At 35.5% G+C, this 55620-nt stretch carries 50 protein-coding genes; 30 read left to right on the top strand and 20 right to left on the bottom strand.

Going from position 1 to position 55620, the window contains the following annotated elements:
- Nucleotides 1-10 precede the first annotated feature (10 nt).
- Complete coding sequence (locus OA86_RS15605; RefSeq protein ID WP_260242001.1) at nucleotides 11-178, top strand: transposase; 168 nt, start codon at nucleotides 11-13, stop codon at nucleotides 176-178.
- A 130-nt stretch (nucleotides 179-308) separates the two neighbouring features.
- Here OA86_RS15605 and OA86_RS14360 read toward each other — a convergent pair whose 3' ends face one another.
- The 5 genes from OA86_RS14360 to pyrG all read right to left on the bottom strand — a co-directional run bounded on the left by OA86_RS14360 (nucleotide 309) and on the right by pyrG (nucleotide 9012).
- Nucleotides 309-1931 carry a SusD/RagB family nutrient-binding outer membrane lipoprotein gene (locus OA86_RS14360; protein WP_052257544.1) on the bottom strand — a complete coding sequence of 541 codons (1623 nt, stop codon included), beginning with the start codon at nucleotides 1929-1931 and terminating at the stop codon, nucleotides 309-311.
- 11 nt (nucleotides 1932-1942) lie between these two features.
- Nucleotides 1943-4243, bottom strand: coding sequence for a SusC/RagA family TonB-linked outer membrane protein (locus OA86_RS14355; protein WP_169743959.1), 2301 nt, complete (start codon nucleotides 4241-4243; stop codon nucleotides 1943-1945).
- Entirely contained in the window at nucleotides 4203-4940 is a 738-nt protein-coding gene (locus OA86_RS16125) for a TonB-dependent receptor plug domain-containing protein (RefSeq protein ID WP_156127382.1), read from the bottom strand. The genes OA86_RS14355 and OA86_RS16125 overlap by 41 nt, the downstream gene beginning before the upstream one ends.
- A 492-nt stretch (nucleotides 4941-5432) precedes the next feature.
- Complete coding sequence (gene yidC, locus OA86_RS14350; RefSeq protein WP_039354717.1) at nucleotides 5433-7241, bottom strand: membrane protein insertase YidC; 1809 nt, start codon at nucleotides 7239-7241, stop codon at nucleotides 5433-5435.
- Between the two features lie 163 nt (nucleotides 7242-7404).
- A complete protein-coding gene (gene pyrG / locus OA86_RS14345) occupies nucleotides 7405-9012 on the bottom strand; it encodes a CTP synthase (RefSeq protein WP_039354715.1) in 1608 nt (535 codons plus the stop codon).
- A 689-nt stretch (nucleotides 9013-9701) separates the two neighbouring features.
- Between pyrG and radA the strand changes: the two genes are divergently transcribed.
- From radA to OA86_RS14315, 5 genes are all read left to right on the top strand, one after another.
- Nucleotides 9702-11048, top strand: coding sequence for a DNA repair protein RadA (radA, locus tag OA86_RS14335; protein ID WP_039354709.1), 1347 nt, complete (start codon nucleotides 9702-9704; stop codon nucleotides 11046-11048).
- Nucleotides 11049-11143: 95 nt separating this feature from the next.
- Nucleotides 11144-12676 carry a zinc-dependent metalloprotease gene (locus tag OA86_RS14330; RefSeq protein WP_039354706.1) on the top strand — a complete coding sequence of 511 codons (1533 nt, stop codon included), beginning with the start codon at nucleotides 11144-11146 and terminating at the stop codon, nucleotides 12674-12676.
- Between the two features lie 115 nt (nucleotides 12677-12791).
- Nucleotides 12792-13022 (top strand): hypothetical protein, encoded by a 231-nt coding sequence (locus tag OA86_RS14325; protein WP_039354703.1) that lies wholly within the window; start codon nucleotides 12792-12794, stop codon nucleotides 13020-13022.
- Nucleotides 13012-13356, top strand: coding sequence for a type II toxin-antitoxin system PemK/MazF family toxin (locus OA86_RS14320; RefSeq protein ID WP_039354700.1), 345 nt, complete (start codon nucleotides 13012-13014; stop codon nucleotides 13354-13356). The genes OA86_RS14325 and OA86_RS14320 overlap by 11 nt, the downstream gene beginning before the upstream one ends.
- Nucleotides 13356-13928 carry an acyl carrier protein phosphodiesterase gene (locus OA86_RS14315; protein WP_039354697.1) on the top strand — a complete coding sequence of 191 codons (573 nt, stop codon included), beginning with the start codon at nucleotides 13356-13358 and terminating at the stop codon, nucleotides 13926-13928. Before OA86_RS14320 ends, OA86_RS14315 begins: the two co-directional genes overlap by 1 nt.
- Here the strand turns inward: OA86_RS14315 and OA86_RS14310 are convergent.
- Nucleotides 13925-14428 carry a DUF6702 family protein gene (locus OA86_RS14310; RefSeq protein WP_052257543.1) on the bottom strand — a complete coding sequence of 168 codons (504 nt, stop codon included), beginning with the start codon at nucleotides 14426-14428 and terminating at the stop codon, nucleotides 13925-13927. The genes OA86_RS14315 and OA86_RS14310 overlap by 4 nt on opposite strands.
- Before the next feature lie 54 nt (nucleotides 14429-14482).
- Between OA86_RS14310 and OA86_RS14305 the strand changes: the two genes are divergently transcribed.
- A complete protein-coding gene (locus OA86_RS14305) occupies nucleotides 14483-15055 on the top strand; it encodes a HupE/UreJ family protein (RefSeq protein ID WP_039354694.1) in 573 nt (190 codons plus the stop codon).
- 212 nt (nucleotides 15056-15267) lie between these two features.
- Complete coding sequence (locus tag OA86_RS14300; RefSeq protein WP_039354691.1) at nucleotides 15268-17634, top strand: M1 family metallopeptidase; 2367 nt, start codon at nucleotides 15268-15270, stop codon at nucleotides 17632-17634.
- A 65-nt stretch (nucleotides 17635-17699) separates the two neighbouring features.
- Here the strand turns inward: OA86_RS14300 and OA86_RS14295 are convergent, their stop codons facing one another.
- Together OA86_RS14295 and OA86_RS14290 are read right to left on the bottom strand one after the other, a co-directional pair.
- A complete protein-coding gene (locus tag OA86_RS14295) occupies nucleotides 17700-18197 on the bottom strand; it encodes a phage tail-like protein (RefSeq protein ID WP_039354688.1) in 498 nt (165 codons plus the stop codon).
- A 2-nt stretch (nucleotides 18198-18199) separates the two neighbouring features.
- Nucleotides 18200-20587: a DUF4347 domain-containing protein gene (locus OA86_RS14290; RefSeq protein ID WP_169743958.1), complete on the bottom strand. Its 2388-nt coding sequence runs from the start codon at nucleotides 20585-20587 to the stop codon at nucleotides 18200-18202.
- 737 nt (nucleotides 20588-21324) lie between these two features.
- Here OA86_RS14290 and OA86_RS14285 point away from each other — a divergent pair.
- The 3 genes from OA86_RS14285 (at nucleotide 21325) to OA86_RS14275 (ending at nucleotide 24054) form a co-directional block, all read left to right on the top strand.
- Entirely contained in the window at nucleotides 21325-21603 is a 279-nt protein-coding gene (locus OA86_RS14285; protein WP_039354682.1) for a co-chaperone GroES, read from the top strand.
- A 123-nt stretch (nucleotides 21604-21726) separates the two neighbouring features.
- Nucleotides 21727-23352, top strand: coding sequence for a chaperonin GroEL (gene groL / locus OA86_RS14280; RefSeq protein ID WP_039354679.1), 1626 nt, complete (start codon nucleotides 21727-21729; stop codon nucleotides 23350-23352).
- Between the two features lie 150 nt (nucleotides 23353-23502).
- Nucleotides 23503-24054 carry a hypothetical protein gene (locus OA86_RS14275; RefSeq protein ID WP_039354677.1) on the top strand — a complete coding sequence of 184 codons (552 nt, stop codon included), beginning with the start codon at nucleotides 23503-23505 and terminating at the stop codon, nucleotides 24052-24054.
- Nucleotides 24055-24163: 109 nt separating this feature from the next.
- Here the strand turns inward: OA86_RS14275 and pyk are convergent, their stop codons facing one another.
- The 9 genes from pyk to OA86_RS14230 all read right to left on the bottom strand — a co-directional run bounded on the left by pyk (nucleotide 24164) and on the right by OA86_RS14230 (nucleotide 31915).
- Nucleotides 24164-25609, bottom strand: coding sequence for a pyruvate kinase (gene pyk / locus OA86_RS14270; RefSeq protein WP_039354672.1), 1446 nt, complete (start codon nucleotides 25607-25609; stop codon nucleotides 24164-24166).
- Nucleotides 25602-26075 carry an IPExxxVDY family protein gene (locus tag OA86_RS14265; RefSeq protein WP_039354669.1) on the bottom strand — a complete coding sequence of 158 codons (474 nt, stop codon included), beginning with the start codon at nucleotides 26073-26075 and terminating at the stop codon, nucleotides 25602-25604. The genes pyk and OA86_RS14265 overlap by 8 nt, the downstream gene beginning before the upstream one ends.
- Complete coding sequence (rnc, locus tag OA86_RS14260) at nucleotides 26050-26814, bottom strand: ribonuclease III (RefSeq protein ID WP_039354666.1); 765 nt, start codon at nucleotides 26812-26814, stop codon at nucleotides 26050-26052. The genes OA86_RS14265 and rnc overlap by 26 nt, the downstream gene beginning before the upstream one ends.
- Nucleotides 26815-26826: 12 nt before the next feature.
- Nucleotides 26827-28071: a beta-ketoacyl-ACP synthase II gene (fabF, locus tag OA86_RS14255; protein WP_039354663.1), complete on the bottom strand. Its 1245-nt coding sequence runs from the start codon at nucleotides 28069-28071 to the stop codon at nucleotides 26827-26829.
- 27 nt (nucleotides 28072-28098) lie between these two features.
- On the bottom strand, nucleotides 28099-28338 hold the full coding sequence (locus tag OA86_RS14250) for an acyl carrier protein (RefSeq protein ID WP_002976354.1): 240 nt from the start codon (nucleotides 28336-28338) through the stop codon (nucleotides 28099-28101).
- Nucleotides 28339-28638: 300 nt separating this feature from the next.
- Nucleotides 28639-29553 carry a formimidoylglutamase gene (gene hutG / locus OA86_RS14245; protein WP_039354660.1) on the bottom strand — a complete coding sequence of 305 codons (915 nt, stop codon included), beginning with the start codon at nucleotides 29551-29553 and terminating at the stop codon, nucleotides 28639-28641.
- A 13-nt stretch (nucleotides 29554-29566) separates the two neighbouring features.
- Entirely contained in the window at nucleotides 29567-30511 is a 945-nt protein-coding gene (gene paaA / locus OA86_RS14240) for a 1,2-phenylacetyl-CoA epoxidase subunit PaaA (protein ID WP_039354657.1), read from the bottom strand.
- A 35-nt stretch (nucleotides 30512-30546) separates the two neighbouring features.
- Complete coding sequence (locus OA86_RS14235; RefSeq protein WP_039354656.1) at nucleotides 30547-30804, bottom strand: hypothetical protein; 258 nt, start codon at nucleotides 30802-30804, stop codon at nucleotides 30547-30549.
- 22 nt (nucleotides 30805-30826) lie between these two features.
- Nucleotides 30827-31915 (bottom strand): FAD-binding oxidoreductase, encoded by a 1089-nt coding sequence (locus tag OA86_RS14230; RefSeq protein WP_039354652.1) that lies wholly within the window; start codon nucleotides 31913-31915, stop codon nucleotides 30827-30829.
- 346 nt (nucleotides 31916-32261) lie between these two features.
- Here OA86_RS14230 and clpB point away from each other — a divergent pair, with 346 nt between their 5' ends.
- Complete coding sequence (clpB, locus tag OA86_RS14225) at nucleotides 32262-34853, top strand: ATP-dependent chaperone ClpB (protein ID WP_039354649.1); 2592 nt, start codon at nucleotides 32262-32264, stop codon at nucleotides 34851-34853.
- Nucleotides 34854-34938: 85 nt separating this feature from the next.
- Here the strand turns inward: clpB and OA86_RS14220 are convergent, their stop codons facing one another.
- Nucleotides 34939-35319: a PEGA domain-containing protein gene (locus OA86_RS14220; protein WP_039354646.1), complete on the bottom strand. Its 381-nt coding sequence runs from the start codon at nucleotides 35317-35319 to the stop codon at nucleotides 34939-34941.
- Nucleotides 35320-36122: 803 nt separating this feature from the next.
- Between OA86_RS14220 and OA86_RS14215 the strand changes: the two genes are divergently transcribed.
- Both OA86_RS14215 and OA86_RS14210 read left to right on the top strand, forming a co-directional pair.
- Complete coding sequence (locus OA86_RS14215; RefSeq protein ID WP_039354643.1) at nucleotides 36123-38048, top strand: ABC-F family ATP-binding cassette domain-containing protein; 1926 nt, start codon at nucleotides 36123-36125, stop codon at nucleotides 38046-38048.
- Nucleotides 38049-38199: 151 nt separating this feature from the next.
- Entirely contained in the window at nucleotides 38200-39030 is an 831-nt protein-coding gene (locus tag OA86_RS14210; RefSeq protein WP_039354638.1) for a hypothetical protein, read from the top strand.
- On the opposite strand, the gene OA86_RS14205 is transcribed toward OA86_RS14210, so the two are convergent.
- On the bottom strand, nucleotides 39027-39902 hold the full coding sequence (locus OA86_RS14205) for a DUF4846 domain-containing protein (protein ID WP_039354635.1): 876 nt from the start codon (nucleotides 39900-39902) through the stop codon (nucleotides 39027-39029). The genes OA86_RS14210 and OA86_RS14205 overlap by 4 nt on opposite strands.
- A gap of 102 nt (nucleotides 39903-40004) precedes the next feature.
- On the opposite strand from OA86_RS14205, the gene OA86_RS14200 reads away from it, so the two are divergent.
- From OA86_RS14200 to OA86_RS14125, 16 genes are all read left to right on the top strand, one after another.
- A complete protein-coding gene (locus OA86_RS14200; RefSeq protein ID WP_039354632.1) occupies nucleotides 40005-41339 on the top strand; it encodes a hydroxymethylglutaryl-CoA reductase, degradative in 1335 nt (444 codons plus the stop codon).
- A complete protein-coding gene (locus OA86_RS14195) occupies nucleotides 41326-41949 on the top strand; it encodes a hypothetical protein (protein ID WP_039354629.1) in 624 nt (207 codons plus the stop codon). The genes OA86_RS14200 and OA86_RS14195 overlap by 14 nt, the downstream gene beginning before the upstream one ends.
- A gap of 21 nt (nucleotides 41950-41970) precedes the next feature.
- Nucleotides 41971-42144, top strand: coding sequence for a hypothetical protein (locus OA86_RS15730; RefSeq protein WP_156127381.1), 174 nt, complete (start codon nucleotides 41971-41973; stop codon nucleotides 42142-42144).
- 14 nt (nucleotides 42145-42158) lie between these two features.
- Complete coding sequence (locus tag OA86_RS14190) at nucleotides 42159-43235, top strand: hypothetical protein (RefSeq protein ID WP_039354626.1); 1077 nt, start codon at nucleotides 42159-42161, stop codon at nucleotides 43233-43235.
- A 1-nt stretch (nucleotide 43236) separates the two neighbouring features.
- The gene (locus OA86_RS14185) at nucleotides 43237-43623 is read left to right on the top strand and encodes a DUF423 domain-containing protein (protein WP_039354623.1); all 387 of its coding nucleotides are present in this window, start codon (nucleotides 43237-43239) and stop codon (nucleotides 43621-43623) included.
- Between the two features lie 22 nt (nucleotides 43624-43645).
- A complete protein-coding gene (locus OA86_RS14180; RefSeq protein WP_039354620.1) occupies nucleotides 43646-43903 on the top strand; it encodes a hypothetical protein in 258 nt (85 codons plus the stop codon).
- Nucleotides 43903-44772, top strand: a complete 870-nt coding sequence (locus OA86_RS14175; protein WP_039354619.1) for a DMT family transporter — start codon at nucleotides 43903-43905, stop codon at nucleotides 44770-44772. Before OA86_RS14180 ends, OA86_RS14175 begins: the two co-directional genes overlap by 1 nt.
- A 318-nt stretch (nucleotides 44773-45090) precedes the next feature.
- A complete protein-coding gene (gene azu / locus OA86_RS14170; RefSeq protein ID WP_039354615.1) occupies nucleotides 45091-45615 on the top strand; it encodes an azurin in 525 nt (174 codons plus the stop codon).
- Between the two features lie 306 nt (nucleotides 45616-45921).
- Nucleotides 45922-46299: an HYC_CC_PP family protein gene (locus tag OA86_RS14165; RefSeq protein WP_039354611.1), complete on the top strand. Its 378-nt coding sequence runs from the start codon at nucleotides 45922-45924 to the stop codon at nucleotides 46297-46299.
- 98 nt (nucleotides 46300-46397) lie between these two features.
- Entirely contained in the window at nucleotides 46398-46868 is a 471-nt protein-coding gene (locus OA86_RS14160) for a DUF3347 domain-containing protein (RefSeq protein WP_039354608.1), read from the top strand.
- 281 nt (nucleotides 46869-47149) lie between these two features.
- Nucleotides 47150-47707 carry an AraC family transcriptional regulator gene (locus tag OA86_RS14155; RefSeq protein WP_039354605.1) on the top strand — a complete coding sequence of 186 codons (558 nt, stop codon included), beginning with the start codon at nucleotides 47150-47152 and terminating at the stop codon, nucleotides 47705-47707.
- A 77-nt stretch (nucleotides 47708-47784) separates the two neighbouring features.
- Nucleotides 47785-48021, top strand: a complete 237-nt coding sequence (locus OA86_RS14150) for a heavy-metal-associated domain-containing protein (RefSeq protein ID WP_039354602.1) — start codon at nucleotides 47785-47787, stop codon at nucleotides 48019-48021.
- Between the two features lie 4 nt (nucleotides 48022-48025).
- Nucleotides 48026-50524: a heavy metal translocating P-type ATPase gene (locus tag OA86_RS14145; protein ID WP_039354727.1), complete on the top strand. Its 2499-nt coding sequence runs from the start codon at nucleotides 48026-48028 to the stop codon at nucleotides 50522-50524.
- Between the two features lie 76 nt (nucleotides 50525-50600).
- Nucleotides 50601-51086, top strand: a complete 486-nt coding sequence (locus OA86_RS16060; RefSeq protein WP_052257541.1) for a DUF6799 domain-containing protein — start codon at nucleotides 50601-50603, stop codon at nucleotides 51084-51086.
- A gap of 113 nt (nucleotides 51087-51199) precedes the next feature.
- Nucleotides 51200-51682 carry a DUF305 domain-containing protein gene (locus OA86_RS14130; protein WP_039354598.1) on the top strand — a complete coding sequence of 161 codons (483 nt, stop codon included), beginning with the start codon at nucleotides 51200-51202 and terminating at the stop codon, nucleotides 51680-51682.
- Between the two features lie 82 nt (nucleotides 51683-51764).
- The gene (locus tag OA86_RS14125; protein ID WP_052257545.1) at nucleotides 51765-54038 is read left to right on the top strand and encodes a multicopper oxidase domain-containing protein; all 2274 of its coding nucleotides are present in this window, start codon (nucleotides 51765-51767) and stop codon (nucleotides 54036-54038) included.
- 56 nt (nucleotides 54039-54094) lie between these two features.
- On the opposite strand, the gene OA86_RS14120 is transcribed toward OA86_RS14125, so the two are convergent.
- Nucleotides 54095-55069 carry a phosphatidylserine decarboxylase gene (locus tag OA86_RS14120; RefSeq protein WP_082017342.1) on the bottom strand — a complete coding sequence of 325 codons (975 nt, stop codon included), beginning with the start codon at nucleotides 55067-55069 and terminating at the stop codon, nucleotides 54095-54097.
- Nucleotides 55070-55620 lie beyond the last annotated feature (551 nt).

Genomic DNA, 55620 nt, shown 5'->3' with positions numbered 1-55620 from the left:
CTTAAGTGAAATCGGTAAACTAAAACGCAGACAACGAACCGCAGATGTAGAACCTGTCTTCGCACATATCAAATCCAACCGGAACTTCAAGCGTTTTACGCACATCGGAATAGAAAAAGCAGAACTAGAGTTCGGATTACACGCTTTAGCACACAATCTAAGGAAGAAAACTGCTTAAAAGGAGCACTTTTTTAGACTATTGTGAAAAAATATATTATAATCCAAAATTTAACGTCTTGAAAAAGTAAATAAAAAACCGTCTCAAATTTATTTTGAGACGGCTTCCTAATAATTATATTACTAATTTTTTATCTAGCCCAGAAAGGAGTAAATTGATTTTTAGTAAATACGTCTTCACCTGTCATTTTCGGAACATTGATTACGTTAGACTGGTACTCCGAGTTTGGATATACTAATCTATTTGGTTTTACTGTTTTGATCGCAATAGTTGGAAGTGGAGTAACAGGGAATCCAGTTCTTGTATAATCAAAGTAAGACTGTTCTGGATTAATTCCAGTTAAAGCAATCCATTTTTGAGTCATAATTGCTTCAATCTTATTTGATGTAGTTCCCACAGTGATACCCAATTTTCCTACTGCAGCGATTTGGGTCAAGTAAGTTGCTGCACCAGTTGCACCTAAGTAAGCGTATGAAGCAGTTACAGCAGTGTCAAAGTGACCTTGCGCATTACTAAATGCTCCAGGATATCTAACAGCAGCTTCTGCTAACAAAAATTCTGCCTCTGCTTTAGTCATCAAAACACCTGGTTTAGCTGATCCTTTCTGAATTGTTTCAGCTTTGATACCAGCTGCATCAGTTGCTGTGATAGTTTGTGATCCAATGGTAAGACCTTCACCTAATCTTGAAGTATTTCTACCTGAAGCTGCTCCTGGTTGACCTGGCGTAGCTCCTTGTCTAACGCCTTCAACTGCTTTCGGTGCAGATGCCGGGGAACTTGTAAGTGGAGTTACCAAGGTAAACATTCTACCTCTTCGTCCATCAACAATACCGTTAAATTTCTGATATACATCTCTTGTGTCACTCACATTATTACCATTCAAAGCGATCGCGATGTGTTCTGAAGGAATAACCAATGTGTAATTCTGAGGTCTTGAACCAGAACTTGTATAAACGTTATAGTTGAAAAACGGATTTTGCTTTGTATCAGCACTTGAACTGTAACCTGGATTTACGTTTACATCACTTGCAATAAATGTTGCAGTTGCTAAAGTTGCCAATTTTTGGTCTCTGTATGTTGCAAGTTCACCTGTTACGTTAGACATTCTCATTAAATATCTTAATTTAAGAGTATTCGCAAATGCAATCCACTTCGCTTTATCACCATTAAAAACTACATCGTAGTTTGCCAAAGTGTTTGAAGTGGTGGTCAAGGTTTGAACCGCATTTTCTAGATCTGCGATAGAAGCTTTATAGATATCTTCTCCTTTGTCATATTTAGGCGTCAAGATCGCACTATTAAATGCTTCAGAGTAAGGAGCATCGCCCCAAAGATCTGTAATGTTTTGCATGTAATAAGCTTTCATCACCTTAGAAATTGCTTTTGTCGCCGCATATTTTCCGTTAGCATCATTGAAATTAATGATTAACTGGAAATTTGACATGTTTCTGTAGGTTTGATCCCATACGTCTGCATAAAATGCAGTAGTAATGTTCGGAGAGTATTCATCTACGAAAGGAGTTCCATAAGAATAAGAATTACCTGCGATACTGTTCATTTCTAAACCTGAGAACTGAGCAAGTCTTCTTGCCTGCACATAGTAGGTATTCGTTACAGCACCCGGGAAAATGAATTCAGGAGTTAGATCAGTAACCGCAATTCGGTCGGGATTTTGATTAACATCTAAGTAATCGTTGCACGACACAGTTCCTAATAAACTTGCCAGTGCCAGTATAAATATTTTGTTTTTCATTATTTTATATATTAAAAGTTTGCATTTATTTTGAAACCAAATGTTCTGGTTGTAGGATATTGGTTTGTATCAGCAATACCACCGCCATTTCCTGAAGAAGTAGATGATTCAGGATCTCCAAAGTTTCTATTGCTTTTCGCATAAATCGCAATAGGATTTCTAGCATAAAGACTCACTGAAATATTATTAAGGAAAGTAGAGCTTAGAACAGATTTTGGTAAATCATAAGATAAAGCAATTTCTCTAACTTTAAAGAAAGTTGCATCTACCACTAAATTCTCTCCAACATTTCTAAATGCAGAACCAGTCCAGAATGTCGTAACTCCACCATAATCTGGAGAGTAAGCTGGAGTTGTATTTGCTACATAATTTCCATTGATAAACTGTACTGAATTAGGAACGATATATCCACCAGATCTGTCTTGATCAGCAGTTTCTTCTAAACCTCCGGTAAACGCAAGTAACCTTTTGGTGAAAGAAACAAATTTACCTCCTTTTCTGTATTCTGCTACTGCAGAAAGTGTTAATCCTTTGTATTTGAAAGCGGTGTTGATACCAATGGTATAATCTGGGTTTACACTTCCTAATATAGAAGTTCCAGAGTTTTGCAAAGGTACACCACTAGCGTTTACGATAACGTTACCGTTTGGATCTCTTCTATAAGAAGTACCAACGATGGAGTAAAAATCTTCTCCTACAACACCGGCAATACCTATTGATGGAGTAGTGTAAGTAAGAAGAGCTACTCGGTCTGCGCCTGAATTTAATTCAACTAACTTTGTTTTGGACGAAGAGTAGAATCCATTTAAATTCCAGGTAAAATCTTGAGTTTTAATTGGAACCAATCCAACATTAACCTCATAACCTTTCATTTGTGATTTTCCGATATTATCTCGGTAAGCTGTTAGTCCAGATGCACTTGAAGGTACGATGTTACTGATCAAATCTTCCGTTGTAGACTGGTAAATTGATGCGTCGATCGTAAGTCTATCTTTAAAGAATCCAGCAATTACATTTAAATCTGCAGTATTTACATATTCAGGTCTGATATCTGGATTTGTAAACGCAGTATTTAAAATATAAGAAGGAATGTTTGCTGGGTATCCTGTTGGGATCGTTCCTGTTGCATTAAGAGCATAAGTAGCAATACCACTGGTATTACCAACTCTCGTGTAACTAGGTGCAATTTTTAAGTAATTTAAAACATTACCTCCTAAATTAAATGCTTTTGTAGGGACAAAAGAAAGACCTGCAGAATAGTAAGGGTATGCTTTGTTGGTTGGAGTTCCGTCTGCTTGATTATAAGTAAGGACAGAACTTTTTTCGTAACGGAACGTACCATTTACAAACAAATAATCTTTGTATGCTAAATCTAAATTTGCATAACCTGCAATTACTCTGTTATTAACAGTGTAGTTATCCATGTAGCCACCATCTTCTTTCACTGAAGTATCTGCATACAGAGCAGGATTTGAAACGTTGTTATAATTGTACCATCCTGGAACATATAATCCGCTTCCTCCAAAGGTTCTTGCAGTAGATTGGCTGTCTTGTATATTATTACCTAAATTTAATTTTAAATTAATATCAGACGTTAAGTCATAATTTAAATTTAACATTAAATCCCCATAGTATTTTCTGTCATTGTACGTTCTGTTATAAAAATAAGCAGTAACGTCTGGTGAACCGAATGCATTAAGAGTATTAGCGTCAAGGAAAGGTACTCCAGTATTAGAATATTTGATAATTCCTGTTGAACCGTCATTATGATTATTCTGCTCTACTTTGTTTAAGCTAAGATTACCTGTGTAAGAAAGGCTTATGTTTTTGTTAAATTCATACTCTAAAGATAATAAACCACTCAAATATTCTTTTGTAGAATTAAATCGAGCGTGTTCTATCGTCCAGTACGGATTTGTTGAGTAAGCAGTCAAATATCCTGAGATACCTGAATTTCTGTACTTTCTGATATCATTAGTACTTGGCATTTGCAATAAATCATCGTACAAACCAGAATCTGTTTTATCTACAACTCTACCAAGGAAGTTGAATTGACCATCAACTCTTAATTTACCAAACTTTTTACCAGCTTTGAATAAAAAGTTGTTTTGTTTTAACTGATCTCCTTCTACTACAAAGTTATTTTCTAATCTATTTATTGACATGAACGCGTAAGAGTCAGCCCCACCGACATTCACGCTCAATCCGTTTTGATAACTTACCCCATTTGTAAAAAATTTAGAAAAGTGGTCGTCAACAGGAGCATATTTTTCATAAATAAATCCTCCTCCTGGTTGTGGTAATCCAGCCATATTGTCCGCCAAGTGCACCAGTGTACGCAGGTCCCCAAGATGTATTTTCCCATGGCACATAATTAGTCCCTCCGAAATCATCATTGCTATATGAATTATCCTGAACCCCTTTTCCGTATCTTTTTTGGATATTAGGGAATTTGAATCCTTGAGTAACTTCGACAGAAGAAGTCAAATTAAACTGAATTTTTTCAGATTTCGTTCCTCTTTTAGTAGTTACTAATATTACACCGTTCACCCCTTGTGAACCATATAAAGCTGCTCCTTGAAGACCTTTGATAACGTTTACGTTTTCAATAACCTCAGGTGGAAGAGCATTTAATATCGCTGCATCGGAAATAACGTTGTCAATAACGACCAAAGCTTGATTATTACCTGTAATAGATTTTGATCCTCTCAAGATAATTTTATAAGATGGATCTACAGCACTATTAGTATTTGAAATTTGTAATCCAGATACTTTCCCTTGGAGTGCTTGTGTAACTCCTGGCGCAGAACCTTGGTTCAACTCTTTAGTTCCTACAATTTGTTGAGCGTTTGTAATCGCATCAGCTTTTTTCTTAATTCCTAAAGCACCAGTAATTATAACCTCACCGATGTTTTGTGTTTTAATAGTATCTTTAACTTTTTGCGCATTTACCAAAGCAAATGAGGAGGTCAAAACTACAGCTAAAACTGTTGTTGTTATTTTCTTCATATCAAATTAAATTTTTTCAATGCCACAAAAGTGCAAAACTTTCTTAATATGACCAAACATTTTGTTAAATAATCCTTAAAAATATTTTATTGTCGCATTTCAATTAGGAAAGAGTTGAATATTTGGACATGTTTTAAATATCCTGAAAATCAGCTTTTAAATATATTTTTGAGCAATTACAACAGAATATTTAATATTAATAGGTTCTATTTGAACCAAAAATTATTAACAGAAATTTCGTTAATCGTTCAAAAAATTTAACAATAAAAAATAATACTGATATATAGTTGGTTAGAAAAAGAAAAATCTTGAAAAAGAGCAGGCCTAAGAAAAATGATGATGTCTTAATTTTAAGAGCTATAATTTTATTATTCATAATCAATGATTTTTGCAAACACTTTTGCAATTCATGATTATTTTTTTTTCGAAATTTTTCAAAAAAAACGGAAGAAAATTTTCTTCCGTTTTTTGGTACTATATATAAGGTGTAACTTATTTCTTTTTACCAGTGTTTTGAACTTTTTGCTGTTCCTGAGCTTTCTCCATCATTTCACGCATTCTTTTTTGGAATTTACCTTCTGGTTTTGGTCCTTTAGTTTTATTCTGCTGAATCTGAGCGTGTATTTTCTTCTCATCCAGAATCCAGTATTTGATGACTAAGATGATCAGGATATTGATCGCATTCGATACGAAATAGTACCAGGAAAGTCCCGAAGCTGAAGTATTCAAGAAAAATAAGAATGTGACCGGGAAAATGTACATCAACACTTTCATATTCGGCATTCCTTCCTGTGTTGGTTGCTGCATATTTCCTGCAGTCATAATCGTATAGATTAATATAACCACGGTACATGCAATCGCAAAAATACTCAAGTGATCCTGCAAAAATGGAATATGAAAAGGCAACTTAATCACGTCATCATAAGCGGTCAAGTCTTTCGCAAACCAAAAACTTTTCCCCCGCAGATCGATCATATTTGGGAAGAAGCGGAACAAAGCGTAGAAAATCGGCACCTGAATTAATCCCGGCAAACAACCTGCCATTTGATTTACGCCGGCCTTTCGATAAACAGCCATTGTTTCCTGCTGTTTTTTCATGGCATCTGCACCTTTGTTTTTTTCGTTGACCGCATCAATTTCAGGGCGAATAACTTTCATCATCGCGCTCAGTTTATGCTGCTTGAACATTACCGGTGATAAAATAATTTTTACGATGATCGTCATTAAGAAAATTACCCAACCTGCAGCTAATCCCCAACTGGTAATCAAATTATACATCGGGATAAAAAACCATCTGTTCAAAGTTCCAATAAATGACCAACCTAAAGGAAGCAATTCATCGAAGTTTTTATCATAAGATTTTAATAACGGCAAATCCAAAGGCATAAAATACCATTTGAAATCTTCATTTAATTCATTATTTACCAGATCAACCTGCCCATTAAAATTAAATTTTTTCAAGAATTCACCCTCTTCAATCATATCTTGTGAACCTTTCGAGTTTTTAAAACCTTTTTGAGGTTCAATCACTGCGGAGAAGAACTGTTGTTTCACAGCCAACCAGTTTAGATTTTCTTTTGGTTCTTCCATCGTGGTTCTACCATCGTAATCAAAACTTTTGTAATCATCAAAAGTATAATTGAATTCGGTATGTGTTTGTTCTTGTGAACGGCCTTTTTCCATGCCGCGAACATTATAATTCCAGATGAAATCTGCTTTCTGATCTGAAACCAATTGGTTTAAACCTTGCGTTTTTACATTGAAATCAACGATATATTTATTGAGTAAAGTATAAATAAATTGAATTGTAGCACCATTTACGGTAGTCTGCATGGTGACAGCATTTCCGTTTTGTACAGGACTGAAAACTAAATCTTTCGTGTTAAAAACTTTTCCGGTTTTGTCTTTGAACTGAAAACCATAGCTTGAATTATTTTTATCAAAAATCAAAAGAGGCTTGTCATTAACATCTGTTTTTTTGTTGTAAGCTTTGTATTCATTCAGCTGAACGGTAGAAATTTGACCTCCTAAAGTAGAGATAGCTAAAGTCAATTCCTTGTTTTTCAACTCAATTTGCTGAATAGATGCTGTTTTCACGCTGTCATTTAAATTGGTAACAATCGCAGGTTTTGCATTATTCACCGGAGCTTTTTGCGTAACAGCTGTTTTGTTTTGAGCATCTTTCAACTGTTGATCCTTGCCTTGTTTGTTCTGAAAATAAAACATTGCGCCTATCAGAATCATCGAAAAAAGGGCGAAACTGATGAGTTGATTTTTATCTAAACCGTTATTTTGCTGCATTTTAATTTATTTGAAATTTAAATTGAAAGGTTTGAAATAATGCATTTCTCTGCCTTTTAATTTTAGGTGGCAAAAATACTGAAATTTTTGGCAATGAAGAATTTTTTGGAAGGTCATTTAAAACAAAAGAGATAAAAAACAATTTGTCTTTTATCTCTTTCTTTTATTTTTTGGTACAAGCCTTTATAAATGCCTTAAATAAAGGATGTGGCGATGCAACGGTGCTTTTGTATTCTGGGTGATACTGAACACCAATGTAGAAAGGATGGTTTTTTAATTCCAGGGTTTCTACCAGATCAGTTTCGGGATTAAAACCAGTCGGAACCAAACCATTCTTCTCGAATTCATCTCTGAACTCCGAATTGAATTCGTATCGGTGACGGTGTCTTTCTGAAATATTTTTGGTGCCGTAAATTTCATTCAGCTTTGAACCTGATTTCAAAGTACATTTCCAGGCTCCTAAACGCATTGTCCCCCCTTTTTCAACAACGTTTTTCTGGTCTTCCATTAAAGAAATTACAGGTTCCGGTGTCGAAGTATCGAATTCCATGGAGTTGGCTTTTTTGTAACCCAAGACATTTCTCGCAAATTCAATCGTCATCACTTGCATACCTAAACAAATTCCCAAAAGTGGAATGTTATTTTCCCGGGCATATTTTGCAGCTTCAATTTTTCCTTCGATTCCCCGATCTCCAAATCCAGGAGCAATTAGTATCCCGTCGACTCCAGCTAAAGTTTCTTCAATGTTATTTTCATCTAATTCACCACTGTAAACCCAACGAATTTTAACCTCAGTTTCTAAATCTGCACCTGCATGAATAAAGGATTCAGCGATCGATTTATAAGAATCCTGCAAGGAAACATATTTTCCCACCAAAGCGATCTCCACAGATCTTTTCGGATTTTTATATTTTTTAAGGAAGCTTTTCCAGTCTTTTAGATCGGCTTGTTTGTCAGATTTTAGATTTAATGTTTTTAAAACCACATCATCGAAATCCTGTTTTTGAAGGTAGAGTGGAACTTCATAGATCGTTTCCAGATCTTTACATTCAATTACGTTTTCCAAAGCTACATTACAAAACTGCGCCAATTTATTACGCTGCTCTTTAGGAATAATATGTTCTGTTCTACAAACCAAAACATCAGCTTGAATCCCAGATTCCATTAACTGACGAACAGAATGCTGCGAAGGTTTTGTTTTTAATTCCCCGCTCGAAGCCAGATAAGGCAACAATGTCAGGTGAATCACCATCGAATTATGTTCACCCAATTCCCATTTCAGTTGTCGCACGCTCTCTATATAAGGAAGGGATTCAATATCTCCAACCGTTCCACCAATTTCGGTGATGATGATATCGTAGTTTTGTTTTGCCAGCATTTTTATGCGGCGCTTAATTTCATTCGTAATATGTGGAATAACCTGTACGGTTTTTCCTAAGAAATCACCTTTTCTTTCTTTATCAATAACGGTTTGGTAAATTTTACCGGTTGTTACATTATTATTTTGTGAAGTTTTAGAATCCAGAAATCTTTCGTAGTGCCCAAGATCCAAATCGGTTTCTGCGCCATCATCAGTCACATAGCATTCGCCGTGTTCGTAAGGATTTAGCGTTCCCGGATCAATATTAATGTAAGGGTCAAGTTTTTGGATGGTGACATTAAATCCTCTCGATTTTAGCAGTAAGCCAAGCGAAGCTGAGACGATTCCTTTGCCTAAAGAAGAAGTTACACCACCGGTTACGAAGATGTATTTCGTGTTCTTTTTACTCATTAGTTTAGGTTTGTGCAAAGTTAATGGATTTTGAAAGACGGCGCAAATAAAGGCGAACTAATATTTTTAGGAGCTGTTTCCCGCTCTCCACTATATCTTTTATTCCGCTAAAGCTTCATAAAAGGATGCCGTTGCGATCGGGGCTAGAGATTTTTGCCAAAAACTAAAGAATTAAAAATATAAAGAGATAGAAATATCCAGCGAGAACAGCAATCTGACAAAACATTTTTTCGGTAGAAAGCTAACTCGTGTCACTCTGAGCCAGTCGAAGAGTTTTAAAATCTGTCTTAAGTTTTGGCTAAAGCCAATTGGATTTTTCAACTTTTTTAAACGGGCTAAAGCCCGTTTCTATTGATGTGAATAAAAATAGTATGCTGCAAAAACTAAAAAGTTTTGTTAAATTAACCTTGTCAGGGTTTCAAACCCTGACAAGATTTTACGAAAATCGGATTTGAAATAGAAGTCAATACTTTACGAAAGAAATAAACTCCTTCATTCTAGCCCTCGATTACAGTGGTATCCTTTTTTGTTATTGCGATTGCGAATTATTTCGATGGATTGCAGCGTTTTGTTCGCAATAACAAAAAAGATATAACGGAAAGCGGGTACAATCTTCTGAGAAGCGAAAATCTTCTTGCTCCTCTTCATAAAACTTTTCGTTATCCAAAAAAAATCAGGAAATTCGCAACATGGCAAAAGTAAAAACAGCATACGTCTGTCAAAATTGTGGAACGAATTATCCGCAGTGGTTGGGACAATGCAAAAATTGTGGGGAATGGAATACTTTGGTAGAGGAGATCGTAGAAAAATCGCCCGCAAAATCTTACACCGATAAATCGAAACAACATATCATCAATATTATCGAGGTTGAAACCTTTGAAGAACCTCGAATTATAAGTCCGTCCGAAGAACTGAACCGTGTTTTAGGTGGTGGAATTGTTTTAGGTTCCGTGACTTTAATTGGTGGTGAACCCGGAATTGGGAAATCGACTTTGTTGCTGCAGCTGGCTTTGAAAATGAAGAAGAAAATTCTTTATGTTTCTGGGGAGGAAAGTGCGTCGCAGATCAAAATGCGCGCTGATCGTTTGACGGAACTTCAAAATCCGAACTGTTTTCTTTTTACAGAAACTTCCGTCGAAAAAATTCTGCACGAAGCTAAAAAATTACAACCTGATTTTGTAATTGTAGATTCTATTCAAACACTGCAAAGTCAAACGATCGAAAGTTCGCCCGGAACGGTTTCTCAAATTCGGGAATGTTCGAATGAGATCATTAAATATGCGAAAGAAACGAATACACCGGTTTTTTTAGTTGGTCATATCACGAAAGACGGACAAATCGCCGGTCCGAAAGTTTTGGAACACATGGTAGATGTTGTTCTAAATTTTGACGGCGACCGAAATCATTTGTTCAGATTGTTGCGGGCGAGTAAAAACCGTTTTGGCTCAACCGCAGAAATCGGGATTTATGAAATGGTTTCTCAAGGTTTGAAGGAAATAAAAAATCCCTCAGAAATTTTGATTACGAAGAAGTTCGAGGAACTTTCGGGGAATTCTGTGGCGGTAACTTTAGAAGGAAATCGCCCGATGTTGATTGAAATTCAGGCTTTGGTCAGTTCGGCAGTTTATGGAACGCCGCAAAGAAGTTGTACTGGATTTGATTCCAAAAGATTAAATATGCTTCTGGCAGTTTTAGAAAAAAGGGCTGGATTTCAGTTAGGCGCAAAAGATGTTTTCCTCAATATTACAGGCGGAATTAAAACCGGTGATCCTGCGTTGGATTTGGCAGTTGTCGCGTCGATACTTTCTTCGAATGAAGATATTGCGATCTCTGAACATTTCTGTTTCGCGGGAGAAATCGGTTTGAGCGGAGAAATTCGTCCGATCCCGCAGATTGAACAAAGGATTTCTGAAGCGGAAAAATTAGGGTACGAAAAAATATTTGTGTCAAACTTAAATAAAATTCCAAAGAAAAAATATGGAATTGTCATCTTAGAAGTGAGTAAAATTGAAGATTTTCATGAGTGTCTTTTTTAAATCATTGAAGAAGAATTGAATTTCCCGTGTTTTAACCCGAGAATTATTTGAGGTGTTTTTTATCTTTGTAATTAACCTAAAAAACTAAAACCAAGATGAAAATCAAATTTACCTTCTTAATGCTGTTTTGCGCAACAGTCATCTTTGCCCAGAATAAACTGTTCCAGAATTCAATCAATGAAAAAAACCTTGCCACCAATCAAAAAATAGGCAAAGGTCTTTCTGATACTTATAATTCTACGAAGTATTACCAACAACCTTCTTTTAACTTGAGATCAGATTTTGAAATTACACTTCCGAATGGCAAAGTGATCAAAGCACATTATTTAAAGACTTTTTTATATTCCAATAAAAGTGAATCTTTTGTTTATTCTGTTCAAAATGAAAAAGATTCAGATTTTGTTTTATCTAAGGTAGACAATATCGTAACCGGAATGTATACTTCCACTTCCGGTGAAAAAGCAATATTTCACCAGACGGATGAAAATATTTTTGCAGTGTCTATCGTGAATGAATCAAATCTTATTAGCAAAGATTCTACAGAAAATTCCATCTTAGATGAAGCCGCAATTAACCAGAAAGTGAATGCTAATATTTGTTTAGCATCTACGCCGGTTTGTCCTGCAAGTACGATTGATGTAATGGTAGTTTTCACCGCGCAGGCAAAAACTGCATGGGGTGGATTGGCTCAAAGTAAATCTTTTGTTGCAACTGCGATTACCAATTTTAATGTTTCTTTAGCAGCTTCTGGAGTTTCAAATGTGACCATCAACTTGGTGTATTGTGATGAAATTGCTTATGTGGAATCAGGAAATATCAATACTGATCTTACAAGATTTCGTACAGAAGGAGATGGATTTATGGATACCGTTGCGAATCTCAGATCAACTTACGGTGCCGATCTTTGCGCGTTGGTTACAAGTACGCCAACAAACACCTGTGGACTTGGATATCTAAATAATAATAACACCAATTATACCCCAAATAGTGGATTTTGTGTAGGGCTTTATAACTGTGTCGTTTCCAATTTTACTTTAGCTCATGAATTTGGTCATAATATGGGTTTACAACATGATTGGTATGTAAATAGTAGTATAAATCCTTGCGAACATCACCACGGTTATACTAATAAAACTGCAATCACTTTAGGAGCAGCTAGTACACCAGCACAAAGATGGAGAACAATTATGGCCTACAATAATGAATGCGCAGATGCAGGATTTGGGTGTACAAGAATTAATAGATGGTCAAATCCGGGGATAAATTATAATACAGAACCAACTGGAATTGAAATTGGTCAGCCGAAGCCTTCGAATGAAGCTTTTGGTTTTGCACGTTTTGCCTGTGTGGTTTCTGAGTTTATGCCTACAAAAACTCTTGCGACTGGTGACAATGCAAATATTATAGATTTTGCAATTTATCCAAATCCGGCAAAAGATGAACTTAATGTTCAGGTAAAAGACAATCGGAATTATAATTTCATAATTACTAATCTTGTGGGTCAAATGATTTTGAAAAGTGCTAATAAGAAAATTAACATAAAAGGATTGACTTCCGGAGAATATTTGTTAAGTATTTATAACAAAGAAAATAAGTTGATTGGAACGAAAAAATTTATTGTTAAGTAGAAATTATAAAATAATCTTAAATCCTTCAAAAAATTTATTTTGAAGGATTTTCTATTCCACACAACAATATACTTAAAGTATATATTTTTCGTATATTTGTTCAAATTTAAAAGTAATGAAAGTAATTTCTTTGAAACTCGATGAAGCGATTTTTTCGGAAACAGAAAATATTCTCAAAAGTCGTAAAAAGCCTAGAAACCGTTATATCAATGAAGCAATTCATTACTATAATCAAATGCAAAAAAGAGAAATTTTGAAAGGTAAACTTTTGCAAAGTTCTTTATTGGTTAGAGAGGATAATGAGGAAGTTTTAAAAGAATTCGAAAGTTTGGGAGATGATAATTAATCAATTTGAAATTTGGATTGCAGATTTAAATCCCCAAATCGGTACGGAAACAGGAAAAACGAGACCGATTTTAGTAGTGCAAACAAATTTACTTAATGGTGTGGAACATACTTCTACCATTATTTGTCCCATTACAACCAAGATCAGAAACGCGGAATTTATTCGTGTTTTTTTAGATTCAAAAAAAAATAATCTTTTTGAAGACTGCGAAATTATGATCGACCAAGTTAGAGCATTAGACAACAGCCGTTTTATAAAAAAAATTGGGATGATTTCTCCTCAGATAATTAAGGATGTTAAAATTGGTCTCAAAATAGTTCTCGATTTAGAATAATGAATTACCTCGCCCATTCTTTTCTCGCATTCTCCGATGAACAAATTGTCGGTCAGTTTTTGGAAGATGTTATTCCAAACAGAGATAGGTTTTCTTTCTCAGAGAAAATACAGGAAGGAATAACTTTGCACCGCGAAGTCGATACTTTTACCGATGCTCATCCGGAATTGAGCGAGGCAAAGAAAATATTCAGTCCTTTGGTGCGGCTTTATGCGGGAGCTTTTGTAGATGTTTCGATGGATTATTTTCTCGCCAATTCTTTATCAGATCAGGTTTTAAAAAATCACGCTGAAAAAGTATATCTAGTTTTAAGAAAATACGAAAGTTTACTGCCAGAAAAATTAGTTCGAATGGTCAACGGAATGGAAAAAGACAATTGGCTTTACAATTATAAAGAAGATTGGGGAATCAAATATTCGATGCAGAATGTTCTTAACAAAGCGAAATATTTAGACAAAGATGTGCCGGTTTTCGAAGTTTTCATGAACAATAAACCACAATTGAAAAAGCATTTCGATGTTTTCTTTCCAGAACTTTTGGCACACGCGGAAAAAGTAAATTCGCAGTTCTAAAAGTTTTTATACAAATACCGATTCGGATAATTGAGTTTATCACTTTGTCGTTTTCCATCAACTACGATGTGAACAATATTCATCTGATCATCAAAATAATTATACAGAAAACTCACTGCAACCTCCACTTTTTTTGGTGAATTAACTGGTTCAGATTCCAGAAAAATATTCACTGCCTCGCTGTCTTCTTCAAAACCGACGTAATTAATTTTTAAAAATTGATTGTCAACTTTCAATTTCAAATATTCCTCACAATATTTCTTTAAATATTCATTGATTTGCTGCTTATAATTCGGATCATTAAAATGAACTGCCTTTCCATATTTCTCTATCAAAGCATTTTCCAGATCATCAAGGAAAAATTTACCGCTAATCTCAAAAGTTTTCGATTTTGAGTTGTAGTTAAATTCAACAGAACCAATGTGATACGGATGAACTTCTTTGGCTTGCGACCAAATAAAGAAACATAACGAGAAAAGAAATAGAAATTTTTTCAACATCAACTTTAAAATCAGAAGACGAAATTAATCATTATTTTCGTAAAAATTTTTATAATGACAGATTTCTTATTCTACCTGCAACTCGGGTGGGAACACATTATTTCTTGGGATGCGCTTGATCATCAGTTATTTATATTGGTTTTAGTCGCCGTTTATTTTTACAAAGACTGGCGAAAAATCCTTATTTTAATTACAGCTTTTACCATCGGACATTCCTTTACATTAGCTTTGAGCGTGCTCGACGTTTTCCGGCTTCCTTCCAATTTGGTCGAAGTTTTAATCCCGATAACCATTATGCTCACCGCTTTTGATAATATTTTATTCCGCAAAAATCAAGATAAACTCATGCGGATCAACTACGTTCTGGCGCTTTTTTTCGGCTTAATTCACGGGATGGGATTTGCCAATACCGCAAGAATGGCGATGGCATCAGAACAAAATATTGCAGTGCCGCTTTTAGGTTTCAATATCGGCTTAGAATTAGGTCAAATAACCGTCGTTTTATTGGTGATGATTTTATTATTTTTCCTCTCAAAATTCTTGAAATTCCAGCAAAAATACTGGATCATCGGGATTTCGGTGGTCGCCATCATTCTTTCCGGGCAAATGATTTTGGAGCGTATATAGATTTTTATTTGGGCGCCTTTTTCCGCTTGAATTTATGGTGAGCTTGTCGAAGGGATCTCGCTTTTTTGCTCCTCGTTCCTCGTCGCAAAAAAAGCTCCGTTCAAGTCGTGGCGTGAGATTGTTGAAAAATTCGCACTCATTTCTTGAAAATACCCTTCCAATCCACAGAAAATAATTAAATTTGAGACTTAAGTTCAAAATCTCTTCTTAAAATGAAATTCAAAATATTTACGCTTCTTTTTTGTTCGGTTTTTGCTTTCGGACAAGACATTCAAAACAATCCAAAGAGTAATCACGGTAATAAATTCGAGCAACTCGGTACCATTTTACCCACGCCAAATTTTTACAGAACTGCTTCCGGTGCTCCCGGACAAGGTTATTGGCAAAACCGCGCTGACTACGATATTACCGCTTACTTGGATGAAGACAAAAGAAATCTGCGTAGTTCAGAAACCATTACGTATTACAATAATTCGCCAGATGATCTTGAATATCTCTGGTTGCAATTAGACGAGAACGAACATTCATCCGTAAAAGATGCAGGTTTTGATGATGGTTCAAAATTGCCAAAAATGATGCCTTCCGATCGTTTAAAATCTACAGAATTACCGGTGAAAGACAATGGTTATGGTGTGAATTTAGAAAAAGTGAGAGATGTTTCGGGAATGCCACTGCAATTTGTAGTGAACAAAACCATGATGCGTATTGACCTTCCGAAAGTATTAAAAAAAGGAGAAAAATTCACTTTTAAGATCGATTGGAATTATAATATTTCAAACCGAATGGTTATGGGTGGAAGAGGAGGTTATGAAAATTTCCCTGAAGATGGCAACGATTTATATACGATCACGCAGTGGTATCCAAGAATGTGTGTTTACAGCGATTTCAAAGGATGGCAAAATAATCAGTTCACCGGAAGAGGAGAGTTTGCTCTTGTTTTTGGAGATTTCAAAGTTTCTATGAATGTTCCGACAGATCATATTGTTGCAGGAACTGGAGTGGTAAAAAATTATGAACAAGTCTTAACTTCTGCGCAATTAAACCGTTGGAAACAAGCCCAGACTTCAAATGAACCAATCGAGATTGTTACTTTAGACGAAGCTAAAAAAGCGGAGAAGAATAAGTCGAAAGAAAGAAAAATATGGAGATTTGAAGCTGATAATGTTCGGGATTTCGCCTGGACTTCTTCACGAAAATTTATTTGGGACGGTATGAAAGTTACGATTCCTGAAAATAATAATCAAGTGATGGCGATGAGTTTATATCCAAAAGAAGCTTACAATTTATACCGAAAATTTTCTACAAGAGCAGTTGCTCATACCATAAAAACCTATTCTGAATTTACCATTCCTTATCCATATCCTGTTGCGCAATCGATCGAAGCTGCAAATGGAATGGAATATCCGATGATTTGTTTTAATTACGGAAGAACTGAAAAAGATGGAACCTATTCAGAAGGAATTAAAAACGGAATGATTGGGGTAATTATTCACGAAGTTGGACATAACTTTTTCCCGATGATCATTAATTCAGACGAAAGACAATGGTCCTGGATGGACGAAGGTTTGAATACTTTTGTAGAATATTTAACGGAAGAAAGATGGGATAATAAATTCCCTTCTCGTCGCGGTCCAGCTCATACGATTGTTGATTATATGAAATTGCCGAAAGAGCAACTAGAACCTATTATGACGAATTCTGAAAATATTATTCAGTTCGGTCCGAATGCCTATTCGAAGCCTGCAACAGGGTTGAATATTTTACGGGAAACGATTATGGGAAGAGAATTGTTTGACAAAGCTTTTAAAACTTATGCTAAAAGATGGGCGTTCAAACATCCGGAACCTGCGGATTTTTTCAGAACGATGAATGATGCAAGTGCCGAAAACCTCGATTGGTTTTGGCGCGGTTGGTTTTACGGGATCGATCCTGTAGATATCTCTATTGATAAAGTAACCGTTTCTTCGCCGGATGTAGATGCAGTACCGAAATCTAAAGACGTTTCTTATACCGTTGAAAAACCTTTACAGAATGAATTTACAGATATTTCGAAAATCAGAAACAAAAATGATAAAAATATCACCTTCTATATGGATAAAGACAAAGAAACTCAGGATTTCTACTGGCGTTACGACCGCGGAATGGAAAAAGTAGATCAGGCTAAAACCTATACTTTGAAAAATGATAATTTTGAAAATGTTCCTGCAAAAGATAAAGCAAATCTGCAAAAAATTAATGCCTACCAAATCGATTTCAGTAATAAAGGTGGTTTGGTAATGCCGATTATTCTTGAATTTACTTTCGAAGATGGCAGCAAACTAACTGATAAATCGTCTGCACAAATCTGGAGAAAGAATGAGCAGAAAGTTTCAAAGACTTATTATTTCGACAAGAAATTAAAATCGATTCAATTGGATCCGATGAAAGAAACCGCAGATATCGACACCACTAATAATTTCTGGGGCGAAATCCCGGAAGCGACTTCGAAGTTTGAGGTTTTCAAACAAAAACAAGCAGGATCTGCAAGAGGCGCCGCAAATGGAAAAGTAAATCCGATGCAAGCCGCTGGAAAAAAATAGTTTCATTTAAAACATAAAAGAATTGCTTCATTTATGAAGCAATTCTTTTATTTCAGTTAGAAAGATTATCTCCAAAAAGACCAGTCTATTCCGTTGTAAATACACATTAATTTTTTCACCGGATCGTAACACATCATTCCTGCTACGGGCGAATTTACATTTGCAACAGGATCGTTTACTTTAGGCAATATAAGAGCTTTAGAATCGGATTCTAAAATCAAAACACCTTGTGCGCTTGAACTCTGTTTACCGATGATGACACCGATATCAGTGGCGAGATCAGTTCCGGCTAGAAGAGTAGGGGCAGTTCCTGTCGTCATAACGTTAAGCGTTCTCCACATACCGTCGAAATACTGCGCGTTTTTTGTGGTTAGATCATAAACGATGGTTCCTCGAGTTACCGACGTCATGTCAGAACTTTTAGTAACATTGGGCAAAATAATACCTTTTGTGGTGCCTAAAGGAAAATCAAGAATTCCACTTCCGTCTACTGTTGTTTTTTCAATGCCTACTTGTGCAAAGCAGAAATTGGAAATAAAAAGAGCTATTATTATATTTTTCATAATTAATTACAAGTTGGTTTAATACAATTCCAAGAAGTTCCGTTATATAATTTTAAACAATCTTTAGTGGTGTCATAAACTAGCATTCCCAAAATTGGATTGCTAATTGCTGTTTCCGGTGATGCGATTCTTGTGATTACGAATCCTTTATTATTGGCTTCCATAGCAATAAATCCATTAGGTATATCTTTTGGCCAATTTGCGGTCGATCTTTTATCTCTAATGCTTATTCCCATCTTTGTAAAGGAGGTGGGTGCAAGTGTTGATCCCGCTTTTGTACAAGGACACTCATCACTGGTTACTTCATTAGAATTTATAGAACAACCTCCAGGAAATTTAACAGTGACGTAGTATGTTGCAATAACACTGTCACCAACACCATTTAAAGTATAAGTATTTGTAGTAGCTCCTGAAATTGGGACATCATTTCTAAACCATTGATAGGTTCCTAAACCTGCTGCTACTGAGATTACACCAGTGTCTGGACATAAATATCCGTAGGGACTTGCTATCGTTAAAAGATAACTCGGGGTGTCCCCGAAACCTGAAAAATAACCCCCAAAACCAGCATCTCCACTTGCGCCAAAAAGCTCTGCTTGAACGGTGCCTGTAGAAGAAACTTTAACTTTGCTATTTGGTAATGTTAATTTATATCTGTAGGAAGTCCAATTTACATTGCCCAGCACATTTCCACCACCATTAATAGTATAAGCTGACAAAGCAGTTCCATTTTCAGTTACAGTAGGTGCTCCTGCTGCTGTTGCTGCTAACACAGAAATTTCAGTGTCAGTATAGGTTGTACTTCCAATATCTCTCGAAGCCGGTATTAAATCTACAACTTTCTCCCCAAAACAAGAAAGTGGGGGAATAAACATTAAACTATTGGTATTACCTTGGTCTTTACCATAAATTTTATGAAAGACATACGCTGGTCTACTCACTCGAACGAACATGTTTCTTTTGTCATCAAAAGGTGTAGTATTAGCGGGAATAACAACATAATCACCAGCATTTACCAGTGTTGCATAGACTGTAGGAAATCCATTTTTTAAATAAATTTTTGTATTATCGACCGTGCTTACAATAATAATATTTTCAGGAGCAGCAGTATTTCCATTTCCCTGCATTACAATATATTCTAAACCCAACCTATTTACAGGTACCAACTGATCAAAACCAATATCACGATTAGTACCTGAAATTCCCTGTTGCATTAAACCACCCACTGCTACTGCGATATTTTTATCCGAAATAATTTTTGCACCTAGCCAACCAGTATCTTGTATAGTTAAAGAACCCACAGTTACAGGAGCGTATAAAATAAAAGAATCTCCTTTTTGCAATGTTTTATTAATAGTTGGTCCCGTTAACGTAATTCCGCCCAGTCCATCGATGAATTTTGTTCCTGTTTTAATGTTATCGATAACAATTTTAGTATTATCTTCTGTTGCCATTACAGAAAGCATATTCCCAATATCCGCGATGGTCGTAGCTGCAACATTTGGTGAGCCACCCCATCTAAATTCGGTACCGAGTGCACCAAGACCTTTTGCTAACATGGAACCAGCTTGTGCGGTTGAGCGTGCTCGATAATTGACATAAAAATTATCACTTGAGGTAAATTTTAAACCTGTAGAGTTACCAGAAATAATAGTGCCACCTGTATTTGTAGGTACGGTAGTAGGAGTAGTTCCAGGAGTTATAATTGTATTCGTTGGAGCTGCGCCTACAAACTGCAATCTAACAGGGTTTGCATTTTTCAGAGTAATAACTCCTGTACTTGTATAAGTTGTAGTCCCTGCAGTAAGATCATAAATAGAAATCCGTGGAGAACCAGTTCCGGAAGCGTAATTCATTTGCACCGTAATATTTGTAGCAGAAGGAGTTGAAAGATAAATAAATTCTTCTTGAATAGAAGTGGTATTGTTATATGATCCCGCCAAAAGAGGGTTTAAATAATGTGTTTTATCTAGTTGCAAATTTCCTTTAAAATTTGGCAGCTTTAAACCATTTTTGCCTTTTCCTATCTCAAGCTTCCAGTCGCCAGATTCACCAGTAATATTGGTAGAAGCATTAACTTGGATGTTTAAATAGTCTTCTAAGTATTTTATAGCCGCACGTCCTTTCTTACCTCCACCAAAATTACATCCGTAGATATAAAGTTCTTTTTTGTTTTTCAACTCATTTTTAAATCTTTCTGCAATTTCGTTTACATTCATCCAGTGATTTTCTATAAACAATTCGCCAGATCTCCCGTGACTGAATAATTGATAAAATTGCTGATTTGCGTTTTGTGTTGGTATTGTTAATCCAGACACAGAAGAGTCAATATAGATGGACTCGGTTGTTTTATTTTTAGCGGAAAATAATAATTGACAAAGTATTGCCAAAAATAAAAATAATTTTTTGTTCATTTTTTGTTCATTTTTTGTCTTTAGTGATAAGGTGATACTTAGTTCATCTATAACGGACTTCAGAAAAGTAAACCTTATATTACGCGTTTTATAAGCTATAGTCAAGGTGTTATATCACTACTTCTAATTTCCATCTAATGTTTAATAATAGTCATTATTTACATTATATGTTTGTAGGAAGTTAAATTTTTTATTTTTCAGTAAAATTAGTAATAATTACTGAAAATTATCAGTTTCTAAATGTTTGGCAAATATATATAAATAAAAGCCAACATAATTAAAATACTTATATATAACTAATATAGAAATATTATTCTCCTTATTTGTTTATGGCCAAAAATATTTACAAATGATTGAGTTTATCATATTAACTATTTGCGATTATATTTTAATATCTATTGAAAAATTCGAAAAATATGAATTTTTCTAATAATAGATTACAGAATAGGATGGTAAACTTTAAGCTTTTAAACAAAAGGAAAATATTTCCAAGAGCGCAATATAAAATGAGGAAGTAAATCCAATATAATCGGTTGGAATGAAAAATGAGATTTTTTAAAAGTTTAAATGAGTCAATCAATTTATGATTGGCTTTTTTATCTGCCATAATTTCTCATCAGCTTATTTAGATAATGACAGATTTACATATTAATTTTCATGGCATCGTTTTAGTAAATTAGAAAGCATAACATAATAATTTAAACAATAGTAATATGTCAGTAAAATTCAGACCATTAGCAGATCGCGTTTTAGTTGAACCGATTCAAGCTGAAACTAAAACCGCTTCAGGAATTATTATTCCCGATACTGCAAAAGAAAAACCACAAGAAGGTACTGTAATCGCAGTAGGACCAGGAAAAGTAGATGAGCCAACTACTGTACAAGTAGGTGATAAAGTGCTTTACGGAAAATATTCAGGATCCGAATTGAAATTGGATGGCAAAGATTATCTGATTGTAAAAGAAGGTGATCTATTGGGAGTTATCGGATAAGATCCGTTTTTACAGTGTAAAATTTACAGTGTAGGAATTAGCTCATCTTTTATTAAGAAAAATAATTTTAACAAAAATAAATAGTGCTTTGTAATTTATACATCGTACATCAATACAAATCAAATGGCAAAAGAAATAAAATTCGATATAGAATCGAGAGATGCTTTGAAAAGAGGCGTTGATGCATTAGCAAATGCAGTAAAAGTAACATTAGGTCCAAAAGGTAGAAATGTAGTAATCGAAAAATCTTTCGGTGCACCACACGTAACTAAAGATGGAGTTTCTGTAGCAAAAGAGATCGAACTCGAAGACAGAGTTGAAAATATGGGTGCTCAAATGGTTAAAGAAGTTGCATCACGAACCAGCGATATCGCGGGAGACGGAACAACTACTGCAACTGTACTTGCTCAGGCAATCGTTCGCGAAGGTTTGAAAAACGTTGCAGCCGGAGCGAATCCAATGGATTTGAAAAGAGGAATCGATAAAGCGGTTGCTGAAGTAGTAAAAAACTTACAGTCTCAATCTCAGAAAGTTGGTGATTCTTCAGAAAAAATCAAGCAAGTTGCTTCAATTTCTGCGAACAATGATGATACTATTGGTACATTGATCGCGGAAGCTTTTGGAAAAGTTGGTAAAGAAGGCGTAATTACGGTTGAAGAAGCAAAAGGAACAGATACTACAGTTGATGTAGTTGAAGGAATGCAGTTCGACAGAGGTTACCAATCTCCTTATTTTGTCACCAATCCAGAAAAAATGGTAGCAGAATTAGAAAATCCTTACATTCTTTTGGTGGAGAAAAAAATCTCTTCTATGAAAGATCTGCTTCCAGTTTTAGAACCGGTTGCTCAAGCAGGAAAAGCTTTATTAATTATTTGTGAAGAAGTTGAAGGCGAAGCTTTGGCAACTTTAGTAGTAAATAAATTAAGAGGTTCATTGAAAATTGCTGCTGTAAAAGCTCCAGGATTTGGGGACAGAAGAAAAGCGATGTTAGAAGATATCGCAATTTTAACTGGTGGAACTGTTATCTCTGAAGAAAGAGGTTTCACGATGGAAAACGTTACAATGGATATGCTTGGAACTGCTGAAAAAGTGGTTATCGACAAAGACAACACTACTTTGGTAAACGGTGGTGGTGACGAAGCGTTAATCAAAGGGAGAGTGAGCCAGATCAAAGCTCAGATGGAAACTACAACTTCCGACTACGACAAAGAAAAATTGCAGGAAAGACTGGCGAAATTAGCTGGTGGAGTTGCAGTTCTTTATGTTGGTGCTGCTTCTGAAGTAGAAATGAAAGAGAAAAAAGACAGAGTTGATGATGCACTTCATGCAACCAGAGCCGCAGTAGAAGAAGGAATTGTTCCTGGAGGTGGTGTTGCTTTGGTAAGAAGTATTCCTGCTTTGAATGATTTGAAAGGTGAAAACCAAGATCAGGATACTGGAATTAAAATCGTGAAAAGAGCCATCGAAGAACCATTAAGACAAATTGTTGCCAATGCAGGTGGAGAAGGTTCTGTAATCGTTGCGAAGGTAGCTGAAGGAACTGGAGATTATGGTTTCAATGCAAAAAATGACCAATTCGTTAATATGTACGAAGCCGGAATTATCGATCCTACGAAAGTAGTTCGTGTTGCTTTAGAAAACGCAGCATCTGTTGCAGGGATGTTGTTGACTACAGAATGTGTAATTACTGAAGTTAAAAAAGACGAACCTGGAATGCCAATGGGCGGCGGAATGCCGGGAATGATGTAAAATCATCAATATCATAAATACTAAAAGACGTTTGGGAAATTTCCTGAACGTCTTTTTAAATTAATAATAGGACGATTTTCTTTTGTCTATCATTGAAACATTTTATTATTAAACATAAATCAGTATTTTTAGGTCCTAATTAAAAAATATATGAAAAAAACGATCTACACTTTGTCTATTTTATTGGGCGTTCTGGTTAGTGCTCAGAAAAACGTTGAGGTGAAAGTTTCTTATGGAACAGCTTCATTGTATGGGATTTCCGAATCTATTACGGCAAATGCTTTTAACGCATTCAACTTTTTAGGTCCTGGAAATAAAATTGTTACTTACGAATCCGCTGGAGTTTTTGCAGTTGACGTGATGATCCAAAGCGAAAACAGCAGATGGAAATACGGTTTGGGTTACGGTCACGAAACTGTAAAAGATAGCAATTTGAAATTTGAAGGAAACTTTAACACCATTCTCGCACAAGGTAATTACACCTGGTTATCTACAGCCAGTAAGTTGAAAATGTACTCTGGAGCTGGAATTGGAGCTTCATTCCTTAGTTTTAAAGAAAGTACTCTAGATGAAAGCAGTACCATATTTGCTTTTAACGTTTCTCCTATTGGAATTAGTTATGGAGAAAAATTTGGGGTGTTTTTAGAAACCAATTTAGGAACAAAAGGTCTTTTACAGGGAGGCGTTTCTTATACCTTCTAATTAACGACTACGAAATTCCTTTAAATCATTAAAAGATTTGACTGATATAGAAAATCCGTCTCGTAATAAAACGGGACGGATTTTTATTTAAAGAAATTTTCAACAATAATTAAATCGTCGTCAATCTTAAAGTATTTGTTTTTCCGCCTTCATAAGCTGGAGTAGCATTTAAATTAATAACGAAATCCCCGTTTTCTACAAAACCGTGAGTATGAGCCAACATATTTACCTGTACGATGGTCTCATCCGTAGATTTTTCCATGTCGTAATGAAATGCGCGAACTCCCCAAAGTAAATTCAGCATCGTCAAAACTCGTTTGTTAGAACTGAAAACAATAATATTTGAATTCGGGCGGTGTGCAGAAATTTGGAAAGCCGTATAACCTGAATAAGTTAAAGTAATGATTGCTTCCACATTGGTGGTTTTAGCAATTCTTACCGCTGCAAGGCAAACTCTGTTCGTAATGAAACGCTCATCAATACAGTTAAATTCGTGTTCGATCGGTGAGTTTTTAGTCTGATAGAAATGCGTTTGTTCAATATTTTTTACGATTTTCGACATGTTTTTTACCACATCAACCGGATATCTTCCAACAGAAGTTTCCCCCGAAAGCATCACCGCATCTGCACCGTCTAAAACGGAATTGGCAACATCATTGACCTCGGCTCTCGTTGGTGTCAAACTCGTGATCATCGTTTCCATCATCTGAGTCGCGATAATAACGGGTTTCGAATATTTTCTGGCAATTTCTACAAGATTTTTCTGAATCGCCGGAACTTCTTCCATCGGAACTTCCACACCTAGATCTCCACGAGCAACCATTAATCCATCACATTCCAACAGGATTTGCTCAATATTTTTTACCCCTTCAGGTTTTTCAATTTTCGCAATAATTGGAGTTTTTTGCTTATTAGTCGGGTGATTTTTAATGATCTCTTTTAAATCGATAATATCTTGAGCATGACGAACGAAAGATAATGCGATCCAGTCCAGTTCTAAGTCGAGCATGAAATTAGCGTCTTCAACATCTTTCTCTGTTAAAGCAGGAAGCGAAACATTGGTATTTGGTAAATTCACCCCTTTTTTAGAACTAAGCGGTCCACCTTGAATAGTTTTCGCTTTTACCATGTCTATATTATTGGTTTCCAGAACTTCTAAAACCAGTTTTCCATCATCGATCAAAATTCTTTCGCCTACTTTTACATCTTGAGGAAACTTTTGATAAGTCATGTAAACCCTCTTTGAATCTCCTTCAATCTTTTCATTGGTGAACGTTAAAATATCACCTGGATTTAAATATGAACCTTCTTTTACGACTCCGACACGAAGTTTTGGTCCTTGTAGATCACCCAAAATTCCTACAGAAAATCCGTATTCCTGATTCAGTTCACGGATCATCTGAACATTGCTTTTAACTAAATCGTAATCTGCGTGCGAGAAATTTATTCTGAAAACATCAACTCCCGCCTGAATCAATTGCAGGATCACCTCTTTTGTAGATGAAGCTGGTCCAAGCGTAGCGATAATTTTTGTCTTTTTTAAATATTTATTCATAATATTGAATTATATGATAAAGCTCTTCGATAGGGCTTAATGGAAAATTTTGTATCTGAAACATAAGATTTTCCGGGAGCAAAATTAAGGAAAAATCACCAAATGGCTCCGATGTTTTGAGGAGATAATCTACATCTTGAAAATGATCCAGCAAAAATTTGGTTTCCTGTTCCCCAGAAAATAATTCTTTAGAAACTTTTTTCTGAATATTTTGGGAGGATTTATTAGCGATAAACTGAATGCATACTTTCGTATCACAATGAAAGCCTTCAAACCTGGGAAAAGAATAGTCGTAATAAGTTCCGTTGTACACTAGATCTGCAATTCTGGAAAATTTGAAAGAGTTGAGCAAATTCAGTTGATAAAAAAGCTCATGCTCCGGAACTTCTTTGGCAAGACGAACTAAACCTAAAGTAATTTCTTCATCGTCGTCTTCAATTTCAAGCAGTATCTTTTGAGATTTCAAGGATGCTTTGTTTTTTGTTTAGAATATAAAAGGCTCTTTGTGCGGCTTTTTCTTCCGCTTTTTTCTTGGATGTTTCTGTAGCGTTTGAAATTTTTTCATCATCAAGCCAGACATAACTTCGGAAAACCAGATTTTTATTCGGCTGCATTTCTTCGCAGGTTTCGTATTTGATGTTGACCTTCTTTTTCTGACCCCATTCTAAGAGCAGTCCTTTATAACTTACGATTTTATTTTCGAGCTTATTAATCTCCGAATGAGTTAAAAGTCTTTCCAAAACAACCTTCCTGCATGTTTCGTAATCTACATCAAGATAAAGTGCTCCAACCAAAGATTCAAATAGGTTCCCCGAAATATTTTCGCTTAAAGTTGTTGTGGATTCATTTTGAAGAAATTTCGTGAGTTTAAGTTCATTTCCCAACTTATTCAGATTCTTCCGATTCACAATTTTAGATTTCATCTGCGTAAGATAACCTTCATTTGCAGCGGGATAAGTCGCGAAAAGATGACACGAAATAATAGCTCCCAAAACAGAATCACCTAAAAATTCGAGTCTTTCGTAATTTTTAATTTCTTTGTTTCTGGAAGATGTTTTTAAAGAAAAGGCTTCGCGGTAAAGATTAATGTTCTGTATTTCGCAGCCGGTAATTTTTCTTATTTCGGTGCATAAAAAACAGTCTTTTTCCGAAAGTTTTTTTTTTCTGTTGACGAGGAATTGAGAAAGGTATTTCTTTAACTCCATCTGTATATTTTCTTATATTTTAGTGAAAAGTACACAGGCATTATGTCCACCGAAACCGAAAGTGTTGCTCATCCCAATATTTACTTCTTTTTTAACAGCGTGGTTAAAAGTGAAATTGAGTCTGCTGTCAATCCTTTCATCATCTGTAAAATGATTAATGGTAGGTGGTACAATACTATGAGTAATGGTATGTAAAACTGCAATTGCTTCAATTACTCCGGCTGCACCCAATAAGTGACCGGTAACTGATTTGGTAGAATTAATTTGAATGTCGAAAGCATGTTCTCCCAATAATCGAGAAATTGCGTTAGATTCGGCGATGTCACCCAATGGAGTAGAAGTACCATGCATATTGATGTGATCTACTTCGTCGGCTGTTACACCTGCGTCTTCCAAACAATTTTTCATTACGAGATATGCTCCTAAACCTTCAGGATGTGGTGCGGTCATGTGATAAGCATCTGCGCTCATTCCACCTCCTTTTAATTCTGCATAAATAGTTGCGCCACGTTTTAAAGCGTGCTCATATTCTTCTAAAATAATAGATCCCGCCCCTTCACCAAGAACGAAACCATCTCTGTCTTTATCAAATGGTCTTGATGCGGTTTTTGGATCGTCGTTTCTGGTAGAAAGTGCCATCATCGCATTAAATCCTCCAACGCCACTCGCAGTAATTGCTGCCTCAGAACCTCCGCAAACAATGACATCAGCTTTTCCTAACTGGATGAGCATTTTACCATCGATTAGTGCATTGGCAGATGAAGCACAAGCTGAAACGGTCGTGTAATTAGGACCATGGAATCCGTATTCTATTGAAATTTGACCACCTGTAATATCGGCGATCATTTTGGGAATAAAGAAGGGGTTAAAGCGTGGAATATCTGTTCCTGCCCACTCTAAAACTTCTTTTTCAAAAGTTGATAAGCCTCCAATTCCAGAACCCCAAATAACACCAACTCTGTTCTTGTCAATATTGTCTTCAAGAATCCTAGAATGTTCTACGGCTTCTCTTGCGGCAACCATTCCAAACTGAGTGTTTCGATCCATCTTTTTTGATTCTTTCTTCTCGAAATAATTCAATGGGTCGAAATTTTTTACTTCGCAGGCGAATTTAGTTTTGAAATTTGTGGCATCAAAAAGAGTAATAGGAGCAGCACCGCTCTCACCTTTCACAAGGCTTTCCCAGTAATCTTTGGCATTATTTCCAACAGGCGTAATAGCGCCGAAACCGGTAACAACTACTCTTTTTAATTCCATAAATTTTTTTTTCGTTGAGATCGAATATTATTTGTTCACTACTTCTTCAATATAAGCAATAGCGTGCCCTACAGTTGTAATTTTTTCTGCTTGATCATCAGGAATTTGAATATTAAATTCTTTTTCGAATTCCATAATTAATTCTACAGTATCCAATGAATCAGCTCCTAAATCGTTAGTAAAGCTAGCTTCTGGAGTAACTTCTGTTTCCTCAACGTCGAGTTTATCAGCGATAATGGCTTTTACTCTTGATGCAATGTCTGACATAGTAATTTATTTTAATTAGTTGTTAATTGCTGCAAATATATAAAATTCTTTATGATTTGAAGTTTTTTTAGAAATAATTAATCATTAATAGGGTCATTAATTCAATTGATTTGCAACTTGCTTATTTGCCTACACTTACGGATTAATTAATAATTGGTTCTCTAAAAATCCCCATTTTTGTCTCTAATATTGTAGAAATTTACTTTGCCTAAATCCTTATAAATGTGAAGCGAACAAAAAAAATAGAAAATGAACAGAGATCACTGCCTTTTTATAATTATTGTAAAAAAGTGCTTTCATTTAAAGCATGAACCATTCATTGATTAACGCCGCTCCTAATTTTGAAGTTCTTTCTGCAATATCAAGGGTTGGATTAATTTCGCAAACGTCCAAAGCCTTCAATTTTTCGGACTCCATAATATGTTTGTAGAAATGCATAAATGAAGCGTCTGCAAAAATTCCGTTATACGCCGAAGCGGAAACACCTGGAGCGATCGAAGCGTTGAAAACATCCATGCAAATGGTAACATAAATAATATCTGCTTCAGCGATAAATTCATCGAGTTTTGCGTAGATATTTGGTAGATTTTCAAAGAAGATCTCCTCAGCTAAGATATATTTCATTCCGTATTGATGAGCCGTATCAAAAAGTCTTAAAGTATTCGAATTCCGTTGAATCCCAATATGTAAGGAGTGAATTTTTTCTTCTTGTGCGATTTGCCAGAAACCGGTACCGGAACTTGCGCCAATTTGAGGATCAATTTCTCGATTATCAAAATGAGCATCAATATTAATTATTCCAACCTTTTTATTTGGAAAGGCCTTTTTAATTCCAGAATAATGTGCAAACATTCCCTCATGTCCACCACCGAAAACAACTGATTTCCCTCCTTTTTGTAGTGTAGTTTTAACTTTTTCTGCGAGTTGGTTCTGAGTATTTTCTAAATTTTCGTCTTGACAATATATATTGCCAAAGTCCTTCAAAGAAAATGCTGGATTTACAACAGGAAAATTTGAAATATTCTTCCGAATCACATCAGGAGCATCTTTTGCACCAACTCTTCCTTTATTTCTTTTCACGCCTTCATCTACCGCAAAACCGTGTAAAACGAAATCGTTCGGTAAAATATTTTCGTAATGGTCTTCCAAAGAAACTCTCTGAAAAACCATGTGATAAAGTGGGTCATCGCCATCAAATCGTCCTTGCCAAATCATATATTTTTTTAGTTTAATGATTTGCAGTTTCTATCTTCATATTTGCAGCAAACGCCATCGCAGCATCTTTTACCCAGGAATGTTCACGCTGTGCTTTTCTCTTGGTCTCCAAACGTTTTTTGTTGCAAGGTCCATTTCCTTTTAAAACTTCCATGAATTCATCCCAAGGTAATTCCCCGAAATCGTAATGTTGAGTTTCCTCATTCCATTTTAAGTTTTCATCCGGAACTTTTAGTCCAAGAAAATCTGCTTGAGATACCGTAACATCAACAAATCTTTGACGAAGATCATCATTGCTTTCTCTTTTCACTCTATAATTCATTGATTTTTGAGAGTTAGGCGAATCAGCGTCATTTGGTCCGAACATCATCAAAGCAGGCCACCAAAAACGGTTTAAAGCTTCTTGCGCCAAATCTTTCTGTTCTTTGGTTCCGCGGCAAAGCGTCATCAAAATTTCATAACCCTGTCTTTGGTGAAAAGATTCTTCTTTACAAATTCTCACCATCGCTCTGGAGTAGGGACCGTAAGAATTTCCCATCAACATGACCTGATTCATGATCGCAGCGCCATCAACGAGCCAGCCAATTGCGCCAATATCTGCCCAGGAAAGCGCAGGATAATTAAAGATGCTAGAGTATTTTGCTTTACCGGAAAGCATATCATTATAAGTGGAATCTCTGTCTGCAGCGATTTCGCCGTTGCTCAAAGTTTCTGTTGCAGCGTATAAATATAAACCATGACCCGCTTCATCCTGAATTTTTGCCAAAAGCGCCATTTTTCTTCTCAAAGTCGGCGCCCGGGAGATCCAGTTTGCTTCCGGCAGCATTCCTACAATTTCGGAATGACCATGTTGCGAGATCTGGCGAACCAGTAATTTTCTGTAATCATCGGGCATAACATCTTTCGGTTCTACTTTATTTTCTGCCTGTACGTATTCTAAAAATTTTTCTTGATTCATAATAATTGCTTTAATATTATTTTAAATAAACCCTTTTAATTGGAAACTATCGCGATTTCTTCCGGTACATAAAGACCGATGCGACCTTCTGAAAATTCACCTACCACAAAAGTGATAGTTTTCTCGGGACTTTTTATTTCGTATTTATTAAACAAATAGGGATTTCCGCTCAAAGGACCAATTACTTCGATTTTCCTTTCAGAACAGTTCCAGTAATGGTTCCAAATATTGATGCCTTCGATTTTACATTCTTTATCAACTTCGATAAGTGTAATAAATTTCCAGTTTGCCATGACTTAATTTTTTAAATTTCCTTTAAACATCATAATTCAACATCACCACATTGGTCGTCGGATGACATTGACACGTTAATACAAAACCTCGCGCGACTTCATCATCGGTTAAAGCGAAATTTTTCTCCATAAATACTTCTCCTTCCATGACCTGTGCTTTGCATGTACAGCATACTCCGCCTTTACAAGCAAATGGAACCGGAAGTTTATCATCTAAAGCCTGGTCTAAAATGCTTTTTTTCTTGGAATTAAGGTGAAATGAGTATTCATCATCATCAATAATCAAAGTAACCATGCTTTCTAAATTCGGGATCGCTTTAAACTCGTCGCTCATTTCAGAATTTTCTGCATCATCCGGAGCTGCGTAATATTCATACATCACCTGCAGAGAAGGAACTTTCTTGTCCTTTTTCAGATAATTACCAATTCCTTTGATCATTTCCGAAGGTCCACAAATAAAATAAGTCGATTCCTGAACCGGAATATCTGTAAATCTTTGAAAAAGAAGATCAAGTTTTTCTGGGGAAATTCGACCTTCAAAAAGTTCATCTTCAAAATGTTTTTCCCTCGAAAGCAGATAAATAACTTTTAATCGTCCCTCAAATTTTTGAACCAAATCATCAATTTCTTTTTTGAATATGATTTCATTCAAACTTTTATTGCTAAAAAACAGATAGGCGGAACTTTTAGGTTCCTGATAAAGTGCTTCTTTCAAATTTGACAGCACGGGCGAAATTCCGCTTCCTGCTGCTAATCCAACATATGTTTTTTCGTTCGTAGCATTGTAGTGCGTATAAAAATGTCCCGAAGGAGCCATGACTTCTACAATGTCGCCCAATTTTAATTCGTGATTGAGGTAAGTAGAAACTTTTCCCTGATCAAGATGCTTCACTAAAATTTCCAGTTCTGAATGATCTTCGCTAGGCGCATTGATTATAGAATAACTTCGGCGCAGATCTTCTTCCCCAAAAAGGAATCGAACATTAATATATTGTCCTTGTTTATAAGAAAATTTATATTTTAAGTTCTCCGGAATTTCGAATGCGATATGAATGCAATCGTTGGTTTCTCGGGATACTTTCGTTGCTTTTAATGGATGAAAATGATGCATATTGTTTTAAAATCTCGGTTATGTGAGTCCAACAAATATACTTATTTTTTGAAAGACGAAGAAAGGATTTCGATCATCGTTGTATTCTATTAATGAAGAAGTTTATGCACCACTACAATTTGTCTCTGAATAAAGCCATCATCTAGCAAATCAGGAAATTTTGACTTATTTTTACGTTAGCGTTTTATTGAATTCGGAAATTTTGACTGATTTTATTTAATTATATTGAAAAGAACGGTTTTTGTGTAATAGATTTTAGAATTAAATAATGATTGAACAGGAATAGAAGGAATTTGTAATTAATTATGAATTCTTACTGTTTCTGGAAAAATAAAAACTTACAGTTATGAACTTAAATCAATTTACAGTAAAATCTCAGGAAGCTATTCAAAAAGCACAGCAGATTGCAATGGAATTTGGCAACCAAAGTATCGAACCCCAACATTTACTGGAGGGAATTTTTCAGGTTGACGAAAATATTTCTGAATTTTTATTAAAGAAATCAGAAGCAGAATTAACTCTCGTAAGAGAAAGAAACCGAAGCAACCTCGAAAAATTACCAAAAGTAGAAGGTGGAAACATTTACTTATCACAAACAGCCAATAAAGTTTTGCTCGATGCACCGAATGTCGCCAAGAAAATGGGCGATGAATTTGTAACCATCGAACATCTCTGGCTTTCTCTTTTGGATGTAAATTCTGAAGTGTCGAAAATGCTCAAAGACATGGGTATTACGAAAAGCGGTTTAGAAATGGCCATCAAAGAAATAAGAAAAGGATCAAAAGCAACTTCGGCAAGTTCAGAAGAAACCTACCAAAGTTTAAATAAATACGCGAAAAATTTCAATGAACTCGCCGCGGAAGGAAAACTCGATCCTGTAATTGGAAGAGATGAGGAGATCCGTCGTGTTTTGCAAATCCTTTCCCGAAGAACCAAAAATAATCCGATTTTAATTGGAGAACCCGGCGTTGGTAAAACTGCGATCGCAGAAGGAATTGCACACCGAATTATTTCCGGTGATATTCCCGAAAATTTGCAGGACAAAACATTGTACTCTTTAGATATGGGTGCATTAATTGCCGGTGCAAAATACAAAGGCGAGTTTGAAGAGCGATTGAAATCAGTTATCAATGAAGTTATTCAATCTGATGGCCAAATTATTCTCTTCATCGATGAAATTCACACTTTAGTCGGAGCAGGAGGCGGAGATGGCGCGATGGATGCTGCCAATATTTTGAAACCGGCTTTGGCAAGAGGAGAACTCAGAGCGATCGGTGCGACAACTTTAAATGAATATCAAAAATATTTTGAAAAAGATAAAGCCTTAGAAAGACGTTTCCAGAAAGTAATGGTTTTAGAACCGGATACCGAATCGGCGATTTCTATTTTGCGTGGAATTAAAGATAAATATGAAGCTCACCACAAAGTTCGGATCAAAGATGAAGCAATTATTGCTGCAGTCGAGCAATCTCAACGATACATTTCTGACCGGTTTTTACCGGATAAAGCCATCGATTTAATTGATGAAGCTTCTGCAAAATTACGGATGGAGATCAATTCAAAACCTGAGGCACTCGACGTTTTGGATCGGAAATTAATGCAGATGGAAATTGAATTAGCCGCCATTTCGAGAGAGGGGAATGACGTTAAAGTCCAGCATTTAAAAGAAGATATTTCAAAAATTTCGGAGGAGCGAAACGAGATCAATGCGAAATGGTTGAAGGAAAAACAAAAATCTGAAGATCTAACTTCCATTAAAAAAGATATCGAAGCTTTGAAATTAGAAGCGGAGAGAGCTTCCAGAATTGGAGATTATGCCAAAGTTGCAGAAATTCAATATGGAAAAATAAAAGAAAAAGAAGCTGATTTGCAGAAACTCGAACTCGAGATGCAAAATCATCAAAATGAATTGATCAAAGAAGAAGTAACGGCAGAAAATATTTCTGAAGTTATTTCAAAATGGACCGGAATTCCTGTAACCAAACTCATTCAGTCTGAAAGGGAAAAATTATTACATCTTGAAGATGAATTGCACAAAAGAGTCGTTGGTCAGGAAGAAGCAATCACTTCTATTGCTGATGCGATCAGAAGAAATCGTGCCGGATTGAGTGACGAAAAAAAACCCATCGGAAGTTTCTTATTCCTCGGTACGACCGGAGTGGGAAAAACCGAATTGGCAAAAGCACTCGCAGAATATCTGTTCGATGATGAAAATAATATGACGAGAATTGACATGAGTGAATATCAGGAAAGACATTCTGTATCGCGATTGGTTGGTGCTCCTCCCGGATATGTTGGTTATGATGAAGGTGGTCAATTAACGGAGGCTGTTCGAAGAAGACCTTATTCTGTGGTGCTTTTAGACGAAATTGAAAAAGCGCATCCAGATGTTTTCAATACGCTTCTGCAGGTTTTAGATGATGGTAGATTAACTGATAATAAAGGGAGAGTCGTGAATTTTAAAAATTCGATTATCATTATGACCTCTAATTTAGGATCACATTTGATTCAGGAAAATTTCGAAAAAATTACTGATGATAATGTGGAACAGATTGTTGAGAAAACGAAAGAGGAAGTTTTCACTTTATTAAAACAGACTTTGCGACCAGAGTTTTTAAATAGAATTGATGAAACCGTACTTTTCCAGCCTTTGAACAAAAAAGAAATCGGCAAAATCGTGCACTATCAGTTACGTGGATTCAATGATATGTTGGCAAAACGCGGCATTATCATGACCGCCACAGAAGATGCGATTAAATACATCACGAACAAAGGTTACGATCCGAGTTTTGGCGCAAGACCTTTGAAAAGAGTTTTGCAGCAGGAAGTTTTAAATAAACTGTCGAAAGAAATCCTCGCAGGACATGTAAACGATGGCGATCGAATTACACTTGATTATTTCGATGAAAGTGGTTTGGTTTTCCGACCTACGGAATAAATAACACATTCAAATTAATTTTCAGTAAAAACCGTCCATTCGAAATTTTCAAATGGACGGTTTTGTTTTTGGACCGAACTTCAGATTACTGTTTCGGTGCTAACTCAATGCTGTAAGTTTTTGGATTATATTTTACAAACGAACCCGTTCCTAAATCAATACCAATACCTATAACTCCACCAAGAAGAATATTTAGCAAAGTAACCGGATTAAACTCCTTTTGCAGTTGCAACTCCTTATTTTCGTAGCCTTCTTTTTTAACTTCAATCATTTGTTTTCCTAATGATCGGGTAATCTCTGCGGTACAAGGAGTCGTGCATTTTTCTACGCCTTGATGAAAAATTTTCGCACCTTCGGGCGTCGAATTAAAAGTGATGGGATCTTTGGTTCCTGTAAAAATCGTTGCGCATGAGGTCATGGAAATACTCACAACAGCAACAAAAGCATAAGATAGAATTTTGTTCATAAAAAATATATTTATTATTGGCGCAAAAATAGATTTTTTTCTGTGACAAAAAGTATTTTTTTAACGGCTCTTAAGAAATGCTTTGATGATAAGAACTTCTGGCATCTCACTGATAGAATGGTATAACTGTCTAGCTTTCAGATTAAAAAATAAGTTTTAAGTTATTTAACGAATAATACCACGTAAATTATGTGTTATTGGTTAAATTTTTTTTTTTACTATTTGTGTTTTTGAATCCGCTCAGAAGTCAGCAAACCTATTGTTCAATTCAAATGTTCTATATCATATATTTGAAAATAATTTGAAAAAAGTTTTGGTATGTTAAAAATATATCCAATATTTGCAGTGTTCAAATGCTCACAAGGGCATAGAATAAATTTTTTTTCATCATTTGTGTTTTTAGAATCCACTTTCATCAGTGGATTCTTTTTTTTGTTATTAATATCAAAATTTGCAATTATTTTTAAAATAAATACAAAATAATTTTGTTATGTAAAGAATAATACTAATCTTTGCGACATTCAATGCTGTTAATAGCAAAGAATAATTTTTTTTCATCATTTGTGTTTTTAGAATCCACCTTCATCAGTGGATTCTTTTTTTATGGGAATCGCGTGATTACTAAAAAAATGACAGGCTTTTTCGTGAGGTTTTGAATATGGATTTTAAAGGTTGTGCATTAATAAAGTCAAGTATAATCTTCATGAAATAAAATTTCATCTTATTCAAAAACGTTCAGTAATTCAATTAGTTTCACTACTTTTGCACCTCGAAAATTCACACAATTATAAGCATTCATCACTATGATTTCGGTTCAAAGTTTAGGTCTTCATCATTCAGGAAATTACCTTTTTCAAAACGTCAATTTTACCATCAAAAAAGATGATAAGATTGGTTTGGTAGGGAAAAATGGAGCAGGTAAATCTACTTTGTTAAAGATGCTTACAGGTGAAATTAATTTCTACGAAGGCAGTATTATTCAGGAAGGAGTCGTTACGATCGGGTTTTTAAAGCAAGATTTAGATTTTGTAAAAGGTCGTACCGTTTGGAATGAAACGTTGCAAGCTTTTGAAGCCATCAACGCGATGAAAAACGAGCTCGATGACGTGAATGAGCAAATGGTCACAAGAACTGATTACGAAAGTGATTACTATGAAAATTTAATTCATAGAATGACGGAATTGAATGATCTTTTGATGCATTATGATGCTTATAATTTAGAAGGTGATGTAGAGAAAGTCTTATTAGGATTAGGTTTTAAAGCTGATGATTTTCATAAGATCACCGATGAATTTTCGGGAGGTTGGCGAATGAGAATTGAACTGGCGAAACTGCTATTGCAGAAAAATGATTTGATGCTTCTCGATGAGCCAACGAATCACCTGGATATGGAATCGATCATTTGGCTCGAAGCTTTTTTGAAAGATTATCCTGGAGCAATCGTTTTGGTAAGTCACGATAAGCAATTTATGACTTCGGTTTGTAACAGGACATTTGACATCAATAATAAGAAAGTTGACGATTATAAAGCTAACTACACCAAATATTTAGAGCTAAGTAAAGAGCGAAAAGAGAAACAGATTCAGGCGAAGAAAAATCAGGATGTCGAAATTAAGCAGATGGAAGATAACATCAACCGTTTCCGCGCTTCTGCAACCAAATCTTCTTTCGCGCAGTCTTTGATTAAAAAATTAGATAAACTGGAAAGAATTGAAGTCGATACTGATGATGTTTCCAAATTTAATATTCGTTTTCAACCTGCTGTCACTCCTGGAAAAGTCGTTTTTGAAGCTAAAAATCTAGGAAAAGCCTACGGTAATAAACAAGTTTTTGATGAGGTTGATTTCTTCATCGAACGTGGACAGCGAATCGCTTTGTTAGGACAAAATGGTCAAGGTAAAACGACGATCGCAAAAATTCTTTCCGGAGAAATTACCGATTATTCTGGTGAATGGAATCTGGGACATAACGTGAACATCGGATATTTTGCCCAAAACCAGGAAGAGGTTTTAACGCCGAACAAAACTGTTTTAGAAGAAGCAGAGGATGCTGCGACTGAAGAAACCCGCCCGAGAGTTCGTGACTTATTGGGAAGTTTCCTTTTCCAGGGAGACGATGTTTCTAAAAAAACCAAAATCCTTTCCGGAGGTGAACGTAACCGTTTGGCTTTGTGTAAATTGTTGCTTCGTCCCTTTAATACGTTGATTATGGATGAGCCGACGAATCACCTGGACATTCAGTCTAAAGAAATTATCAAGCTGGCTTTGCAAAAATTCCAGGGAACGTTGATCGTTATTTCTCATGACCGGGAATTTTTACAAGGTTTGAGTGATAAAATTTTCGAATTCCGTGATGGAAGAATGAAAGAATTCTTAGGTGATGTTAATGATTATCTGGAGTTCCGTCAAAAGGAAAGCATCCGCGAAGTTTCTGCTGAAAAATCCAAATTACAGGAAATGCGAAACGAGCCTGTTGCAGTGAAAGAGATCGAGAAGCCTATTGAGAAAAAACCGGTTATCGTGAGTAAAGAAGAAAAAAATATTCAAAATAAAATTAAGAAAGTAGAAGAAAAAATTTCTGAACTCGAATTAAAAATTGAGGAAATGGAAGCAACTTTTACCTCAGAAAATCCCTCAGAAGAAACTCTGGAAGTTTACAATGCGAAAAAAGCAGATTTAGATTTGGCTTTGCAGGAATGGGAGTTTTTGGGAACGCAGCTGGATGCATAATTAAAAAATAAGCTTTAAAATATTTACACATTTAACCGTGTCAAGGTTTTGAACCTTGACACGGTTTTTTTTATTCAGATCGCCAATATATTTCGGGCAAAGTTAGAGTCGTAGAAAATGTTATATTTGGTTTTTAATTCAAATATTTTTTATGAAAATAAAATACCTTTTTCAGATTCTTTTTTTAGCGATATTAATGACATCTTGCAGTAGAGATGGTGATTCGAAAATAGATCAAGATAATGAGCCTTTGCTGACGAATCTTAAAACCGGTTTTCTTTACCCAGATTTGTGGATCATAAATCGAGCTGAAATCAATTTCATGTTCGAATATGACAGGCAAAAAAGAGTGATGAAAAAAACCGGAGGATTTTTATCTATTTCGGGCTCAACCGGATTTAATGCAATGTTTACCGATAAGATTTCCACCTCTATAATCTATCAAAATGATAAAGTAACCGTAGAAGATTTTTATAATTCCACCCAATTTACCATCCCAAAAAATAGTAAATATTTCACTTTAAATGCTCAAAATCAGATTACGAAGAAACAATCTGCTGGCATTAATATTTATTGGTATAAAAATGATTCATACTTTTATCAAAATGGACAGTTAGATGAAATAATAACAGCATTACCAAATATGATTTATGATCCAGGAAATCCCGAAGATAAAATTTTGTCTTATCGAGAAAAATTCTACTACGATGCAAACGGTAATTTAGCAAAGACAGAATATTTTAAGCAATTGGCCGGCGTTGACCAGCAAAAAGAACGGATTCGATTGTTTCAAAATTATGACAATTCTCCTAATCCATTTAAGAAATTAACTTTGTTGGAGGAGTATTTTTACAGATCACTTTCAAAAAATAATTTCGCATCCTATAAAGAATACGACTATCAAAATGGCAAGGAGGTTTTGAAAAGTGCGGTGGACTGGACTTTTAATTATAATGCTGCAGGAAATATTATTGTGAATTAAAATTTTCTAAAATTACTCGGCGAAAAATAATATCTCGCCGTTTTTGTTTCGCGAGAATCAACATCCAGTTCATACCACGGCGAAATTTTAGGGTTGAAAGGATTTTTTAACAGATGAATTGACTGAGCCGGTGTAAAACCTTGGGCAAGCAAAAATAATTTTTCTCCTTTCTTATTTTCCGAAACTCCCGCAATAAAGACAACGTGTCCCGGACTTCCGGCGTTGATCAAAATGTCGCCACTTTTTAGATCACTTGTTTTTAATATCGGTCGCGTCTCTTTATTTAGCGAAATTGTTCCCGCATAATTGAAGATCAGATTTAAATACTCTCTAAAGTTTTCATAGGAATCGTCTAATGTTGCAGTCTTTCTGAATTGTACCGAGTTTCCGTTGACAAATGCTCGCGTTCCATTTTTAAAATCATTCCAGGTCATGAGATCTCCGCTTGTAAAATGAAATTTGATCTCATCGAACATTTTATTTTTAAAGAGATATTCCGCACGAAGCCGAATTATCGCATCGGCGCATTGTTGCAGGTCTTTCGTGCCGGTATCGATATCAAAAACAGCTTCGTGAAGATTTTGAGCTGCGATTTCACTTCCATCGTATTTCAAGATCGGTGATCCATGTTTTTTCAGCGGAAAACCTTCAATATAAGCTCCAAATGACATTGGTTTTTCACTTACGTATTCGAAACCTGCAGGTGCAGGAAACCGTTCTTTTATTGTGTTTTTTTCTTCATTAATTTTATTGGAAGATTTCGTTTCAATATTTCCATTCAGCCTTTCGTCTAAAATAGGAGAATTCTTATCTTTCGATTTTTCGCAGCTCAAGAATAAAAATAAGATCGCAAGAATAGATAATTGTTTCATGCTGAAAGATAATTATTTTCGCGATAATCTCCATCCATCTTCTAACATCCCGTATCAAACATCCCACCGAATTTCCTATCTTTACATTTCAAATTTATTTCTATGAATCACAGTCCGGTTGAGGGTTTTTCTAAACTTTCAAAACAAAGAAAAATAGATTGGCTCATCAAAGAATATCTGAGTGAAGACCGCAGTTACGAGCAAGTTCTTCAGCAATATTGGAACGGAGATGAAACCTTGCAAAAATTACACGAAGAATTTTCGGAAAACACCATTTCCAACTTTTATATGCCGTACGGAATTGCACCTAATTTTCTCATCGATGGAAAGTTATTAGCTTTACCAATGGCTGTTGAAGAAAGTTCAGTCGTTGCAGCCGCTTCCAAAGCTGCGAAATTCTGGATCGATAAAGGCGGTTTTAAAACGACCATCATTAATACGAAAAAATTAGGTCACACCCATTTTATTTTGGATGTTGAACCTCATAAAATATTGCATTTCTTCAACTTTAAATTAAAGAAAAAACTTTTTGAAGCCACGGAAGATATTACCAAAAACATGCGAAATCGCGGTGGTGGAATTTTGAATATCCGACTCATTGATAAGTCTGCGGATTTAGAAAATTATTTTCAACTAAAAGCGAGTTTTGATACGGTTGATTCGATGGGTGCTAATTTTATTAATTCTTGTCTCGAAATTTTTGGAAAAACTTTAAAAGAGGAAGTTCAAAAGGAAGAAAGTTTCACGCAAGAAGAAAAAGATTCCTTGCAGATCGTGATGAATATTCTCTCCAACTTTACGCCAGATTGTATCGTGAGAGCGGAAGTTTCCTGTAAAATTGAAGACTTAAAAGATGACAGCGGAATTTCTAATGAAGAATTTGCAACCAAATTTAAACGTGCGGTTACGATTGCAGAAATCGAGCCTTATCGCGCTACGACGCATAACAAGGGAATTATGAACGGTGTTGATGCCGTAGTGATTGCAACCGGAAATGATTTTCGGGCAACCGAAGCTTGTGCTCATGCATACGCTGCGAAAGATGGAAAATATACGAGTTTAACTCACTGCACGATCGATAACGGAATTTTTCGGTTTTGGATCGATCTACCCATTTCTGTTGGAGTTGTGGGTGGTTTAACGAATCTTCATCCGCTGGTGAAATTTTCTTTGGCTTTGTTGGGTAAACCTTCAGCACAGGAACTCATGAGTATTTTGGCAGTTTCTGGGTTGGCTCAAAATTTTGGCGCGTTGCGTTCTTTGGTAACAACGGGAATTCAGAAAGGTCACATGAAAATGCATTTGTTCAACATTCTGAATCAATTGGGCGCGACAGAAGAAGAAAAAAATCATTTTGTTACTTATTTTAAAGACAAAACCGTGACGCATCATGAAGTGATTAGTGAGTTTAATCAATTAAGAGATGGTAAAAAGTAGATTAAAATCTGTATTCTTTTTGGTGTTTTTCTTTTTTAGTTTTCAGTCCGTTTTTGGGCAGATCAAAATTACAAATGATCAAATTTTAAAGGAAGTTCAGCAGATTAAAAAAGTCTTTTCCGATAGTTTAAAGCGGTACGATTTTAAAAAAGATGAACATTTATATTCAGAAAAATACCGGACTTTTTACAGTGTTAAAATAGAAAGTCTCTCGAAGCTTTATCAAGATCTTTACGATAGAAGTGTTGCAGACGTATCGACTCTTGAGAAATCTGGCACTTCAGAAAATCAGACTTCAGACTTGCAGTTGGGAATTGAAGACATTGAAAATGGGGAACAATTAAAAGAGTTAGGATTATTTCTGCGAACCAATTATCCTGCTTATTTATTTTCAGATTATTCTTCCGCAACATATCGATGCAAATTAAATTTTCTCGTGGATACGGATGGGAAATTCAAAAAAGTGAAATATAGCGGTGAGAGTTTGGCATTTAACTTAATGACTGCCTTGTTTCTTTATTCCATTGACCATTTAGAAAAACCATTGCGTCATAACGATCAATTGATCAAACAAAATTTCGCTCAACCTGTTACTTTAGTGATAGAATAATTTTAAATAGAAATAAAAGATATGTTTCAAATCTTTCTGGGAGTTTTAATTTTAATATTTGGGATTTTTGTGAAAGTCACCAAAGATCCTGGATTCGCAAAATCAAAAAGGTTTTCCTGGATGTTTATTGCGATCGGACTTTTATCGATCATCACTGAATTGGTTATCATGTATCAAACTCGAATTGTAGCATAACGGGAAATCTTAAGATGAAAAAAGGAGTTTTATTCGCGTTGATTTTTTTATCGGTTTTTAGTTTTTCGCAGCAGAAAAATGTAAAGATCACCAATCTGCAACCTCAATCTGAAGATTTTATTTTTCCTTTAATTTCTTATTCGCAGAAAGCTGTGGTTCAACAAAAGATCAATACTTTTCTGCAGGTTGATGAGTTAGAATTCGTTCCCAATTCAGGAAAAAATCCTTATCAATTGGCTTCTACTGCTACGAATTCTTATCAAAACTATCTCTATTTTTACAGTTGGAAAAGGTTAGGAACACCACGAAATATTCTTTCTCTTGAAATGGAAGGTGAAGCAAGTGGCGCTTATCCGGAAGGTTTTACGAACTACAGAAACTTTGATTTAAGAACGGGAAATTTCATTAATCTGGAAGATCTTTTTCAGCCCAATTCCTATTTTAAAATTGAAAAAATCATCAATGATAAAATAAAGAAAAGAGTCAAAGATTACATCATCGAACTTAAAGCTGCTCCAACTCGGGATCAAGATAAGGACGACCAAATTGCGATGTATCAAGATTGTTTTACCGAAAATACTTTACCCTATTTAAAATTTTATTTCGGAAGAAATCAATTTACGATAGTTGCAGGGCGATGTTCCAATCATGCTTTGCGCGCTTTAGATGATCTGGGAAGTCATGAAATTGTTTTTAAATATAAAGAACTCGAGAAGTATTTTAGTCCGTTTGCGAAAAATTTACTGTCAGATTCTGAGAAGGTGATTTCTCCGGGGAGCATTCAAAATAAACTGTACAAAGGAAAGATTGACGGGAAATATCCGATCATGCTTTTGGTAAAACAAATTTACGATGACAATTCGTTCACTTGTGTTTATTGGTATGTAAAAAATAAGAAACTCATCGAATGGCACGGAACCTTTAAAAACAATCATATTTCTGCCACTGAAGATGATTATCATGATGAGAATTTGAAAGAATGGATTCCACGAGCAAAAATTGAAGCCCATTTGAAAGGAACTAAAATCGTTGGAACGTGGCAGGATTACAAAACAAAAAAGAATTTAAATTTAGAATTAGAAGAATTATAATATGAAAACATTTACATTAGTTGTAGGAGCTAGTTACGGATTGATCTCTGTGATTTTAGGAGCATTTGGTGCGCATGCTTTAAAGAAAGTTATTTCCGTTGATAAACTGGCGAGTTTCGAAACAGGCGTGAAATATCAGATGTATTCCGCCTTATTTTTATTGATCGTGGGATATGTTTTAAAATTTGAAACGCCCTCAGAAAAATGGATCTCTATTTTAATGATTGCCGGAACATTTATATTTTCGGTAAGTATTTATTTGCTGGCATTTAGCGAAGTTGCTGCAATTCCTTCTAAAGCGATTGGACCGATTACGCCGCTCGGAGGATTATTAATGATTATTTCCTGGGCGATGTTGATTTTCTATTTTGTAAAAAACAAGGTTTAAAGATCTTTTAAAATTAAATTTAATGTTTTTTCTATTCGGTTTCAACAAAAAGCCAAAAGGCAAAGAACAACGTAAAATTGTGAAAAATGGCGTAGAAGTGAACGCGATCATCACGGTTTACAAGAGGTATTTTGAACTTTTCTTTATTCCCATAATTCCACTTGGGAAAAGTTACAGCATTTATATTCCTCATTTTGATGAATATTATGAACAGGGATTTTTTGGAAAAATACCTGCTGAATATTTAGAGATTTGTGAACAGGTTGGAAGACTTTACTAATGATAACGAAACCAAGAATTGCTTTATTTCTCGGAATTCTCTGCATTTCCATCTTTCCGGTGATTGTAAAAATGAACCTGACTTCAGGTTTGATTTCGGCATTTTACCGAATGGCAATTGCAACTGCGATCATTTTACCTTTTGCACTCTATAAAGGTAAACTCAAATTGGAAAGTTTTAAAATACTACTACCAATCGCGTTTTGCGGAATTCTTTTTGCCTCCGATATTGCAGTCTGGAATATCTCCATTCAAAATTCATCAGCGACTCAGGCAACTTTACTTACGAATCTTTCCCCAATTTGGGTCGGCCTTTTTTCTTTTGCATTTTTAAATTATCGTCCGAGGAAAAGTTTTTGGCTTGGAACTTTTATCGCCTTAATTGGGATGATGGTTTTTGTGGGAATTGATACGATTTTAGATCTGAAATTAGATTTTGCTTTCTTTCTCGGCGTACTTTCGGGATTATTTTATGCGCTTTATATTTTGGCGAGCAAGAAACTTTTAGCAAAATTAGAAGTCATCACTTTCATTACGTACAGCATGATTTTCAGCACTATTTTTCTTTTCATTATTAATGTCTGTTTCGGCGAACAATTTTCGGGATTTTCGAATGAAGCTTGGGTTTCACTTTTAGTTCAGGGAGTCGTCTGTCAACTGATCGCGTGGTTATTGATTAGTTATGCAACGCAACAAATGCGACCAACTAGAGTTTCTTTAAGTTTGCTCAGTCAGGCGATTTTTGCCATGATCTTGGCGGCAATTTTTGTGAATGAAAAAATTACTGGCGTTCAAATGTTAGGAAGCGGAATTATACTTCTGGGAATTGCTACAACCTTTTATGAGAAAAAATCAATAGAAAAAATATAATTTATATTGAAAGTAAATAATATTTTTAGTAAAGACTGATTTTTAGTAAGTTTCAAAAACTTAAAATTTGAATCAACTGATTTGAAATTTTAAGGATCCTGCAATCATATTGATGTAAATCGCTACTATAAAAGCAAATAGATGGAATCAGTTGAAATAAATGAGGTTGAATAAATCATTTACTTTAAATTTAATTATAAAAAATTACTAATTATAGATCTGTTATTGATGCAAATCGCTCGCTTTCCTCCCAAGTTGTTAGAATTAAAATTTGCTTTATTCATATTTAATATATACATTTGATAAAAATAATTTAATATGTATTATTCAAAATTCAAGTCTACTTTAGCAATCTTAACAATCAGCGCAACTCTTTTTGTTTCGTGTAATAAAACTGAGGAAAAAGAAGTGGTGTCGGATACACCAGTTGAACAAACTACTCCTGTAACTCCTGATGCTGCAAAACAAGACACCATCAAAATTACTTTAAATTCTACTGATAAGATGCAGTATGATCTTTCAGAAATTGATGTTAATGAAGGTCAAACGGTTGTACTCACTTTACATCATACGGGAACAATGCCAATCGCATCGATGGGACACAATTTCGTTCTTTTAAAACAAGGTACTGATCTTGCGAAATTCGAAGAAAAGGCTTCAAAAGCGCAGAAAGACGGATATATCCCAACCGATACGAGTGATATAATTGCCCATACTAAGTTGATCGGTGGTGGCGAAAGTGATACTATAACTTTCAAGGCTCCAGCAAAAGGCACTTATGATTATATGTGTTCATTCCCGGGACATTATTCTGTAATGAAAGGAAAGTTCAACGTAAAATAATTCTTCGGAGTTAAAATTTGTAAAGGTTATAATTAAGGATTGGTAAATTTTTACTGATCCTTTTTTTATTTTGTATTCTTAATAGTTATCGTGGTAATTCCCCACAGTTTTTTGCTTCCAAATTTTTAGCAATTATAAAAAGCATCAGGATTCAAAAGGTAGTAAGTGGAATAATTAATTTGAATGCGATCAGTTTTTCGAGAAGAAACAAAAGATCAACTTTGAAATTAAATTCATTCACGCTATCAATAGTTTATTGAATCGTTTGTTTTCTTATTTCGTATCTTTACCAAATATAATTTCACATTGAAAAAGATTTTAGCCATAATGTTCACCGTTTTCTATTTCGGATTTTCTTCCGGAATGGTTTACAATGTGCATTATTGTCTGGATCAAATATTCGTTTCTTCCGCGTCGTCCTCTAATACTTGTGACCTTTGTGGCACCAAAAAAGAAAAGGATTGCTGCAAGAGTGAAATTAAGATCTTAAAAACAGATGTTGCTCAGAAAGCGGATGTTTCATTTATAAATGATTCACCTTTAGTAGCAATTGTACCAGAACTTTTCTACGCAGAATTTTTGATTCCTGTAGTAGAAAGAAATCATTTTTCTGTACAAGTTAATGCGCCGCCCGACAAAGCGGAATTGCCTCTCTTTATTTCTTATTGTAATTTTAGAATTTAGAATTAATCTGTCATTTTTCAATTGAAGAATGATGATGCTTTGTGTCCAAAATTTCATTTGGACTTTCCCTATTTTTAAAACAATCTAAATTTATTACAATGAAAAAATTAATTTTCACAACCCTGTTTTCTGTATTTTCAATCCTCAACTTGTCTGCTCAAAAAAGTGATGCTTCCATCTCAAAACTGTATCAAAACTATCTCAATATCAAAACTGCTTTGGTTACAGATAATTCTGATGAAGCTTCAAAAGCCGCCGACACGTTTATCAAATCAGCTTCAATGGTTGATTACAAAGTTTTATCGGAAGGTAATCTTGATGTCTTGAGAAAAAATGCGACTAAAATTGCAGAAAGCAGAAGCATCGAAACGCAAAGAGAATCCTTCAATGGTCTTTCTCAAAATATGATCGCACTGACCAAAAATTTTAAACTTTCTAACGAGTCAGTTTTCGTGCAATACTGTCCAATGGCAGATGCAAGTTGGTTGAGCGCTGAAAAAGCAGTCAAAAATCCTTATTACGGTAAATCGATGTTGACGTGTGGAAGCGTGAAATCTGAAATAAAGTAAGTTCTTTATCATAAATTTTAAAATTTTCCCGTAGATCTCATGGATGAAGCGGATTTTAAATAGAAAAATTTAAATCAATACAATCTGTGAGATCAGCGAGGAAAAAAATTTGCAGTAAGACTCATTCCCGTATCCAAAGAAGGACGTGTGAAGGTTGAGAAAACACCTTACAGAAAGACTTTCTTAACCAATCTGAATAAAAGATAATTCTATTAATCTAATAAAATAAGAAATTATTGGAATCATCTAAAGAATGAAATACTCATTAAACTTTTAATCTCATGAAAACAACTTTATACATCAAAAATATGGTTTGCAACCGTTGCAAATCTACCGTAGAAAGAGAACTAAATGCTTTGGGCTACGAAGTAGAATCGCTCGAATTAGGTAAAGTTGTGCTGAGTGAAAATTCACCTTTTAACAATTCTGAACTAGAGAAAATTCTAATTAAGCACGGTTTTGAGATCATCAAAGATGAAACAGAAGTTTTAATTGAAGACATTAAGATCGCGGTTATCAAAAAAATAGAAGATCAGGACAATGAAAATATCTCTGCTTTTTTGCAAAAGAAATTTGATAAATCATATTCAGCATTAAGTAAACTTTTCAGTAAAACCGAAGGAATGACAATTGAAAAATATGAAATTACCCTAAAGATTGAGAAGGTAAAAGAACTGATACAACTTGGTCAGGATAATTTTTCAGAAATAGCCTATAGTTTAGATTACCATAACAGCAGTCATTTGGCGAAACAATTTAAAAATGAAACCGGAATATCGATGACAGAATTTAAAAATCTGCAAAATTGGGATAGAAAATCTCTGGACGGAATTGTGTAAGAATTATCCCGTATTGTACCAATCAATTGGATTTAGGTGCCCTAAATTTGTATAATAATTAATACAAAATAGAAATCATGACATACACTTACAATTTAAAAGGAATGAGTTGCGGCGGATGTAAATCTTCTGTAGAAAAATATTTGAGACAGGTAGAAAATGTGACCAACGTTGTTGCAGATGTACAAAAAGCAGAAGTTGAAGTGACGATGAGTAGCCATGTAGATACGGAAACGCTTCAAAAATCTTTGCCTGAAAAATATATTTTAACACCAAAGATGGATTCTCAGAACAATGCACGCAGACAAAACTAAAATTATGAAACATACCTATCATATACAGGGAATGTCCTGCGACGGATGCAGAAGCCACGTAGAAGAAATACTTTCTAAAGTTGAAGGAGTTTCTAAAGTTACGGTTGATCTGGAAAAGGAAGAAGCAGTTATCGAAACGAACGAACATCTTCACATCGAAAAATATCAGGAAGCCCTAAAAAACGATGGTGGAACCTACAGCATTCATAATATAAATGATCTGCCAAAAAAAGATGCGATTCCCGCTCCCGTAAAAAAAGAAAAAGGCAACGGAACTTTCTATTGCCCAATGCACTGCGAAGGTGAAAAGACTTACGACAAAGCGGGCGATTGTCCAGTCTGCGGAATGGATTTGGTCGAAGAACAAAAATTGAGTAGTTCAAATTCTGAACAATGGACTTGTCCGATGCATCCGGAAATTATCAGAGATGAACCTGGAGCTTGTCCGATTTGTGGGATGGATCTTGTACCGATGCAACCTGATATTTCAGCAGAAGAAAAGACCTATAAAAAATTACTCCGCAAATTATGGATTGCCGCTGGTTTTACTTTACCCATTTTCTTAATAGCAATGAGTGAAATGATTCCAAACAATCCTTTGTATAATTTGATGGAACAGAAATATTGGAACTGGGTTCAGTTCGCATTGTCTATTCCAGTCGTATTTTATGCAGCGTGGATGTTTTTTGAACGTGCCTATAAAAGTATCATAACCTGGAAGTTGAATATGTTTACGTTGATAGGAATCGGCGCTGGAGCGGCTTTCCTTTTTAGTGTTTTTGGAATGTTTTTTCCAGATATTTTTCCAAAGCAATTTAAAACCCATACTGGTGCAGTTCATGTTTATTTCGAAGCTGCCACTGTGATTTTGACTTTAGTTTTATTGGGACAAGTGTTGGAAGCAAGAGCGCACAGCAAAACAAATTCTGCCGTAAAGGAATTATTAAAACTCGCACCTAACAGAGCGATTAGAGTGAAAGACGGAGTTGAAGAAGAAGTAACGATCGAACAAATAGTAATAGGCGATATCCTTCGTGTAAAACCTGGCGATAAAATTCCGGTAGATGGCGCAATTACAGAAGGGGAAACCTCTGTGGATGAATCCATGATTACTGGTGAACCAATTCCTGTGACCAAAACAGTAGATGATCAGGTAAGCAGCGGGACCATTAATGGGAACCAATCTTTTTTAATGAAAGCAGAGAAAGTGGGATCAGATACCTTACTCTCGCAAATTGTGGAAATGGTCAATAACGCCAGTCGAAGTCGTGCACCAATTCAAAAATTAGCAGATACGGTGTCAGGTTATTTTGTACCAATTGTTGTACTTGTTTCGATTATTACTTTCATCGTTTGGGCTATTTTTGGTCCACAACCTGTTTATGTTTATGCTTTTGTAAATGCAATCGCTGTTCTTATTATTGCCTGTCCATGCGCTTTAGGATTAGCCACACCAATGTCTGTGATGGTCGGTGTTGGTAAAGGTGCGCAAAATGGAGTGCTCATTAAAAACGCCGAAGCATTAGAAAAAATGGATAAAGTGGATACTTTGATCATCGATAAAACCGGAACCATTACGGAAGGAAAACCAACCGTTGAAAAAATAGGAGTTTTCGGAGATAGCTTTACAGAAAAAGAAGTTTTGCAGTTCATTGTTTCTTTAAATAAAATGAGTGAACATCCATTGGCAGACGCCACCGTAAAATATGGAAAAGAACAAAATATAGAAATTACAAACGCTGAAAATTTCAGTGCAGTGACAGGAAAAGGTGTTGAAGGAAAAGTCGACGGTAAGAAAGTGGATTTGGGTAATGCCAAAATGATGGAATACGCCAAAGCTGAAATTTCCTCTGAAATGGAAACTGAAGCCCAAAATTTTCAAAAGCAGGGAAAAACGGTTTCGTACTTATCGGTAGACGGAAAAGTTTCTGGATATGTGGTTATAGGTGACAAAATAAAACCTACAAGTATAAAAGCAATTAAAGCACTCATGGATAAAGGCATTGATGTGATCATGCTCACAGGAGACAATCATGATACTGCTCAAGCGGTCGCAAAAGAACTCAATCTTGTTCATTTCAAAGCTGGAATGTTACCTGAACATAAACTTCAGGAAGTTGAAAAACTTCAGAAAAGCGGAAAGATCGTAGCAATGGCGGGAGACGGAATAAATGATGCACCTGCTTTGGCAAAAAGTGATGTCGGAATCGCGATGGGAACCGGAACTGATGTTGCCATTGAAAGTGCAATGATCACTTTGGTACAAGGCGATCTGCACGGAATTGTAAAAGCAAGAAATTTAAGCGATGCCGTAATGAAGAACATCAAGCAAAATTTATTTTTCGCTTTAGGTTATAATATTTTAGGAATTCCAATTGCAGCGGGCGTTTTGTTTCCGGTTTTCGGGATTCTTTTATCACCGATGATCGCAGCATTGGCGATGAGTTTCAGCTCGGTATCTGTAATTGGTAACTCATTAAGATTAAAAAATATTAAAATATAAATAAATTGGGCAACAGCAAGACTGAAGGCCAGGCAACAGTGGTTCTGACGAAATTGAATTTAAATTAGTACTTATTATGAAAACAAAAAATGTAATTAAAAAATTAGTGGTCTCATTTTTCACCATCGCTTTATTCCTTGTATTTAGCAATGTTTCTGCACAAACCAAGCAAAAGCAAACAGCTGAAAACCACAAAATGAAAGATCACAAGATGACAGACCACAAAATGAAAGATTGCTGCATGATGAAAGATGGTAAAATGATGATGATGAAAGACGGTAAAACAATGCCGATGGACAAAAACATGACCATGAAAAACGGCACAACTTGTATGACCAATGGAGATTGTATGATGAAAGATGGAACCAAAATGACCATGAAAGAAGGAGATTGCATGGGAATGGACGGTAAAATGTGCAGTGAAAATATGAAGATGATGAAAAAGACGACGACCGGCAAAAAAGATTCAGCACTGGTTTACACCTGTCCAATGCACCCCGAAGTTGTGGGCGTGAAAGGTGATAAATGTTCCAAATGCGGAATGGATCTAGTGAAAAAATAGATTATTACAAATGTTTGCCGCAGGAGTCGATTCCTGTGGCAAATTTTAGTTTCAAAATAAACGGCAGATAAGTACTTTCAAAAAACGATCTCTACCAAATTAAATTTTAAAAAATGGAAAATTCAATGGACCACTCAAAAAGCAAAGTTTACACCACATTTGTATTAATGCTTGCAGCCTCATTTGTGGCGATGTACATTACAATGTATCTCAATACCTATGAATTGGATCACGTTTATTTCAGCTTAACCAGATTTTATATGGTCTGCCTTGGAATCTCCGCGATGGCTTTGATCATGTTTTTCTTTATGCGCAAAATGTATCAGAATAAGCAGAAAAACTTGGGAATAATCGTGGGAAGTATAGGTTTGTTTTTTGCAGCGCTGGGTTTAGTTCGCGCTCAAAGTCCAATCGTTGGAGATGTACTTTGGATGCGCGCAATGATTCCTCACCATTCCATCGCGATTTTAACAAGTGAAAGAGCCAACATTAAAGATCCTGAAGTTAAAAAATTAGCGGAAAGCATCATCAGTGCTCAGAAAAAAGAAATAGAAGAAATGAAAACAATGATTAAAAGATTAGATAATGCAAAATAACAGATCAAACTTTTTAAAATTATTAGCACTGCTGTTTATTGTCGTGTCGGTTCAGGGGTTTTCTCAGGATCACTCGATGCACATGGAGAAAAAAGAGACTTCAAAAAATGAGGGCAGTGGTAAAATTTCTTTTGGTGGAAAAACAGTTCGTTATGATCTTTATGTAAAAGACACGCTCGTTAATTTTAGCGGAAAACCAGTCAGAGCGATTGCCACGAATGGAAGATTGCAAGCGCCAACTTTATATTTTACGGAAGGTGACACAGCAGAAATTTATCTGCACAATCAGTTAAAAGAAAATGCCGGTCTTCATTGGCACGGCGTGATTCTACCGAATGAAATGGATGGTGTTCCGTATTTGACGACGAAAGAAGTGAAGCCAGGTGAAACTCAGCTTTACAAATTCAGGATTTCTCAAAACGGAACCTATTGGTATCATTCCCATGAAGGAACTCAGGAACAAATTGGGATGAACGGTATTTTAGTTTTCAAGAAAAGAGAAAGCCAAGCTGATAAAAAATTCGATGCGGATATTCCTGTTCTTTTAGGAGAATGGACCGATGAGAATCCAAAAGATATCATGCGCCGTCTTCACATGGATCAGGGAGATTATTGGGCGATTAAAAAAGGAACGACACAAAGTTATTCTGAAGCTATCGGAAAAGGACATTTTGGTACCAAACTTTTAAATGAGTGGAAACGTATGGAAGCAATGGATGTGAGTGACGTTTACTACAATAATTTCCTAATTAATGGACAAATTTCTTCTGATTACAAAAATCTGAAAGCAGGAGATAAAGTTCATCTTCGTATTGCAAACGGTGGTTCATCTTCTTATTTCTGGTTAAATTATGGTGGTGGGAAAATCACTGTAATTGGAAATGATGGTAATGAAGTAGAACCTGTTGAAGTTGACCGTCTCATCGTAGGTGTTTCTGAAACCTACGATATTGAAGTCACCATTCCTGAAAACAAAAGTTTTGAATTCCGATCCACTTCTGAAGACCGACAAGGTCACGCTTCATTGTGGTTAGGAAGTGGTGACAGAGTTGAAGCGCCAAACTTGCCAAAACTCATGCTTTTTGAAGGCATGAAAATGATGAACGGCATGATGGAAATGAGTGGCGATATGAAACCGATGAACATGACGATGGGAAATCAGATGATGGATATGAACGAAGTCATGTATCCGGAATTATCTGAAAGCCAAAGAATGCAGAGTATGAAACACATGCATGAAATGATGGGCACTACAAATAAATCTTCTGATATGAAGATGGATTCTGATAAAAGTATGGATCATAGCAAAATGGATATGACATCTGAAATGAAAATTAATTCCTCAGATCAAAATAGCATTAAGCGCTTAAGTTATAACATGCTCAAATCTCCGTTCAAAACGATCTTGCCCGATGACAATGTAAAGGAATTGAAGTTCACACTGGAAGGAAATATGCGAAATTATCTCTGGACTTTAGATAATAAAACGGTGGCCGAAAGTGACAAGATCTTAATTAAAAAAGGGCAGGTTGTAAGAATTACGATGTACAATAATTCGATGATGCGTCATCCGATGCACCTGCATGGGCATGATTTCAGGCTAATTAATTCTAAAGGGGAATATTCTCCTTTGAAAAATGTGGTTGATATGGCACCAATGGAAACCAATACCATTGAGTTTGCTGCAAATCAAGACGGCGACTGGTTTTTCCATTGCCATATATTATATCACATGATGACCGGAATGGGTCGCGTTTTTAGTTACGAAAACTCCGCTCCAAATCCACAATTACCGGATAAAGAAGCTGCTTATAAAAAGTTTTTGAGCACAAACAGAATGATCAGCACGACCGCGATGCTCGATCTAGAGTCTAATAAATTTCATTTTGAAAATATGACCATGTTAGGAGCAAGGTGGATGAATATTAACGAAATTCATTCTAACTACGATTTTAGCCATTACGAAGGCAGTGTAAAAGTTGGGCGGTTTTTGGGAAAATACCAGTGGGCAATGCCTTACGTTGGTTTCAGATCTTACAAAACTCATGATATGAAAACAACCTGGTTTGGACAAAATGTGATGCCAAAAAATCAGAATGTCGCCATTGCAGGTATTCGTTATATTTTACCGATGTTGGTCGTTGCAGACGCAAGTGTAGATCAAAACGGGAAAGTAGTATTTGATTTGAGTCGGGAAAATATTAAAATTTCGCCGCGCATCCGTGGAAATTTTTCCGTGAATTCTGATAGAGAATTTGATTTCGGACTCAAATATGTGGTGCAGAAATGGGTTTCTGTTTCAACCAATTACGACAGCGAGTTTGGTTTTGGAGCGGGCTTGACTTTTATGTATTAAAGCTAAAAGAATCATCTGCTAATTTTAATCCGTCTCATTTAAAAGTGGGACGGATTTTATTTTTTTAGCCCAATTTGTTCGCCCATTTTGATGGTGGTTTCCAATCCCTTCGACGTGTTAATTAATAAGTCATTATCAATTTTGATCTTATCTTTTTCGAATAACAAAACTACCGTTGAGCCGCCAAATTTGAAATAACCTTTTTCTTCGCCTTTTTTTACTGACGTTCCTTCGTAAGTTTGAATCATGCTTCCGACCATTGTTGCACCAACTTCTACCATAACGACATCGCCGAAAACCGGATTTTTTATCACGCCATATTCTCTTTTATTTAAACAGAAAATTTCGGCTTTTTTACGAAGCGCCAATGGACTTACGGAGTAGTAAAAACCATCTATGCCAATATTTGAACTTAAGGTAGTTCCGCTTACTGGAAAGTGATACCGGTGATAATCGGGTGGTGCAAGTCGAAAAACGATCATGCTTCCATCTTCATATTTTTTTGATAATTCTGGATTACTTAAAAATGAATCCACATTAAATCTGAAACCTTTAATATAAAAATCAGAATTTTTTACATTGGTATACGCTAAAATTTTACCGTCAGCGGGAGAAGCTACTGCGAGAGAATCGGTAACGATTGGTCTTGCTTCAGGTTTGAGTTTTCTGGTAAAAAAATCATTAAAACTTTTGAAATTTTGTTTTTGTGCGATTGTGATATCTACATCGTAATTTTTGATGAATGGCTTAATTTTATCAGCTGACGAAGGTTCGTCCATCATATCACCGTAGATGGAACTTACTATTTTTCGTTTTGCGATGGTCCATAAGGTCGCTTCGCCAATCGGATTATGATAAAGCCAATCCAGCCAGTTTTCCCCGTAAACATTTTCGATTTTTATCTGTCCGTTTTCTCTATCGATATATTTTATGGGATGTTGCGACGGAACGGGAAAAATAGCGAGAAAGAAAATGATGGATGCAATTACCCATATTACGAACCATTTTTTATTTGGTTTCTTAAAATTCATATTTATAAGTTGATGAATGACAAATTTAGTTAATCATTGAAACACTTTGGTTAACATTTACAATTAAAAAAAATTTGAGAATGGCACAAATCTCTATTTGTTGATTATCATAATTCTTCAGCAATGTATTTTACTTCGCACAGATTTCACAGATTTCACAGATTTCACAGATTTACACGGATGAACTCTTTTTATACGGTTGGGAAAAGAATATATTAAATGATCTGTGTAAATCCGTGAAATCTGTGTGCTAAAACATTTTCATACTGCTGTGCTTCCAATTCAATTGATTGAAACGTTCTGTTTTTATAAAAAGATATTCCTAATGAGAATGCAATCGCGCCCCGACCTGAACGGAGCTCTTTTTTTTTGATGACTGAGTGACTTGTCCTAAAATAGGTTTACACAAAAAAGTGTAAAAATGAATCAAGAAAGTATAGCCATTTTAGGACAGTGGCGTAACAACAAGCTGTATTTCACAGATCATGAGAAAAAGTTGATTATCGAAGATTATCTCTCTGGGAATGAGACCAAGCAAACAGTTTATAGCC

The sequence above is a fragment of the Kaistella jeonii genome, from assembly GCF_000812865.1.
Classification (GTDB): domain Bacteria; phylum Bacteroidota; class Bacteroidia; order Flavobacteriales; family Weeksellaceae; genus Kaistella; species Kaistella jeonii.
This window is presented reverse-complemented; position numbering and strand designations above follow the sequence as displayed.

Bases quoted from the DNA above. Each gene is read 5' to 3' on its own strand.
- OA86_RS14190 (WP_039354626.1), top strand. From the start codon at position 42,159: ATGAAAAAAGGAGTTTTATTCGCGTTGATTTTTTTATCGGTTTTTAGT.
- groL (WP_039354679.1), top strand. From the start codon at position 21,727: ATGGCAAAAGAAATAAAATTCGATATAGAATCGAGAGATGCTTTGAAA.
- OA86_RS14275 (WP_039354677.1), top strand. From the start codon at position 23,503: ATGAAAAAAACGATCTACACTTTGTCTATTTTATTGGGCGTTCTGGTT.
- OA86_RS14130 (WP_039354598.1), top strand. From the start codon at position 51,200: ATGGAAAATTCAATGGACCACTCAAAAAGCAAAGTTTACACCACATTT.
- OA86_RS16060 (WP_052257541.1), top strand. From the start codon at position 50,601: ATGAAAACAAAAAATGTAATTAAAAAATTAGTGGTCTCATTTTTCACC.
- OA86_RS14285 (WP_039354682.1), top strand. From the start codon at position 21,325: ATGTCAGTAAAATTCAGACCATTAGCAGATCGCGTTTTAGTTGAACCG.
- pyrG (WP_039354715.1), bottom strand. From the start codon at position 9,012: ATGAGTAAAAAGAACACGAAATACATCTTCGTAACCGGTGGTGTAACT.
- OA86_RS14155 (WP_039354605.1), top strand. From the start codon at position 47,150: ATGAAAACAACTTTATACATCAAAAATATGGTTTGCAACCGTTGCAAA.
- OA86_RS14205 (WP_039354635.1), bottom strand. From the start codon at position 39,902: ATGAAACAATTATCTATTCTTGCGATCTTATTTTTATTCTTGAGCTGC.
- clpB (WP_039354649.1), top strand. From the start codon at position 32,262: ATGAACTTAAATCAATTTACAGTAAAATCTCAGGAAGCTATTCAAAAA.
- radA (WP_039354709.1), top strand. From the start codon at position 9,702: ATGGCAAAAGTAAAAACAGCATACGTCTGTCAAAATTGTGGAACGAAT.
- OA86_RS14160 (WP_039354608.1), top strand. From the start codon at position 46,398: ATGAAAAAATTAATTTTCACAACCCTGTTTTCTGTATTTTCAATCCTC.
- OA86_RS14310 (WP_052257543.1), bottom strand. From the start codon at position 14,428: ATGTTGAAAAAATTTCTATTTCTTTTCTCGTTATGTTTCTTTATTTGG.
- OA86_RS14220 (WP_039354646.1), bottom strand. From the start codon at position 35,319: ATGAACAAAATTCTATCTTATGCTTTTGTTGCTGTTGTGAGTATTTCC.
- OA86_RS16125 (WP_156127382.1), bottom strand. From the start codon at position 4,940: ATGAAGAAAATAACAACAACAGTTTTAGCTGTAGTTTTGACCTCCTCA.
- OA86_RS14355 (WP_169743959.1), bottom strand. From the start codon at position 4,243: ATGGCTGGATTACCACAACCAGGAGGAGGATTTATTTATGAAAAATAT.
- OA86_RS14180 (WP_039354620.1), top strand. From the start codon at position 43,646: ATGTTTTTTCTATTCGGTTTCAACAAAAAGCCAAAAGGCAAAGAACAA.
- OA86_RS14210 (WP_039354638.1), top strand. From the start codon at position 38,200: ATGAAAATAAAATACCTTTTTCAGATTCTTTTTTTAGCGATATTAATG.
- OA86_RS14230 (WP_039354652.1), bottom strand. From the start codon at position 31,915: ATGCATCATTTTCATCCATTAAAAGCAACGAAAGTATCCCGAGAAACC.
- OA86_RS14320 (WP_039354700.1), top strand. From the start codon at position 13,012: ATGATAATTAATCAATTTGAAATTTGGATTGCAGATTTAAATCCCCAA.
- OA86_RS14185 (WP_039354623.1), top strand. From the start codon at position 43,237: ATGAAAACATTTACATTAGTTGTAGGAGCTAGTTACGGATTGATCTCT.
- OA86_RS14215 (WP_039354643.1), top strand. From the start codon at position 36,123: ATGATTTCGGTTCAAAGTTTAGGTCTTCATCATTCAGGAAATTACCTT.
- fabF (WP_039354663.1), bottom strand. From the start codon at position 28,071: ATGGAATTAAAAAGAGTAGTTGTTACCGGTTTCGGCGCTATTACGCCT.
- OA86_RS14360 (WP_052257544.1), bottom strand. From the start codon at position 1,931: ATGAAAAACAAAATATTTATACTGGCACTGGCAAGTTTATTAGGAACT.
- OA86_RS14315 (WP_039354697.1), top strand. From the start codon at position 13,356: ATGAATTACCTCGCCCATTCTTTTCTCGCATTCTCCGATGAACAAATT.
- OA86_RS14150 (WP_039354602.1), top strand. From the start codon at position 47,785: ATGACATACACTTACAATTTAAAAGGAATGAGTTGCGGCGGATGTAAA.
- OA86_RS14305 (WP_039354694.1), top strand. From the start codon at position 14,483: ATGACAGATTTCTTATTCTACCTGCAACTCGGGTGGGAACACATTATT.
- azu (WP_039354615.1), top strand. From the start codon at position 45,091: ATGTATTATTCAAAATTCAAGTCTACTTTAGCAATCTTAACAATCAGC.
- OA86_RS14300 (WP_039354691.1), top strand. From the start codon at position 15,268: ATGAAATTCAAAATATTTACGCTTCTTTTTTGTTCGGTTTTTGCTTTC.
- OA86_RS14250 (WP_002976354.1), bottom strand. From the start codon at position 28,338: ATGTCAGACATTGCATCAAGAGTAAAAGCCATTATCGCTGATAAACTC.
- OA86_RS14125 (WP_052257545.1), top strand. From the start codon at position 51,765: ATGGAGAAAAAAGAGACTTCAAAAAATGAGGGCAGTGGTAAAATTTCT.
- OA86_RS15730 (WP_156127381.1), top strand. From the start codon at position 41,971: ATGTTTCAAATCTTTCTGGGAGTTTTAATTTTAATATTTGGGATTTTT.
- OA86_RS14195 (WP_039354629.1), top strand. From the start codon at position 41,326: ATGGTAAAAAGTAGATTAAAATCTGTATTCTTTTTGGTGTTTTTCTTT.
- OA86_RS14235 (WP_039354656.1), bottom strand. From the start codon at position 30,804: ATGGCAAACTGGAAATTTATTACACTTATCGAAGTTGATAAAGAATGT.
- OA86_RS14175 (WP_039354619.1), top strand. From the start codon at position 43,903: ATGATAACGAAACCAAGAATTGCTTTATTTCTCGGAATTCTCTGCATT.
- yidC (WP_039354717.1), bottom strand. From the start codon at position 7,241: ATGCAGCAAAATAACGGTTTAGATAAAAATCAACTCATCAGTTTCGCC.
- OA86_RS14145 (WP_039354727.1), top strand. From the start codon at position 48,026: ATGAAACATACCTATCATATACAGGGAATGTCCTGCGACGGATGCAGA.
- OA86_RS14330 (WP_039354706.1), top strand. From the start codon at position 11,144: ATGAAAATCAAATTTACCTTCTTAATGCTGTTTTGCGCAACAGTCATC.
- rnc (WP_039354666.1), bottom strand. From the start codon at position 26,814: ATGGAGTTAAAGAAATACCTTTCTCAATTCCTCGTCAACAGAAAAAAA.
- OA86_RS14120 (WP_082017342.1), bottom strand. From the start codon at position 55,069: ATGAATTTTAAGAAACCAAATAAAAAATGGTTCGTAATATGGGTAATT.
- OA86_RS14325 (WP_039354703.1), top strand. From the start codon at position 12,792: ATGAAAGTAATTTCTTTGAAACTCGATGAAGCGATTTTTTCGGAAACA.
- paaA (WP_039354657.1), bottom strand. From the start codon at position 30,511: ATGAATCAAGAAAAATTTTTAGAATACGTACAGGCAGAAAATAAAGTA.
- OA86_RS14200 (WP_039354632.1), top strand. From the start codon at position 40,005: ATGAATCACAGTCCGGTTGAGGGTTTTTCTAAACTTTCAAAACAAAGA.
- OA86_RS14295 (WP_039354688.1), bottom strand. From the start codon at position 18,197: ATGAAAAATATAATAATAGCTCTTTTTATTTCCAATTTCTGCTTTGCA.
- hutG (WP_039354660.1), bottom strand. From the start codon at position 29,553: ATGATTTGGCAAGGACGATTTGATGGCGATGACCCACTTTATCACATG.
- pyk (WP_039354672.1), bottom strand. From the start codon at position 25,609: ATGAATAAATATTTAAAAAAGACAAAAATTATCGCTACGCTTGGACCA.